The 55,312-nt window shown below is 67.9% G+C and carries 49 protein-coding genes and 1 tRNA gene (2 of these 50 cut by a window edge); 28 read left to right on the top strand and 22 right to left on the bottom strand.

From position 1 onward, the window contains the following. Positions 1 to 864 carry the 5' portion of an HTH-type transcriptional regulator ArgP gene (locus tag QY917_RS08995; RefSeq protein ID WP_123675953.1) on the bottom strand. The gene continues 48 nt to the left of window position 1, outside the view, so 864 of the gene's 912 nt are visible here — the first part of the coding sequence; it begins with the start codon at positions 862 to 864; its stop codon lies beyond the left edge, outside the window. A gap of 70 nt (positions 865 to 934) precedes the next feature. Between QY917_RS08995 and QY917_RS08990 the strand changes: the two genes are divergently transcribed. Next, on the top strand, positions 935 to 1,570 hold the full coding sequence (locus tag QY917_RS08990; RefSeq protein ID WP_015913881.1) for a LysE/ArgO family amino acid transporter: 636 nt from the start codon (positions 935 to 937) through the stop codon (positions 1,568 to 1,570). Positions 1,571 to 1,650: 80 nt separating this feature from the next. On the opposite strand, the gene QY917_RS08985 is transcribed toward QY917_RS08990, so the two are convergent. From QY917_RS08985 to mfd, 4 genes are all read right to left on the bottom strand, one after another. Next, positions 1,651 to 2,436 carry a MetQ/NlpA family ABC transporter substrate-binding protein gene (locus QY917_RS08985; protein WP_047349480.1) on the bottom strand — a complete coding sequence of 262 codons (786 nt, stop codon included), beginning with the start codon at positions 2,434 to 2,436 and terminating at the stop codon, positions 1,651 to 1,653. 237 nt (positions 2,437 to 2,673) lie between these two features. Further along, positions 2,674 to 3,390 (bottom strand): phosphoserine phosphatase SerB, encoded by a 717-nt coding sequence (serB, locus tag QY917_RS08980; protein ID WP_103737490.1) that lies wholly within the window; start codon positions 3,388 to 3,390, stop codon positions 2,674 to 2,676. Between the two features lie 41 nt (positions 3,391 to 3,431). After that, positions 3,432 to 4,106 carry a hypothetical protein gene (locus tag QY917_RS08975; protein ID WP_047349481.1) on the bottom strand — a complete coding sequence of 225 codons (675 nt, stop codon included), beginning with the start codon at positions 4,104 to 4,106 and terminating at the stop codon, positions 3,432 to 3,434. Between the two features lie 8 nt (positions 4,107 to 4,114). Then, positions 4,115 to 7,609 carry a transcription-repair coupling factor gene (mfd, locus tag QY917_RS08970; protein WP_123675954.1) on the bottom strand — a complete coding sequence of 1,165 codons (3,495 nt, stop codon included), beginning with the start codon at positions 7,607 to 7,609 and terminating at the stop codon, positions 4,115 to 4,117. Between the two features lie 101 nt (positions 7,610 to 7,710). Here mfd and ispD point away from each other — a divergent pair, with 101 nt between their 5' ends. Together ispD and ispF are read left to right on the top strand one after the other, a co-directional pair. Beyond that, positions 7,711 to 8,550, top strand: coding sequence for a 2-C-methyl-D-erythritol 4-phosphate cytidylyltransferase (gene ispD / locus QY917_RS08965; protein WP_123675955.1), 840 nt, complete (start codon positions 7,711 to 7,713; stop codon positions 8,548 to 8,550). Positions 8,551 to 8,570: 20 nt separating this feature from the next. Next, positions 8,571 to 9,050 carry a 2-C-methyl-D-erythritol 2,4-cyclodiphosphate synthase gene (gene ispF / locus QY917_RS08960; protein ID WP_123676076.1) on the top strand — a complete coding sequence of 160 codons (480 nt, stop codon included), beginning with the start codon at positions 8,571 to 8,573 and terminating at the stop codon, positions 9,048 to 9,050. 72 nt (positions 9,051 to 9,122) lie between these two features. Here ispF and QY917_RS08955 read toward each other — a convergent pair whose 3' ends face one another. Both QY917_RS08955 and ompR read right to left on the bottom strand, forming a co-directional pair. Then, complete coding sequence (locus QY917_RS08955) at positions 9,123 to 10,631, bottom strand: ATP-binding protein (protein ID WP_123675956.1); 1,509 nt, start codon at positions 10,629 to 10,631, stop codon at positions 9,123 to 9,125. A gap of 83 nt (positions 10,632 to 10,714) precedes the next feature. Then, positions 10,715 to 11,446 (bottom strand): two-component system response regulator OmpR, encoded by a 732-nt coding sequence (gene ompR / locus QY917_RS08950; protein WP_011806277.1) that lies wholly within the window; start codon positions 11,444 to 11,446, stop codon positions 10,715 to 10,717. Positions 11,447 to 11,666: 220 nt separating this feature from the next. Between ompR and QY917_RS08945 the strand changes: the two genes are divergently transcribed. Continuing rightward, positions 11,667 to 12,380, top strand: coding sequence for an SIMPL domain-containing protein (locus QY917_RS08945; protein ID WP_123675957.1), 714 nt, complete (start codon positions 11,667 to 11,669; stop codon positions 12,378 to 12,380). A gap of 79 nt (positions 12,381 to 12,459) precedes the next feature. Here QY917_RS08945 and QY917_RS08940 read toward each other — a convergent pair whose 3' ends face one another. Next, a complete protein-coding gene (locus QY917_RS08940; protein WP_011806275.1) occupies positions 12,460 to 13,242 on the bottom strand; it encodes a 3-hydroxybutyrate dehydrogenase in 783 nt (260 codons plus the stop codon). Between the two features lie 69 nt (positions 13,243 to 13,311). Here QY917_RS08940 and QY917_RS08935 point away from each other — a divergent pair, with 69 nt between their 5' ends. The 5 genes from QY917_RS08935 (at position 13,312) to rimO (ending at position 18,812) form a co-directional block, all read left to right on the top strand. Next, positions 13,312 to 14,247: an alpha/beta fold hydrolase gene (locus QY917_RS08935; protein WP_123675958.1), complete on the top strand. Its 936-nt coding sequence runs from the start codon at positions 13,312 to 13,314 to the stop codon at positions 14,245 to 14,247. A gap of 26 nt (positions 14,248 to 14,273) precedes the next feature. Continuing rightward, positions 14,274 to 16,487: a bifunctional (p)ppGpp synthetase/guanosine-3',5'-bis(diphosphate) 3'-pyrophosphohydrolase gene (locus QY917_RS08930; protein ID WP_302079272.1), complete on the top strand. Its 2,214-nt coding sequence runs from the start codon at positions 14,274 to 14,276 to the stop codon at positions 16,485 to 16,487. A 60-nt stretch (positions 16,488 to 16,547) separates the two neighbouring features. Then, positions 16,548 to 16,624, top strand: a tRNA-Val gene (locus QY917_RS08925). Between the two features lie 199 nt (positions 16,625 to 16,823). Then, positions 16,824 to 17,393 (top strand): polyhydroxyalkanoate synthesis repressor PhaR, encoded by a 570-nt coding sequence (phaR, locus tag QY917_RS08920; protein WP_011806272.1) that lies wholly within the window; start codon positions 16,824 to 16,826, stop codon positions 17,391 to 17,393. Between the two features lie 27 nt (positions 17,394 to 17,420). Further along, the gene (gene rimO, locus QY917_RS08915) at positions 17,421 to 18,812 is read left to right on the top strand and encodes a 30S ribosomal protein S12 methylthiotransferase RimO (RefSeq protein WP_123675960.1); all 1,392 of its coding nucleotides are present in this window, start codon (positions 17,421 to 17,423) and stop codon (positions 18,810 to 18,812) included. 94 nt (positions 18,813 to 18,906) lie between these two features. Here the strand turns inward: rimO and QY917_RS08910 are convergent, their stop codons facing one another. The 3 genes from QY917_RS08910 to QY917_RS08900 form a co-directional block, all read right to left on the bottom strand. Then, complete coding sequence (locus tag QY917_RS08910; protein WP_011806270.1) at positions 18,907 to 19,266, bottom strand: FKBP-type peptidyl-prolyl cis-trans isomerase; 360 nt, start codon at positions 19,264 to 19,266, stop codon at positions 18,907 to 18,909. Between the two features lie 128 nt (positions 19,267 to 19,394). Beyond that, a complete protein-coding gene (locus tag QY917_RS08905; RefSeq protein ID WP_011806269.1) occupies positions 19,395 to 19,700 on the bottom strand; it encodes a helix-turn-helix domain-containing protein in 306 nt (101 codons plus the stop codon). 174 nt (positions 19,701 to 19,874) lie between these two features. Continuing rightward, complete coding sequence (locus QY917_RS08900) at positions 19,875 to 20,777, bottom strand: LysR family transcriptional regulator (RefSeq protein WP_123675961.1); 903 nt, start codon at positions 20,775 to 20,777, stop codon at positions 19,875 to 19,877. 111 nt (positions 20,778 to 20,888) lie between these two features. On the opposite strand from QY917_RS08900, the gene QY917_RS08895 reads away from it, so the two are divergent. From QY917_RS08895 to QY917_RS08885, 3 genes are all read left to right on the top strand, one after another. Then, a complete protein-coding gene (locus QY917_RS08895) occupies positions 20,889 to 21,860 on the top strand; it encodes a hydroxymethylglutaryl-CoA lyase (protein WP_123675962.1) in 972 nt (323 codons plus the stop codon). Positions 21,861 to 21,898: 38 nt separating this feature from the next. Next, positions 21,899 to 23,107 carry a CaiB/BaiF CoA-transferase family protein gene (locus QY917_RS08890; protein ID WP_123675963.1) on the top strand — a complete coding sequence of 403 codons (1,209 nt, stop codon included), beginning with the start codon at positions 21,899 to 21,901 and terminating at the stop codon, positions 23,105 to 23,107. A gap of 96 nt (positions 23,108 to 23,203) precedes the next feature. Then, positions 23,204 to 24,205 (top strand): tripartite tricarboxylate transporter substrate binding protein, encoded by a 1,002-nt coding sequence (locus QY917_RS08885; protein ID WP_123675964.1) that lies wholly within the window; start codon positions 23,204 to 23,206, stop codon positions 24,203 to 24,205. 44 nt (positions 24,206 to 24,249) lie between these two features. Here the strand turns inward: QY917_RS08885 and QY917_RS08880 are convergent, their stop codons facing one another. The 4 genes from QY917_RS08880 to dnaG form a co-directional block, all read right to left on the bottom strand. Then, a complete protein-coding gene (locus QY917_RS08880; protein ID WP_123675965.1) occupies positions 24,250 to 24,708 on the bottom strand; it encodes an isoprenylcysteine carboxylmethyltransferase family protein in 459 nt (152 codons plus the stop codon). Between the two features lie 164 nt (positions 24,709 to 24,872). Next, entirely contained in the window at positions 24,873 to 25,832 is a 960-nt protein-coding gene (locus QY917_RS08875; protein WP_123675966.1) for a ketopantoate reductase family protein, read from the bottom strand. 204 nt (positions 25,833 to 26,036) lie between these two features. Beyond that, positions 26,037 to 28,442 (bottom strand): RNA polymerase sigma factor RpoD, encoded by a 2,406-nt coding sequence (gene rpoD / locus QY917_RS08870; RefSeq protein ID WP_088886321.1) that lies wholly within the window; start codon positions 28,440 to 28,442, stop codon positions 26,037 to 26,039. 271 nt (positions 28,443 to 28,713) lie between these two features. Further along, positions 28,714 to 30,690, bottom strand: a complete 1,977-nt coding sequence (gene dnaG / locus QY917_RS08865; RefSeq protein WP_302076387.1) for a DNA primase — start codon at positions 30,688 to 30,690, stop codon at positions 28,714 to 28,716. Between the two features lie 79 nt (positions 30,691 to 30,769). Between dnaG and QY917_RS08860 the strand changes: the two genes are divergently transcribed. Together QY917_RS08860 and QY917_RS08855 are read left to right on the top strand one after the other, a co-directional pair. After that, positions 30,770 to 32,416: an acyl-CoA synthetase gene (locus QY917_RS08860; protein WP_088886322.1), complete on the top strand. Its 1,647-nt coding sequence runs from the start codon at positions 30,770 to 30,772 to the stop codon at positions 32,414 to 32,416. Positions 32,417 to 32,475: 59 nt separating this feature from the next. Beyond that, complete coding sequence (locus tag QY917_RS08855) at positions 32,476 to 33,693, top strand: multidrug effflux MFS transporter (protein WP_123675967.1); 1,218 nt, start codon at positions 32,476 to 32,478, stop codon at positions 33,691 to 33,693. Between the two features lie 94 nt (positions 33,694 to 33,787). Here QY917_RS08855 and QY917_RS08850 read toward each other — a convergent pair whose 3' ends face one another. Continuing rightward, positions 33,788 to 34,840: an Ldh family oxidoreductase gene (locus QY917_RS08850; protein ID WP_123675968.1), complete on the bottom strand. Its 1,053-nt coding sequence runs from the start codon at positions 34,838 to 34,840 to the stop codon at positions 33,788 to 33,790. A gap of 432 nt (positions 34,841 to 35,272) precedes the next feature. Here QY917_RS08850 and QY917_RS08845 point away from each other — a divergent pair, with 432 nt between their 5' ends. From QY917_RS08845 to QY917_RS08835, 3 genes are all read left to right on the top strand, one after another. Then, on the top strand, positions 35,273 to 36,388 hold the full coding sequence (locus tag QY917_RS08845) for a TRAP transporter substrate-binding protein (RefSeq protein ID WP_123675969.1): 1,116 nt from the start codon (positions 35,273 to 35,275) through the stop codon (positions 36,386 to 36,388). 127 nt (positions 36,389 to 36,515) lie between these two features. Next, complete coding sequence (locus QY917_RS08840; protein WP_011806256.1) at positions 36,516 to 37,136, top strand: TRAP transporter small permease subunit; 621 nt, start codon at positions 36,516 to 36,518, stop codon at positions 37,134 to 37,136. Next, on the top strand, positions 37,133 to 39,094 hold the full coding sequence (locus QY917_RS08835; RefSeq protein WP_123675970.1) for a TRAP transporter large permease subunit: 1,962 nt from the start codon (positions 37,133 to 37,135) through the stop codon (positions 39,092 to 39,094). The genes QY917_RS08840 and QY917_RS08835 overlap by 4 nt, the downstream gene beginning before the upstream one ends. 36 nt (positions 39,095 to 39,130) lie before the next feature. On the opposite strand, the gene QY917_RS08830 is transcribed toward QY917_RS08835, so the two are convergent. Beyond that, positions 39,131 to 40,252: a substrate-binding domain-containing protein gene (locus QY917_RS08830; protein WP_123675971.1), complete on the bottom strand. Its 1,122-nt coding sequence runs from the start codon at positions 40,250 to 40,252 to the stop codon at positions 39,131 to 39,133. Positions 40,253 to 40,302: 50 nt separating this feature from the next. Here QY917_RS08830 and QY917_RS08825 point away from each other — a divergent pair, with 50 nt between their 5' ends. From QY917_RS08825 to QY917_RS08810, 4 genes are read left to right on the top strand one after another with little or no spacing between them, the layout of a single operon-like run. After that, positions 40,303 to 41,040, top strand: coding sequence for an ABC transporter permease (locus QY917_RS08825; RefSeq protein WP_011806253.1), 738 nt, complete (start codon positions 40,303 to 40,305; stop codon positions 41,038 to 41,040). Next, on the top strand, positions 41,037 to 41,813 hold the full coding sequence (locus tag QY917_RS08820; protein WP_123675972.1) for a phosphate ABC transporter ATP-binding protein: 777 nt from the start codon (positions 41,037 to 41,039) through the stop codon (positions 41,811 to 41,813). The genes QY917_RS08825 and QY917_RS08820 overlap by 4 nt, the downstream gene beginning before the upstream one ends. Further along, positions 41,810 to 42,634 carry a substrate-binding domain-containing protein gene (locus QY917_RS08815; RefSeq protein ID WP_123675973.1) on the top strand — a complete coding sequence of 275 codons (825 nt, stop codon included), beginning with the start codon at positions 41,810 to 41,812 and terminating at the stop codon, positions 42,632 to 42,634. The genes QY917_RS08820 and QY917_RS08815 overlap by 4 nt, the downstream gene beginning before the upstream one ends. Positions 42,635 to 42,643: 9 nt before the next feature. Further along, positions 42,644 to 43,498 (top strand): molybdate ABC transporter substrate-binding protein, encoded by an 855-nt coding sequence (locus QY917_RS08810; RefSeq protein ID WP_123675974.1) that lies wholly within the window; start codon positions 42,644 to 42,646, stop codon positions 43,496 to 43,498. A 124-nt stretch (positions 43,499 to 43,622) separates the two neighbouring features. Here the strand turns inward: QY917_RS08810 and modC are convergent, their stop codons facing one another. The 3 genes from modC to modA all read right to left on the bottom strand — a co-directional run bounded on the left by modC (position 43,623) and on the right by modA (position 46,244). Next, complete coding sequence (gene modC / locus QY917_RS08805) at positions 43,623 to 44,711, bottom strand: molybdenum ABC transporter ATP-binding protein (RefSeq protein ID WP_302076370.1); 1,089 nt, start codon at positions 44,709 to 44,711, stop codon at positions 43,623 to 43,625. Then, positions 44,708 to 45,391: a molybdate ABC transporter permease subunit gene (gene modB / locus QY917_RS08800; RefSeq protein WP_047349501.1), complete on the bottom strand. Its 684-nt coding sequence runs from the start codon at positions 45,389 to 45,391 to the stop codon at positions 44,708 to 44,710. Before modB ends, modC begins: the two co-directional genes overlap by 4 nt. A gap of 91 nt (positions 45,392 to 45,482) precedes the next feature. Beyond that, complete coding sequence (gene modA, locus QY917_RS08795; protein ID WP_123675975.1) at positions 45,483 to 46,244, bottom strand: molybdate ABC transporter substrate-binding protein; 762 nt, start codon at positions 46,242 to 46,244, stop codon at positions 45,483 to 45,485. A gap of 133 nt (positions 46,245 to 46,377) precedes the next feature. On the opposite strand from modA, the gene QY917_RS08790 reads away from it, so the two are divergent. From QY917_RS08790 to QY917_RS08760, 7 genes are all read left to right on the top strand, one after another. Next, positions 46,378 to 47,163, top strand: coding sequence for a TOBE domain-containing protein (locus QY917_RS08790; protein WP_123675976.1), 786 nt, complete (start codon positions 46,378 to 46,380; stop codon positions 47,161 to 47,163). A gap of 172 nt (positions 47,164 to 47,335) precedes the next feature. Beyond that, positions 47,336 to 48,106, top strand: coding sequence for an ABC transporter ATP-binding protein (locus tag QY917_RS08785; RefSeq protein ID WP_088888483.1), 771 nt, complete (start codon positions 47,336 to 47,338; stop codon positions 48,104 to 48,106). 1 nt (position 48,107) lies between these two features. After that, positions 48,108 to 48,821 (top strand): ABC transporter ATP-binding protein, encoded by a 714-nt coding sequence (locus QY917_RS08780; protein WP_123675977.1) that lies wholly within the window; start codon positions 48,108 to 48,110, stop codon positions 48,819 to 48,821. Between the two features lie 44 nt (positions 48,822 to 48,865). Beyond that, complete coding sequence (locus tag QY917_RS08775; protein WP_015913847.1) at positions 48,866 to 50,068, top strand: ABC transporter substrate-binding protein; 1,203 nt, start codon at positions 48,866 to 48,868, stop codon at positions 50,066 to 50,068. An 83-nt stretch (positions 50,069 to 50,151) separates the two neighbouring features. After that, a complete protein-coding gene (locus QY917_RS08770) occupies positions 50,152 to 51,348 on the top strand; it encodes an ABC transporter substrate-binding protein (RefSeq protein WP_123675978.1) in 1,197 nt (398 codons plus the stop codon). A 48-nt stretch (positions 51,349 to 51,396) separates the two neighbouring features. Beyond that, positions 51,397 to 52,281 carry a branched-chain amino acid ABC transporter permease gene (locus tag QY917_RS08765; RefSeq protein WP_088886333.1) on the top strand — a complete coding sequence of 295 codons (885 nt, stop codon included), beginning with the start codon at positions 51,397 to 51,399 and terminating at the stop codon, positions 52,279 to 52,281. Between the two features lie 18 nt (positions 52,282 to 52,299). Further along, on the top strand, positions 52,300 to 53,301 hold the full coding sequence (locus tag QY917_RS08760) for a branched-chain amino acid ABC transporter permease (RefSeq protein WP_088886334.1): 1,002 nt from the start codon (positions 52,300 to 52,302) through the stop codon (positions 53,299 to 53,301). Positions 53,302 to 53,503: 202 nt separating this feature from the next. Here the strand turns inward: QY917_RS08760 and QY917_RS08755 are convergent, their stop codons facing one another. Beyond that, positions 53,504 to 54,646, bottom strand: coding sequence for a lipocalin-like domain-containing protein (locus QY917_RS08755; protein ID WP_123675979.1), 1,143 nt, complete (start codon positions 54,644 to 54,646; stop codon positions 53,504 to 53,506). Next, positions 54,646 to 55,312 carry the 3' portion of a PLP-dependent cysteine synthase family protein gene (locus QY917_RS08750; RefSeq protein WP_123675980.1) on the bottom strand. 425 nt of this gene lie beyond the right edge of the window, so the window shows 667 of its 1,092 coding nt (coding positions 426–1,092); the start codon falls outside the window, past its right edge; the stop codon is at positions 54,646 to 54,648. Before QY917_RS08750 ends, QY917_RS08755 begins: the two co-directional genes overlap by 1 nt.

The following is a 55,312-nucleotide window of genomic DNA, read 5'->3' as shown; positions in this document are numbered from 1 at the left end:
GCACTGGGTGAGGCGCTCCAGCGCCACCTGCGCCGTGCGCGGGTGGGCCCAGTACAGCGGCACGTCCATGGCGGTGTTCGGCAGCAACTGCACCAGACGGCCCTCGGTCAGTTGCTGGCCGATCAGCGTCAGCGGGTGCATGCCCCACCCCATGCCCACCTCGCAGGCGCGCACGTAGCCAAAGTTGGACGGCAGGAAGTGCCTGGGCGCATGCGTGCGCGACGTGAGGCCGTGCGCCTGCATCCATTGGTCTTGCAGACGGTCCTTGCGGTCGAAGGTCATGATCGGCGCGCGCGCCAGCGTGGCGGCCGTCACACCGTCAGCAAAGTGCCGCGCAATGAACCCGGGGCTGGCGGCAGCCACATAGCGCATGGTGCCCAGCGGCCAGGTGTTGCAGCCGGCGATGGCCGTGCCCGTGGCGGTGACGGCGGCAATCACCTCGCCCTGGCGCAGCCGCTCGCCCGTGTGCTCCTGGTCGTCGATGCGCAGGTCCAGCAGTTCGTTGCCGCCCGCGGTGAAGGCGGCCATGGCGTCCATGAACCAGGTGGACAGCGAATCCGCGTTGACGGCCAGCTTGAGCGTTGGTGCCGGCGCGGGCATGTCGGGCAGCAGGTCGGGGTTGGTACGGCGCAACTGGTTTTCCAGCAGCGCCACCTGTTCCAGGTGCAGGCACAGCCGGCGTCCGGCGTCGGTGCCGGTGCAGGGGCTGCCGCGCTGCACCAGCACCTGTCCCACGCGCTCCTCCAACTGCTTGATGCGCTGCGACACGGCCGATGGCGTTACGTGCAGGCGGCGCGCCGCCCGCTCAAAGCTGCCTTCGCGCACCACGGCGGCCAAGGCTTCCAGTCCAGCGTAGTCCAGCATTCAGTTTTACTTAATATCGGTTAGAAGTTTGAAGTGTACTTAAATGAATGCGCGGCCTACCATCGGGCGCATGTTCACTCAACACGCCGCCGCTTCCTCCTGGCTCACGGGCTTCACCGTGTGCCTGTCGCTCATCGTCTCCATCGGAGCGCAGAACCTGTACGTGCTGCGCCAGGCCGTGCAGGGTCAACACGTGCGCGCCTGCGTGGCGTGGTGCGTGGCGAGCGACGCGCTGCTGGTGGCGCTGGGCGTGGCCGGCATGGCGCAGGTGCTGGGCCGTTCGCCCACGCTGGCGCATGCGCTGCAACTGGGCGGTGCGCTGTTCCTGCTGGCCTACGGCTTGTTTGCCTGGCATCGCGCTTTCTTTGCACCGGATGCGGGGCTGAACGCCTCGGGTGGCGAACGCGTGGCGCGCGGGGTGCTGGGTGTGCTCAGCGGCCTGGCCGTCATCACGCTGCTCAACCCGCATGTGTACCTGGACACGGTGGTGCTGATCGGCTCCATCGGTGCGCGTCAGGATGGTTGGCTCAAGTGGGTGTTCGTGCTGGGGGCGGCGTCGGCCAGCCTGACCTGGTTCGTGGTGCTGGCTTTCGCCGGGCGGCGCCTGCAGGGCGTGTTTGCCAACCCTCGCGCCTGGCGCGTGCTGGACACGCTGACGGGCGCGATGATGTTCGTGTTGGCCTGGTGGGTGTGGCAGGGTGCCTGACGTCGTGCCCTCACCCATAAAAAAAGCGCTGCCGCGGCAGCGCTTTTCTTCGTACAGCGTTGCCGCTGCGCGGTGCGCGGTCAGAACGCGGGGACCACGGCGCCCTTGTACTTGTCCTGGATGAACTTCTTCACCTCGGGCGTGTGCAGCGCCTTGATCAGCTTGGCGATGTTGGGGTCGTTGGCGCGGTCGGCACGGGCCGCCACGATGTTGGTGTAGGGCGAGTCGGCGCCTTCGATGAACAGCGCATCCTTGGTGGGGTTGAGCTTGGCTTCGATCGCGTAGTTGGTGTTGATCAGGGCCAGGTCCACATCGGCCAGCGCGCGCGGCAGCAGCGGGGCTTCGAGCTCCTTGAACTTGAGCTTCTTGGGGTTCTTCACCACGTCCAGCGGCGTGGGCGTGAGGCTCTTGGGGTCCTTCAGCTCGATCAGGCCCTGCTTGGCCAGCAGGATCAGGGCGCGGCCGCCGTTGGAGGGATCGTTGGGGATGGCCACGGTGGCGCCATCCTTCAAGTCCTTCACGTTCTTGATCTTGTTGGAGTAGGCACCAAAAGGCTCCACGTGGATCTTGCCGTTGGGCACGGCCACCAGGCTGCTCTTGCGGTCCTTGTTGTAGCTGTCCAGGTAGGGCTGGTGCTGGAAGAAGTTGGCGTCCAGCTGCTTGTCTTCGACGGCGGCGTTGGGCTGCACGTAATCGCTGAATTCCTTGACCTGCAGGTCCAGGCCCTGGGCCTTGAGCTGGGGCTTCACGAAGTTCAGGATCTCCGCGTGCGGCACGGCCGTGGCGGCTACCTTGAGCACGTCGGCGGCTTGCGCGCCCAGCGCGGCAGCGGCCAGGGCAATGGCAGACAGGGTTTTCTTCAGCATGGAGAACGGTTTCCTTATAGCGGTGACTTGAGAGCACCGCCCTGTGCAAGAGGGCGATGACCAGGGTGTGAAGTGTAAGCGGGACGACTCAGCCGCAAGTCGTTTTTATTTTCATATTCATATATGAAGTAGGTTCTTTATCTTTTGTTATTTTGATAAAAAACCGCACTAGCGCCCATTTGACAAGCGCTAGAAGCTATGAATATGGGAGCGCGAATGGGGCTGCGGTATGGGTGCTCAGCGCAGCACTTCCAGCAGCCGGTCCAGTCCACCCTGGTTGATGGCCACGCGGGCCTGTGCGCGCACGGCGGGCTTGGCGTGGTAGGCCACGGACAGCCCGGCCGCGCCCATCATGGGCAGGTCGTTGGCCCCGTCGCCCACGGCGATGGTCTGGCGCGCGTCGATGCCCATCAGCGAGGCGACCTCCAGCAGGGTGCGGCGTTTTTCCGCGCCGTCGCAGATGTCGCCCCAGGCCTGGTCCACCATGCGGCCGGTGAGCAGGCCGTTCTCGATCTCCAGCACGTTGGAGCGTGCGAAGTCGATCCCCAAGTGCGCCTTCACGCGGTCGGAGAAGAAAGTGAACCCACCCGAAACGAGCAGCGTGGCCAGCCCCGCGGCCTTGGCGGCGGCGATGAGTTCGGCCGCGCCGGGATTGAAGCGCAGGCGCTCGGTGAACACGCGCTCCAGGTGGTCCGTGCCCACGCCCTTGAGCAGCGCCACGCGCTGGCGCAGGCTTTCCTTGTAGTCGGCGATCAGGCCCTGCATGGCGGCCTCGGTGATGGCGGCCACCTCGGCCTTGCGGCCGGCGGCGTCGGCGATCTCGTCCACGCATTCGATGCTGATGAGCGTGGAGTCCATGTCGAAGGCGATGAGCTTGTAGTCGGCCAGCCGCAGCGGCGGCGTGATGCCCTGCACGACGAGACCGGGGGCAAATTCAAAAGGAGTCTGGGACATGGAAGCGGAGTAGAGCGGATGCGAAAAAGAGGGATTGTCGTTCAGGGCTTGGGCAGGTACAGCTGGTCGGACCAGGTGGCCAGCCACCCGGGCTTGAAGGCCACGAACACCGCGCACAGCATGCCCGTGACCATGCCATCGCCCCAGGCCATGAGCCAGCGCGCCACCAGCGACAACTGTTCACCCACGCCCGGCAGCACATGGCCCGCCCATTGCGACAGCGAGCCTGCCACGAACACGCACAGCGCCGTGCCCAGGAAGCCCCGGCCCAGCACATAGACGAAGATGCGCACGCCGGTGAGCGCACGCGCGCCCGCCAGGCGCCGCAGCAGCACGCCCACGAGCAGCGCGAGCGTGGCGGGGACGATGCCCTGCCACACGGCCAGGCCCAGCGCGTCGCCCCAGCCCAGGCTGGGCGAGACCAGCGCGGCGATCGTGCCGACGGCCAGCAGGGCCGGAACCGCCAGCGGCCAGCCCAGCATGAGCAGCACCAGGCAGGCGCCTGACCACTGCAGCTGCAGCGGCATGCGGTGCAGCGTAGGCAGGGCCCAGGCCCAGGGCAGCAGCACGAGCGTGGCGAGCAGCGGCGTCCACAGCGTGGCAGGTGCGCCATGGGCCTCGTGCGCCAACGGTTTGCGGCTGCCCAGCAGCCGCCAGGGCCGCGCGGCCAGCGCGAAGGCCAGTGCCAGCAGGGCGAGGGCGGCTTCCAGTGCCATGGATCTGCCTAGGCGGGGACGGCGGCCTGCGCCTCGGCCAGCGGCTGGCCCAGGCTGCGCAGCACGTCGCGCACCATCTGGGCGCGCGCGGCGGGGTCGGGCAGCTCGCGCTCGATACGCAGCTTCTCGTTGCCCGCCAGCTTGATGTGCTTGTTTTTCTGGATCAGGTGGATGATGGCCATCGGGTCCACCGGGGGCTGCGGCTTGAAGGTGATGGTGATCACGCCGGGGGCGGCATCCACCTTCACGACGCCGTAGGGCGCGGACAGCACGCGCAGGCGGTGCACGTCGATCAGCGTCTGCGCCTGCGGCGGCAGCTTGCCGAAGCGGTCCACGATCTCTTCGAGCAGGCCATCGATCTGGTCGCCGGTCTTGGCCGTGGCCAGCTTCTTGTAGAACGACAGGCGCAGGTGCACGTCGCCGCAATAGTCGTCGGGCAGCAGGGCCGGGGCGTGCAGATTGATGTCGGTGGCGGCCTGCATGGGGGCGAGCAGATCGGGTTCCTTGCCGGCCTTGAGTTGCTTCACCGCCTCGGCCAGCATCTCGTTGTAGAGCTGGAAGCCGATCTCCATCATGTTGCCGCTCTGGCTCTCGCCCAGCACCTCGCCCGCGCCGCGGATCTCCAGGTCGTGCATGGCGAGGTAAAAGCCCGAGCCCAGCTCCTCCATCTGCTGGATGGCGTCCAGGCGCTGCTGCGCCTGTTTGGTCAGGCCGTCGATGTCGGGCACCATCAGGTAGGCGTAGGCCTGGTGGTGGCTGCGGCCCACGCGCCCGCGCAACTGGTGCAGCTGCGCCAGGCCGAACTTGTCGGCGCGGCTGATGATGATGGTGTTGGCCGTGGGCACGTCGATGCCGGTCTCGATGATGGTCGAGCACAGCAGGATGTTGTAGCGCTGGGCCACGAAGTCGCGCATCACGCGCTCCAGCTCGCGCTCAGGCATCTGGCCGTGGGCCACGGCGATGCGCGCCTCGGGCAATATCTCTTCGAGCTTCTGGCGCCGGTTCTCGATGGTCTCGACCTCGTTGTGCAGGAAGTAGCACTGGCCGCCGCGCTTGAGCTCGCGCAGCACGGCCTCGCGGATCACGCCCGTGCCTTCGTTGCGCACGAAGGTCTTGATGGCCAGGCGCCGCTGCGGCGCGGTGGCGATCACGGACAGGTCGCGCAGCCCCTCCAGCGCCATGCCCATGGTGCGCGGGATCGGCGTGGCGGTGAGCGTGAGCACATCCACCTCGGCGCGGAACTGCTTCATCGCCTCCTTGTGGCGCACGCCGAAGCGGTGTTCTTCGTCGATGATGAGCAGGCCCAGGTTCTTGAACTGGGTCGATTCGCTGAGCAGCTTGTGCGTGCCCACGACGATGTCCACCGTGCCGTCGGCAATGCCCTTGACGGCGGCGGTGATCTCCTTGCCCGAGCGAAAGCGCGAGACCTCGGCCACCTTCACGGGCCACTTGCTGAAGCGGTCGCTCAGCGTGCGGTAGTGCTGCTCGGCCAGCAGCGTGGTGGGCGCCAGGAACGCCACCTGCTTGCCCCCGGCCACGGCCACGAAGCAGGCACGCAGTGCGACCTCGGTCTTGCCAAAGCCGACGTCGCCGCAGACCAGCCGGTCCATGGGGCGCGGGCTGATCATGTCCTGCACCACGGCGTGGATCGCGGCCTTCTGGTCCGCGGTCTCCTCGAAGCCGAAGTCGTTGGCGAACTGCTCGTAGTCGTTGGGCGAGTAGCGGAAGGCATGCCCCTCCCGCGCGGCGCGGCGGGCGTAGATGTTGAGCAGCTCGGCTGCGGCGTCGCGCACCTGCTCGGCGGCCTTGCGCTTGGCCTTTTCCCACTGGCCACTGCCCAGCTTGTGCAGCGGGGCCTCGTCGGCAGACACGCCCGTGTAGCGGCCGATAAGTTGCAGCTGACTCACGGGCACGTAGAGCACGGCCTTGTCGGCGTATTCCAGGTGCAGGAACTCCTGCAGCGCGGGGCTGCCGTCGGGGTTCTTGTTGCCCACATCCATGTGGATGAGGCCGCGGTAGCGCCCGATGCCGTGCTGGTTGTGCACCACGGGGTCGCCCACCTTCAGCTCGGACAGGTCCTTGATCAGCGCTTCGACGTCGCTGGCCTGCTCCTGCTTCTTGCGCCGGCGCGTGGTGGAGCCGGCGGCGAACAGTTCGGTCTCGGTGACCAGGTCCAGGCCTTCTTCCATCCACGCGAAGCCCGAGGCCAGCGCCGCCGTGGCGATGCCGACGCGTTCTTCGGGCGTCCCCTGAAATTCGACCAGCGAATCGAAAGCCGGCGGGTTCAACCCCGAGGCCCGCAGGAAATCCAGCAGGCTCTCGCGCCGGCCGTCGCTTTCAGCCAGCAGCAGCACGCGCTGCGCCGTGGCTCGGATGTGGGCCTGCAGCCGCGCCAGCGGGTCCTCGGCGCCGCGCACCACGGACAGGTCGGGCAGCTTCTGGAACTGCGCGTTGTCCGCCACGTCTTCCACACCGGGACGCAGCGACAACTGGGCGTGCTGGTTGGCCTGGGCGTAGAACTGCTCGGCGCCCAGGAACAGCGCCTCCGGCGGCAGGGTGGGGTGGTCCGGGTCGCCCTGGATCAGGCGGTAGCGGTCGCGCGTGTCCTGCCAGAAGCGCTGGAAGGCCGTCTCCAGGTCGCCGTGCAGCACCACGGTGGCCTCGTTACCCAGGTAATCGAACACGGTGGCCGTCTCGTCGAAGAACAGCGGCAGGTAGTACTCGATGCCGGCGGTGGCCACGCCGTTGCCCATGTCCTTGTAGATGCGGCTGCGCGTGGGGTCGCCCTCCAGCAGCTCGCGCCAGCGCTGGCGGAACTTGGCGCGCGCCGCGTCGTCCATGGGGAACTCGCGCCCGGGCAGCAAGCGCACCTCGGGCACCGGGTAGAGGCTGCGCTGGCTGTCGGGGTCGAACGTGCGGATGGAGTCGATCTCGTCGTCGAACAGGTCCACCCGGTACGGCACGGCCGAACCCATCGGGAACAGGTCGATCAACCCGCCGCGCACCGCGTATTCGCCATGGCCCACCACCTGGGACACATGCTGGTAGCCCGCGAGCGTGAGCTGGGCGCGCAGCTTGGCCTCGTCCAGCTTCTGCTTGACCTTGAAATGGAAGGTGTAGCCCGCGAGGAACGACGGCGGCGCCAGCCGGTACAGCGCCGTGGTGGCCGGCACCAGCACCACGTCGGCGCCCGTGTCCTTGTCGCGCTGCTGGATGCGCCAGAGTGTGGCCAGCCGCTCGCTGATCAGGTCCTGGTGCGGCGAGAAGCTGTCGTAGGGCAGCGTTTCCCAGTCGGGAAACAGCGCGCAGCGCAACTCGGGCGCGAAGAAGGCCATCTCGTCGATGAGGCGCTGGGCGTCGGTTGCATCGGCGGTGACGATGGCGGTGGTGCGGCCCGCGGCCTTTTCACGCTCGCCCAGGCGGGCCAGCAGCAAGGCGTCGGCGCTGCCCACGGGGCGGGGCAGGGTGAATCGTTTTCCGGGGGAGAGTTTGGGCAGCTGCATGCAGGTGGCGTCGCCCCATGGTGTGGGATAGGGCGCAGGACACGGAGCAGTGTGCGCCACGAGGCTCAAGACGACGATCGGGGATTTTAGAATGCCCGCCCATGACCGACCTGCTGCCGCCCACTACCCCTGCTCGCCCTGTGGCCGGGCGCTTCTGGGGGCTGGTGCCCTGCGCCGGCACCGGCACGCGCGCCGTGCGCAGGGGCGGGCAGGACGGCCCCCCCGTGCTGCCCAAGCAGTACCACACGGTGGCCGGCCACCCGATGGTGCTGCACACGCTGGCGGCCTTTGCGGGCGTGGCGCGCCTGGCGGGCACGCTGGTGGCCGTGGCCGCGGGCGACACCTTCTTCGACGGTCACCCCCACCCGGCCTTCTTTGCCGTGCCCTGCGGCGGGCCCACGCGCGCCGACACGGTGCTGGGCGGCCTGAAGGCCCTGCAGGCGCGCGGCGCGCAGGACGAGGACTGGGCGCTGGTGCACGATGCGGCGCGCTGCCTGGTGACGGCGCAGCAGATCGATGCGCTCATCGACGCCTGCCAGCACGACAGCGTGGGTGGGCTGCTGGCGCACAAGCTCGCGGACACGCTCAAGGTGGCGAGCGACGGCCCCGGCGGCGTGCGCGTGGCCGCCACCGTGGACCGCAGCGACAAATGGCTGGCGCAGACGCCGCAGATGTTCCGCATCGGTGCGCTGCGCCATGCGCTGGAGCGGGTGGGCGCCACCGCCACCGACGAGGCCAGTGCCATGGAGGCCATGGGCCTGCGCCCGCGCCTGGTGCCTGGCGGCGCGCAGAACTTCAAGGTGACCTACCCCGAGGACTTCGCGCTGGCCGAGGCCGTGCTGGCCCAGCGCATGCACGGCGCCACGCTGGAGCGCTTTGGCGGCGAGCGCGGCGCCGCGGCGAGCGACCCGGTCAAGACTTTCTTTTCTTCCAAGGCATGAGGGCGGCGGACGCAATGGGCATGAATTTCAGAATCGGCGAAGGGTGGGACGTGCATGCGCTGGTGCCCGGGCGGCGCCTGGTCATCGGCGGGGTGGAGATCCCGCACACCATGGGCTTGCTGGGCCATTCCGATGCCGATGTGCTGCTGCATGCCATCACCGATGCGCTGCTGGGTGCTGCGGCGCTGGGCGACATCGGCAGCCACTTCCCCGACACCGACGCGCGCTTCAAGGGCGCGGACTCGGTGGCGTTGCTGGAGGAGGCGGCGCGCCGCGTGGGCGACAAGGGCTACGCCATCGGCAACATCGACAGCACAGTCGTTGCGCAGGCGCCGCGCCTGGCGACGCACATCCCCGCCATGCGCGAGCGCATCGCCGCCGCGCTGGGCCTGGTGCTGGACCAAGTGAACGTGAAGGCCAAGACCGCCGAGCGCCTGGGCCCCGTGGGGCAGGGCCTGTCCATCGAGGCGCGCGCCGCCGTGTTGCTATTCAAAAAATAGCTGCTTGCGCTGGAAGAGTGCCGGTTTCCGGCAGAAAACGCTGTAAATCGGCCGCGCAGCAAGCGCTGGCTGCTATCGATTTTGCTGGGATGTCGGCACACCGCTGCGCGGTGGCAGGTGGCGCTTGATCTGCGGGCGCTGCAGGCGCTGCTGGGGGTCCTGGCCCTGCCGTAGATTCATCGCGCGCTGCAACTGGATGTGGGCCACCAGCCCGCCCGAGCCCGAGTTGGCCAGCGCGAAGATGCCGCCCATGCGCTGCACGGTCTTGTCCACGATCGACAGGCCCAGGCCCGCGCCAGCGGCGGCCGTGCGCGCGGAGTCGCCGCGAAAGAACGGCTTGGTGAGGTTGGCCAGTTGCTCCGGTGGCGCGCCGGGCCCGTGGTCGCGCAGCTTCACCAGCACCCACTTCTCGCGCGCCTTGGCGGCGATGTCCACGGTGGTGATGCCGGTTTCGCGGTTCTTGCCGTAGCGGCGGGCGTTCTCCAGCAGGTTGGAGATCACGCGCGCCAGCTCCACCTCGTCGGCCATCACGATCAGGTCCTCGGGCACGTTCATCGAGATCTGCAACTCGCGGTGGTCCTGCACCGCGTACACGCAGGACGACACCACGCCATGCAGGTTGACGGGGCTCAGGGCCACCGTGGTGTCGGGCCGCGCATAGTCCAGGAACTTGTCGATGGTGGCGTCCAGCTGCACGATGTCGGCCACCATGTGCTCGCGCGCCACGTCGTCGGTGACGCTCATCTCGGTTTCCAGGCGCAGCCGCGCCAGCGGCGTGCGCAGGTCGTGCGAGATGCCGGCCAGCATCACCGCGCGGTCCTGCTCCAGCTTGGCGAGCTTTTGCGCCATGCGGTTGAAGCCGATGTTGACCTCGCGGATCTCGCTGGTCACGGCCTCTTCGTCCAGGCGGCTGTTGGCAAAGTCGCCGTCGCGCACGCGGTTGGCCGCGTCGCTGAGCTGCTTGAGCGGGCGGTTGATCAGCCGCGCGATGACGGCGGCACCCGCCAGCGACAGCGCGCCCGCGGTGATCAACCAGATCATCCAGGTCTTGCCGCCAGCGGCACTCAGGCGCGAACGGTCCATCAGCATCCAGTTCGGGTCGCCATTGATGGTGAAGCCCACCCACAGCCCCGTCTCGCCATTCACGCTGGCGGCCACGATGGTGCCGGGCCCCAGGCGCTGGGTGAGTTCTTCGGTCAGGCGCGAGCCGAGCGGGGAGGGCGAGAGCAGCTCGAACTTGTCACCCGGCTCGCGCGGCAGGATGCGCACGCCCTCCTGGTCGGCCATGGTCTTGAGCAGCGACACGCGCGCGATGGCGTCGGAGTGGATGAGCGCCGCGCGGCTCAGGTTGACCAGCGATGCAATCTGCTGCGCCGTCTGCAGGGCGCGGGGCTCGAACTCCAGCGCGCGCAGCGTCTGCAGCCACGCCATGATGCTGCCGATCAGCAGCACGGCCAGCAGGAAGAAGGTGCGCCAGAAGAGGTTCAGCCCCACGCGTGCACGCTGGGCCCGCCGGCTGGCGGACGTTTCCAGCGGCGCGGGGCTGGTGGCATCGGAAGGCGCGTCGTGGGTGGCGCTCATGTCAAGGTGGCGTGCAAGCGGTCATGCAGGGCACGGCGTGCCGGTGGAGTGGGGCCGCCGTTCCTTTCGCAGGGAGGCCCTGGTCAGTTCGTGCCGTCCGGCACGAACACGTAGCCCACGCCCCACACGGTCTGGATGTAGCGCGGCGCGGCGGCGTCCACCTCGACCAGCTTGCGCAGGCGCGAGATCTGCACGTCCAGGCTGCGGTCGAACGGCTCGAACTCGCGTCCGCGTGCCAGCAGCGCGAGCTTTTCGCGCGACAGCGGCTGGCGCGGGTGGCGCACCAGGGCTTTCAGCATGGCGAATTCGCCCGTGGTCAGCGGCAGTTCCTCGCCGTTCTTTTGCAGCGCGCGCGTGCCCAGGTCGAAGGTGAAGGGGCCAAAGGTCACCACTTCGTTGTCGCCCGACGGTGCGCCCGGGGCCTCCTGCGGCGGGCGGCGGCGCAGCACGGCGTGGATGCGGGCTAGCAGTTCGCGCGGGTTGAAGGGCTTGCCCAGGTAGTCGTCGGCGCCCACTTCCAGGCCCACGATGCGGTCCACGTCCTCGCCCTTTGCGGTGAGCATGATGATGGGCGTGCGGTCATTGGCCGCGCGCAGGCGCCGGCAGATCGACAGGCCGTCTTCCCCCGGCATCATCAGGTCCAGCACGATCAGGTCCACGGTCTCGCGCAGCAGGATGCGGTTGAGGGCCTTGCCATCTTCCGCGACCATAACTTCAAAGCCTTCCTGGGTGAGGTAGCGGCGCAGCAGGTCGCGGATGCGCGCATCGTCATCCACCACGAGAACTTTGTCGGTACGGTTGGTTGTTGAAGCCATGCTTTCTTTCCCAGTCCAATTTGTAACAGAGCCGATTCTGACCAGCTTGCGAACGGAAAGTCCGGTTTTACCCCGGGGTCTGACCAACTGTTACAGGTTTTGCGACACCTCGCAACGACATTACCCGGCATTCATGCCAGCGCTGCGCTGACGCAGTTAGCGTCGGTCCTGGGGCATGCTGCACATGCCTGTACAACGTCAACCCAAGAAAAGGAACACCATGCAAAGAACTATAAAAACAATAGCTGCTTGCGCACTGATGGCGGGCGCTGTGGCCGCTTACGCTCAGAATCCTTCGGCGCCGCCGCAGAACGTGCTGCAGCTCTCCGCATCGGGCACGGTGCAGGTGCAGCAGGACTTGCTGGTGCTGACGCTGGCCGCCACCAAGGAAGCCGCGGACGCCGCAGGCGTGCAAACGCAACTCAAACAGGCGCTGGACGCCGCGTTGGCCGAAGCCCGCCGCGCCGCCCAGCCGCAGCAGATGGACGTGCGCACGGGGGCCTTCGGCATGTACCCGCGCTATGGCAAGGACGGCAAGATCACCGGCTGGCAGGGCCGCGCCGAGCTGGTGCTGGAAGGGCGCGACTTCCCGCGCATCACGGCCACGGCGGGCAAGATCCAGAGCATGTCCATCAGCCAGATCGCATTCGACCTGTCGCGCGAGGCGCGGGCCAAGGTGGAGACCGAGGCCCAGGCGCAGGCCATCGAGGCCTTCAAGGCACGCGCCTCCGAACTGGCGCGCGGCTTTGGTTTTGGCGGCTACACGCTGCGCGAGGTGGCGGTGAACAGCAACGAGATGTCGCCCGGCCCGCGCCCGCGCATGATGGCCATGGAGGCCAAGGCGGCATCCTATGCGTCCGACGCTCCCGTGCCTGTGGAGGCCGGCAAGGCCCAGGTGGTGGTGACGGTGGCTGGCTCGGTACAGCTCAAGTGACCCCAGCGGTCGCTATCAGCCATTTTGGCCTGCAGCGCCCGCCAGTCGGGCGTTGCAAGCTACTTTATTAATAGCGGGCTTACTGCGCCACCCAGCCGCCGTCCATATTCCATGCCACGCCGCGCACGTTGTTGGCGGCGGCCGAGCAGAAGAACACGGCCAGTTCACCCAGCTCTTCGGGTGTGGTGAACTGCATGGAGGGCTCCTTCTCGCCCAGCAGCACTTTCTTGGCTTCTTCGTTGGAGATGCCCAGCGCGGCGGCCTTGGCGTCCACCTGCTTTTGCACCAGCGGTGTGAGCACCCAGCCGGGGCAGATCGCGTTGCAGGTCACGCCCGTCGGGGCGGTCTCCAGCGCAGTCACCTTGGTCAGGCCCACGATGCCGTGCTTGGCCGCCACGTAGGCCGACTTCTGCGCCGATCCCACCAGGCCGTGCACCGACGCCACGTTGATGATGCGGCCCCAGTCATTGGCCAGCATGCCGGGCAGCGCCAGGCGCGTGGTGTGGAAGGCGCTGGTCAAGTTGATGGCGATGATGGCGTCCCACTTCTCCACCGGGAAGTCCTGCACGCTGGCCACGTGCTGGATGCCGGCGTTGTTGACCAGGATGTCCACGCGGCCGAACTGGGATGCGGCGTACTTGAGCATGTCCTCGATCTCCGCGGGGCGGCTCATGTCCGCGCCGTGGTAGGCCACGCGGGCGCCTGCGGCCTCGCCGGCGGCCAGCACCTCAGCGCGCGGACCGTCCACGTCGCCAAAGCCGTTGAGCACGATGTTCGCCCCCTGGCGCGCGAGCGCCTTGGCGATGCCCAGCCCGATGCCGCTGGTGGAGCCGGTGACGAGGGCGGTTTTGCCGTTCAGCATGAGAGTCTCTCCGAATGAATTAGGATGCAGCGCAGGCATTATCGAGCGCTGCATGACGGTACCGTTTCCATGATTCAACCTACGCTGAAATACGTACCGTGCCCCGGCCCCGTGGCCGCCGGCCACCCGGAACAAGGCCATCGCATGGCCTACTGGGAGTGGAACGAGACGGGCGACGCGGCCCATCCCCATGTGATCGTCTGCGTCCACGGGCTGGCACGCCAGGGGCGGGACTTCGACACCCTGGCTCGCGCGCTGGCCCGCCATGCGCGCGTGGTCTGCCCCGATGTCGTGGGGCGCGGACGCAGCGATTGGCTGGCCGATCCGATGCAATACCAATTGCCGGTGTACGCGGCCGACATGCTGGCCTTGCTGGCGCAACTGCACGCGCAAGGCCCCATCGCCACCCTGGATTGGGTGGGCACGAGCATGGGCGGGCTCATCGGCATGGGCCTGTGCGGCCAGACGGGGGCGTTGCCGGTACCTGTGCGGCGCCTGGTGCTCAACGATGTGGGGCCGCGGGTGGAGTGGCAGGCGCTCGCGCGCATCGGCCAGTACCTGGGGCAGCCCGCGCATTTCGCGACGCTGCAGCAGGCGGCCGACGCGCTGTGGGCGGTGTCGCGCAGCTTCGGGCCGCACACACCTGCGCAGTGGCTGGAACTGTCTCGCGCCATGGTGCGCGAGGCGCCCCAAGGGGGCTTGGCCCTGCACTACGACCCGGCGATCGCCGTGCCCTTTCGCGCCCTCACGCCCGAGGCCGCGCTGGCGGGTGAGCAGCAGCTATGGCAGCTGTACGACCAGATCCCGGCCCAGGTGTTGCTGCTGCGCGGTGCGGAGTCGGACCTGCTGTCCAGCGCCACGGCGCGCGAGATGACCGCGCGCGGCCCGCGTGCGCGGCTGGTGGAGTTCGCCGGCGTGGGCCACGCGCCGACGCTGGTGCAGCCGGACCAGGTGGCCGTGGTCGCGCAGTTCCTGCTGAAGCGGCAGGAGGAGTTGACAGCATGAAGAGCAGTTCCATCGGCCATCTGCCCATGGGGCAGGGCGCGGCCGCCGGGCCCCGACCCGAGGCGGTGCCGCAGCTCATCGCAGCCACCGCGCAGGCGGGGCCGGAGCATGCCGACGCCCTGGTACGCGCCCGCGCCTTTGCCGAGCCGCTCTTGATCGGCGAAACGTTGGAAACCGGAGAGAACACCCTCGTCCATGCCGATGCGGTGTCCGCCATCCTCAAGCACCTGGGCGGCTCGGAAACCATGCAGGCGGCGGCCTATCTGGTGTATGCCTGCTCGCACCTGAACAAGCCCGAGGAAGTGATCACCAAGGCCTTCGGCAGCAATTTCGCCGCGCTGGCGCTGGAGACCACCAAGCTCATGCGCGTGCAACTGCAGGCGCGCGAGGCGCAGGTGACGGGCCAGCAGGTGGACGATGCGGCCACGCAGACCGAGAACGTGCGCAAGATGCTGCTGGCCTTCTCGCGCGACCTGCGCGTGGTGATGCTGCGCCTGGCGTCCCGCCTGCAGACGCTGCGCTTTTACGCCGCAGCCAAGCGCCCGGTATCGCCGGCCATCGCGCGCGAGGCGCTGCAGGTGTTCGCGCCGCTGGCCAACCGCCTGGGCATCTGGCAGATGAAGTGGGAGCTGGAAGACCTGGCCTTCCGCTTCCTGGAGCCCGAGACCTACAAGGAAGTGGCCCGCCTGCTCGACGAGAAGCGCGTGGAGCGCGAGCTGTACATGGAGCAGGTGCGCAGCCGGCTGGAGTCCGAGTTGCGCGCGCGCAGCATCAGCGCCAGCGTGCAGGGCCGGCCCAAGCACATCTACAGCATCGTCAAGAAGATGCGCGGCAAGTCGCTGAACTTCGACCAGGTGTTCGATATCCGTGCGCTGCGTGTGGTGGTGCCGAGCGTCAAGGACTGCTACGCGGCTTTGAGCTGGGTGCACAGCCAGTTCAAGCCCATCGAGGCGGAGTTCGACGACTACATCGCCCGCCCCAAGCCCAACGGCTACCAGTCGCTGCACACCGTGGTGCGCGACGAGGCGGGCAAGGCCATCGAGATACAGATCCGCACCCAGGCCATGCACGACCATGCCGAGCATGGCGTGGCCGCGCACTGGGCCTACAAGGAGGCGGGCACCAAGGGCTACGCTGGCGTGTCGGCCAGCAGCGAGTACGACGCCAAGATCGCCGTACTGCGCCAGCTGCTGGCGTGGGAGCGCGACCTGGTGGGCTCCGCCAGCCGCAGCGGGTTGTTCGAAGACCGCATCTATGTGCTGACCCCGGACGCGGCCGTGGTGGAACTGCCCCAGGGCGCCACGCCCGTGGACTTCGCCTATGCCGTGCACACCAGCGTCGGCCATCGCTGCCGGGGTGCGCGTGTCGACGGCAACATGGTTCCGCTGAACACGCCGCTGCAAAACGGCCAGACGGTGGAGATCACCACCGTGAAGGAAGGGCGTCCTTCGCGCGACTGGCTCAACCCGGAACTGGGCTACCTCACCAGCAACCGCGCGAAGGCCAAGGTGCGCGCGTGGTTCAACGCACAGGCCACCCATGCCACGGTGGCGCGCGGCCGCGAGCTGGTGGAAAAGCTGCTGCAGCGCGAGGGCAAGACGGCCCTCAAGCTTGACGACCTGGCGGTGCAGCTGGGCTTCAAGTCGGCCGAGGCCTTGTTCGAAGTGGTGGGCAAGGACGAATTCTCGCTGCGCAGCATCGAGACCTTGTTGCGCCCACCCGAGCCGGCGGTCGACGAGCCTGACGTGCTGCTCAAGAAGGCGCGCACACCCGACGGCGCGCCCAAGGGCGGCGTGCTGGTGGTGGGCGTGGATTCCCTCATGACGCAGTTGGCCAAGTGCTGCAAGCCCGCGCCGCCCGATGAGATCCGCGGTTTCGTCACGCGCGGCAAGGGCGTGAGCGTGCACCGCGCCGACTGCAGCAACTTCCGCGAGATGGCGGCGCGCAATGCGGAGCGCGTGATCGACGTGGAGTGGGGAAAGTCGCAGCGCGTCGCTGGAGAAGCCGCCGTCTACCCCGTGGACGTGGCGGTGGAAGCCTCGGACCGCCAGGGCCTGCTGCGCGACATCTCGGAAGTGTTCGCGCGCGAGAAGACCAACGTCATCGGCGTGCAAACACAGTCCGTCAAGGGAACGGCATGGATGACCTTCACCGTGGAGGTGTCCGATGCGGGGCGGCTCAACAAGGTGCTGGGTATCGTGGCCGCGGTGCAGGGGGTGCGGTCGGCGCGCCGGCGATGACGGCCGCCAGGGCCGAGGCGGCATTTTTTGCTGCTATACTCCCGCTTCTCGAACAAACACAGGCGCGTAGCTCAGCTGGTTAGAGCACCACCTTGACATGGTGGGGGTCGTTGGTTCGAGTCCAATCGCGCCTACCATTTCTCTCTGCGGAAGCCACCCAGACTTCAGCATGCAAAGAGAGAAATTCTGTACAAAACGCCGCTCGACAGAGCGGCTTTTTTGTTTCCGGATCCCCCGCATTCAGCCTGGAGCAGGCGGTCGTGCAGGCCATCAGGGTATTCCTGCGCGCTGCGCGGGTGCGGCCTGCCTAGAATCTGCTGCACTGCAATACAAGCCATGACGGGCCATGTACCCGAGGAGCCGCCTGTGCCAGACAAGAACCCAGCACCTGACCCAAAAACCGCCCAGCGCGTGATCAAGAAGTACCCCAACCGCCGGCTGTACGACACGTCGACCTCCACCTATGTCACGCTGGCCGAGGTCAAGCAGCTGGTGATGCAGGGCGAATCCGTCGTGGTGCGCGACGCCAAGACCAGCGAAGACCTCACGCGCAGCATCCTGCTGCAGATCATCCTGGAGGAGGAGGCAGGCGGCGCGCCGATGTTCAGCGAGGCGGCGCTGGCCAACATCATCCGCTTCTATGGCCACGCCATGCAGGGCTTCATGGGTGCGTACCTAGAAAAGAACGTGCAGATGTTCACCGAGATCCAGGCCAAGCTGGCCGAGCAGTCGCAAGGCCTCACGCCCGAGATGTGGACGCAATTCATGAATCTGCAATCGCCCATGATGAAGGGGCTGATGGGCAACTACGTGGAGCAGTCGCAGAACATGTTCCTGCAGATGCAGGACCAGATGCAGAAGCAGACCGAGCAGATGCTGGGCGCGTTTGGCCTCAAAAAGCGCTGAGCCCGGCAGAACTGGGAAAATGCGGGGATGAGCCAAGCACTCTCCCCCGCCAAGACCCCCAAAATCGGGTTCGTCAGCCTCGGCTGCCCCAAGAACCTCACCGACTCCGAACTCCTCCTCACGCAACTCAGCGCCGAGGGCTACGAAACCTCCAAGACCTTCGAGGGCGCAGACCTCGTCATCGTCAACACCTGCGGCTTCATCGATGAAGCCGTGAAGGAAAGCCTGGACACCATTGGCGAGGCCTTGGCCGAGAACGGCAAGGTGATCGTTACCGGCTGCCTGGGCGCGCGCGCCGGCGAGACGGGCGGCAACCTCGTGAAAGAGGTACACCCCAGCGTGCTGGCCGTGACCGGGCCGCATGCGGCGCAGGAAGTGATGGAGGTCGTGCATACCCACTGCCCCAAGCCGCACGACCCCTTCCTTGACCTGGTGCCGGGCAGCTTCGGCGAGGCGGGCATCAAGCTCACGCCGCGCCACTATGCCTACCTGAAGATCAGCGAGGGCTGCAACCACCGCTGCACCTTCTGCATCATCCCCTCGATGCGCGGCGACCTGGTGTCCCGCCCGGTGGGCGATGTGCTCAAGGAAGCCAAGGCGCTGTTCGAGGGTGGGGTGAAGGAACTGCTGGTCATCAGCCAGGACACATCGGCCTATGGCGTGGACGTGAAGTACCGCACGGGCTTCTGGGACGGCAAGCCCGTCAAGACGCGCACGCTGGAGCTGGTGCAGACGCTGGGCGAGATGGCCGCCACCTACGGCGCGTGGGTGCGCCTGCACTATGTCTACCCCTACCCGAGCGTGGACGACATCATTCCGCTGATGGCGCAGGGCTTGGTGCTGCCATACCTGGATGTGCCCTTCCAGCACAGCCACCCCGACGTGCTCAAGCGCATGAAGCGCCCCGCCAGCGGCGAGAAGAATCTGGAGCGCATCCTGCGCTGGCGCGAGGCCTGCCCAGAGATCGTGATCCGCAGCACCTTCATCGCGGGCTTCCCCGGCGAGACGGAAGAAGAGTTCCAGCACCTGCTGGACTTCGTGCGCGAGGCGCAGATCGACCGTGCGGGCTGCTTTGCCTACAGCGACGTGGAGGGCGCCGCCGCCAACGAGCTGCCGGGCCTGCTGCCCATGGAACTGCGCGAGGAGCGCCGTGCGCGCTTCATGGCGGTGGCGGAGGAAGTCTCCACCGCCAAGCTGCAGCGCCGCGTGGGCCAGACCATGCAGGTGCTGGTGGACCAGGCCGTGGGCCTGGGCAAGAAGGGCGGCGTGGGCCGCAGCTACGCCGATGCGCCCGAGATCGACGGCGTGGTGCACCTGCTGCCGCCCGAGAAATTCAGCAAGACCTACAAGGTGGGCGACTTCGTGAAGGCGCGCATCGTGGGAACGCAGGGGCATGACCTGGTGGGCGTGCCGGTGTAATCAACGGCGGCCATACAGCGCCCACAAAAAAGGGAACGTGCGAACCACGTTCCCTTTTTTTCCGGGCGCCCCGCCAGCGGGGCGCGGAGTTCCGTCAGACGCCGACGGCCAGCAGCTCCACGTCGAACTTCAGCGTGGCGTTGGGCGGGATCACGCCGCCGGCGCCGCGTGCGCCGTAGCCCAGGGCTGCCGGGATGATCAGTGTGCGCTGGCCGCCGATCTGCATGCCTTGCACGCCCTCGTCCCAGCCCTTGATGACCATGCCCGCGCCCAGGGGAAACTCGAACGGGTCGTTGCGGTCGCGGCTGGAATCGAACTTGGCGCCTTGCTGGCCGTCGTTGTAGAGCCAGCCGGTGTAGTGCACGCGCACCGACTGGCCGCGCGTGGCCTGCGCGCCGGTGCCGACGACGGTGTCTTCATACTGCAGGCCGGAGGCGGTGGTGGTGAATGCCATGGTGAACGGTTCCTTGATTTGATTCAAAAAAGATAGCTGTTAGCGCTTATCCAATAAGCGCTAGGGGCCAAAAAGACCAAAACCCGCACACGGCGGGCTGGTGGGGGCCTAAGGGCTTGCGGGGCGCTTTACTTCTTCACGCGCGCGGCGGACCAGCGGGTGGCAAAAGCCTGCACATCGGACAGGCGCTTGAGCAGATCCTGGCCCACGGGGGTGACGGTGTAGCCGTCGCTGCCGTGGTCCAGCAGTCCGCACTCGCGCAGTTCCTTGATGCGGGTGTTGAGCGTGTTGGGCGTGATGCCGCCGACGCTGTCTTGCAGCAAGCGGAACGTCTGCGGATGGCCGTCGCGCAGGGCCCACAGCACGCGCAGCGCATAACGGCATTCGAGTTTCTCGAACAGCTGGTTGACGGCGGCGTTTTCCTTGGAGCTCATGAACGCTTCTCCTTGCGCATAGGGTGGTGGGGTGCCGCGCCGCGCAGGGGCGGAGCGGCGGTGGTTGCAAAAAACGATAGCAATATAGCCTGGAAATGTACCTGCTACAAGTTTAGTAGCTCGTTGCGTCCGGCTGACATGTGCAAACCCTGAAAAATGGGGTAGCCATGCGGCTCACTCCGGGGCCCTGCGCACGAGGTGCTCCACCAGCAGCCGGGCGGCGGGTGACAGGCCATCCTCGCTGCGAAAGCAGATGGCAAAGCGCCGCCGTGCCCAGCCGTCGGCCAGCGGAATCACGCGCACGCCGGTGGCGGCGGCAAACGGCTCGGCCACTTCGCGTGGGATCACGCTGATGGCCAGGTTGGCGCGCACCACGCGCAGCGCAGCGTCGAAGTTGGACACCTGCACGCGGTGTGCCAGCATCTTGCCCTCCACGGCCGCGGCGCGCGCCAGCAGCACCTGTACGGCGCTCAGCGCCGGCATGCTGACGAACTCATGCCCCAGCACGTCGGCAAAGCGCACGCGCGCTGACTGGGCCACGGGGTGATCGGGGTGGGCGACGATGGCCAGATGGTCGTGGCGGTAGCTGCGGGTCTGCAGCCCCTGCAGGTCCGCCGCGTCCCAGCAGATGCCCACGGTGGCGCTGCCCTCGCGGATGCCGCGCACCACCTCGGGGCTCACGCGCTCCTCCATGCTCACCTGGATGTCGCGGTGCGCGGCGTCCTGCAGGAACGCTGCTACGTCGTCGGCCAGCGACTCGGCCATGACCGAGGCCGTGACCAGCATGCGCACCTGTCCGCGGATGCCGGTGTTGAACGCGGCCATGTCCCGCTCGATGCGCCCCACGCTGGCCAGCATCTCGCGCGCATGCTCCAGCAGCGCCTCACCCGCCGGGGTGGGCGCCACGCCATGCCGGCGGCGCACCAGCAGGCGCGCGCCCACGGTGTCTTCCAGTTGCGCCAGCCGTTTGCTGACGGCCGAGCCCACGATGGCCTCCTGCTGCGCGGCACGCGCAATGTTGCGGTGCTCGCACACGGCGACGAACAGCTTGAGCGAGAGCAGGTCGGGCAGACGCATGAGAATTTCCGTTTGGGAACGCTTGGGGTTCCTAAATTGAGGTTTCGTAGTGTGCTGGAATTTTTAAAATCCACAACGGCACTGACGCACATCAACCCTCCAGGCAATTCCATGGCTTCGCTACCCACCCTCTGCGACCCGCGCCCCGGCCACGCCACCGTGCGCGAGGTGGGCCTGCGCGATGGCCTGCAGAGCATCGCCACCACGCTGCCGACAGCACACAAGATCGCGTGGCTGGACGCCGCCTATGCCTCCGGCCAGCGCGAGATCGAGGTGGGCTCCTTCGTGCCCGCGCGCCTGCTGCCGCAACTGGCCGACACCGCCGAGGTGCTCGCGCATGCGCTCACGCTGCCGGGGTTGGTGGCCTCTGTGCTGGTGCCCAACCTCAAGGGGGCCGAGCGCGCCATCGACGCGGGTGCGCACTGGATGATCGTGCCTCTGTCGGCCAGCCATGCGCACAGCCTGGCCAACCTGCGCAAGACGCCCGACGAGGTGGTGGCGGAGGTGGCCCGCATCCGCGCCACCCGCGATGCAGCGGGCAGCGCGACGCGCATCGAGGGCGGCGTGGGCACGGCCTTCGGCTGCACGCTCCAGGGCGACGTGGCCGAGGACGAGGTGCTGCGCCTGCTGCAGGCGCTGCTGGATGCCGGCGCCGACCGCGTGAGCCTGGCCGACACCGTGGGCTATGCCGATCCGGCCGGCGTGCAGCGCCTCTTCGAGAAAGCGCGCGCGCTGGTGGGCGACCGCCTGGCCGCCGCGCATTTCCATGACACGCGCGGCATGGGGCTGGCCAACTGCTACGCCGCCTGGCAGGCGGGCATCACCCGCTTCGACGCCTGCCTGGCCGGCATTGGCGGCTGCCCGCATGCGCCCGGCGCCAGCGGTAACGTGACCACCGAAGACCTGGCCTTCATGCTGGAGCGCATGGGACTGTTCACGGGACTCGACGTGGCCGCGCTGCTCGCGCTGCGCCAGCGCGTGCAGGGCTGGCTCGCGGGCGAGACGCTGCATGGCACGCTGTGGCAGGCCGGTCTGCCGCGCCACACGGGCGCTTCTGTTTCCACCCTGGCGCAGCCTGCCTGAGCGGGCGCGCCTGTTTTTAGCTTCTTCTTTGGGACACCATGAATTCCAACGCTTCCTCTTCGTCCCGGCTGCCCCTGGAGGGCCTGCGCGTGGTGGAGTTCACCCACATGGTCATGGGCCCCACCTGCGGCATGGTGCTGGCCGACCTGGGCGCCGAGGTCATCAAGGTCGAGCCCGTGGATGGCGACCGCACACGCCACCTGCTGGGCGCGGGTGCCGGCTTCTTTCCCATGTTCAACCGCAACAAGAAGAGCATCGCCATCGACCTGCGCAGCCCCGCGGGGCTGGAGGTGGCCATCCGCCTGGCCTCGTCGGCCGACGTGGTGGCGCAGAACTTCAAGCCCGGCGTGATGGCCAAGTACGGCCTGGACTACGCGGCCCTGTCGCGCTTGAACGAGCGCCTGGTGTATGTGAACCACACGGGTTTCCTGCCCGGCCCTTACGAGCACCGCACGGCGCTGGACGAGGTGGTGCAGATGATGGGGGGGCTGGCCTACATGACCGGCCGCCCGGGCGACCCGCTGCGCGCCGGCAGCAGCGTGAACGACATCATGGGCGGCATGTTCGGCGCCATCGGCGCCATGGCGGCGCTCATGCAGCGCCAGCAGACCGGGCGCGGCCAGGAGGTGGACTCGGCGCTGTTCGAGAACAACGTGTTCCTCGTGGGCCAGCACATGATGCAGTACGCCGTCACCGGCCAGCCCGCCGCGCCCATGCCCGACCGCATCTCGTCCTGGGCGGTGTACGACGTGTTCAGCGTCAAGGACGGCGGCCAGATCTTCCTGGCCGCGGTGAGCGACGCGCAGTGGCAGGCCTTCTGCGACGCCATGGGCTATGCCGACCTCAAGGCCGACCCGCGCTATGCCACCAACAACGACCGCGTGCGCGCGCGGCCCACGCTGTTGCCCGAGCTGCGCCAGCGCCTGGCCGCCCACACGGCCGATGCACTGGCGGCGGTCTTCGAGCGCCATGGCCTGCCGTTCGCACCCATCCTGCGGCCCGAGCAATTGTTTGACGACCCGCACCTCAACGCCACGGGCGGCCTGGCCGAGATCACCCTGCCCGACGGGGAGCGCGCGGGCGGCACCGCGCGCACCACGCTCATGCCGCTGCGCCTGGACGGCCAGCGTATGGGTGTGCGCCTGGACCCACCGCGGCTCGGCCAGCACACGCAGGATCTGCTGGCAGGCCTGGGCTACACGGCCGACCAGGTGGCCGCGCTGCGCGCGTCCGCAGCCGTGGCCTGAGGGGGAGCAATCGGGCCACGACCTTGTGCATGCGTGGCCCGCCAATCCCTGAGTCCGCGCTTGCTGAGACCCCTATAAAAACCACCGGAGACACACATGCCCCTCGATACATTCCCCGCACCCCGCCGCCTCACGCGCCGCCAGGCGCTGGCCTGGAGTGCTGCCCTCTGTGCGCCCGCGCTGGCGCATGCGCAGGGCTCCGGTGCGGCCGACCGGCCGCTGCGCGTGATCCTGCCGCTGTCGGCCGGCTCGGGCGCGGACGGTGCCATCCGCGCCATTCAGGCCAGCCTGTCCAAGGCGCTGGGCCAGCCGGTGGTGATAGAGAACCTGCCCGGCGCGGGCGGCATCACGGGCACCACGCAGCTCGTGCGCGCGCCCAAGGACGGCTCGGTGATCGGCGTGGTGTCCAACAACCACGTGGTGAACCCGCATGTGTACCCATCGGCCCCGTTCGATGCCATCGAGGACATCACGCCCATCACCGTGATCGGCGCCACGCCCTTCGTGCTCGTCGCCCATCCCTCGGTGCAGGCCCGGAACGCGCGCGAACTCATCGCGCTCGCCAAGGCCAGGCCCGGGGTGCTCAACTACGGCTCGTCGGGCAACGGCACCATCCTGCACCTGGGCGCGGCCATGTTCGTGGACCAGGCGCAGCTGGACATCAAGCACATCCCCTACCGCGGCATGGGCCCGCTGATGAATGACATCCTGGGCGGGCAGGTGCAGCTGGGCGTGGTGGCCGTGGCGCCGGCGGCCGCGCACATCAAGTCCGGCAGCCTGCGCGCGCTGGGCGTGACCACGGCCGCCCGCGTCCCCTCGCTGCCCGGCGTGCCCACCCTCGCCGAACAGGGCCTGCCGCGCTATGAACTGGAGGGCTGGATCGCCGCCGTGGCGCCTGCCGGCGTGCCCCCGGCGGACGTGGCGCGGCTGTACCACGGCTTCAAGGCCGCGCTGGCCATGCCCGAGGCGCGCGACGCGCTGGTGGCGCAGGGTTATGAGATCAAGCTCACGCCGCCCGATGCCTCGGCCGCGTTCTTTCGCAGTGAACTGGCGCGCATGGGGCAGGTGGTGAAGAGCGCCAGCGTGAAGATGGACTGACTTTGCTATCGTTCAAGGAGCTGTCAGCGCTTGCTGGATAAGCGCTACAGCCACCTGCGCACCCTGGATCGATAGGCGGTGAAATCCGGACCGAACTTCTGCGCCAGCACCCGCTCTTCCGGAACGATCTGAAAGCGCGTGATGTAGGCCACGAACGCCGCAACGCCCAGCAGCGCCAGCGGCGCACCCAGGTACACCGTCCATGCGAGCAGCAGGAGGGCGAGGCCCACGTACATCGGGTTGCGCGTGGCGCGGTACACGCCGCCCACCACCAGCGCCGAGGCACCGCCCGGCCGCAGCGGGTTGACGGTGGTGCGCGCGCGCCGAAACGCGTGCAGGCCGGCCACGTCGAACGCCAGGCCCACCAGCGCGAGCAGGACGGCCGCCGCGGTGCGCGGCGCGCTGTCCGTCACTCCGCCGCTGGCCTGCGCGGTGAACCACATCGCCACGCCGGCAAGGGCGGCGACGAGCGGCGGAGGGATCTTGTGTTCAAGCCAGTGCATGGGTGTGGGCCGCCGGACGCCCGGCAGCGGAAAAGGTGGTGGACGCACGCGCAGCCAGTGTAGGCCGGTCCCGAGGCGGCGCCCAGCCCGCGGTGCGGCGCGTCTGCGTTGTGGCGATTCAGGGTGTTTTTGGCCTCCAGCGCTTGCCTATCAAGCGCTGGCAGCTATGTTTTTTGATAGTCCTGGGGGCCATGCACGCCACTGGCCTCGGCCATGCGTACCAGCACCAGCAGCGCGCGGTTGACCGGCGTGGCGACACCCAGCGCGGCGCCGCGCTGCACCACGTAGCCATTCAGGTGGCCGATCTCGGTGGGGCGGCCCCGTGCCAGGTCCTGCGCGGTGGAGGACCGTTGGCCCGCCATGCTCTGCGCGATGCCGCGCACGGCCGCGTGGATGTCTGCGGGAAGGTGCACTCCGTCCGCCTGCGCCACGGCCAGGCATTCGGCCACGACGTCGGCGATCACATCGGTCGCGCCGTCCTGCTGCACCACCCAGCCGTAGGGCTGCTGCACGATGGCCGACAGCGCGTTGTAGGCGCAGTTGATGACCAGCTTGGCCCACAGGGCGCTGCGCACGTTGTCCGACACCTCGGCGGGGATGCCCGCGTCGCACAGCTCCCGCGCCACGCGCGCGCTGGCGGGCGACGGGCCGATCACCAGCTCACCCCGCCCGAAGTGACGCACGTGCCCAGGCCCGGCCATGGCTGTGGCCACATACACCACGGCGGCCGCCACGGGGTGCGCCGCGCCCAGCACGGCGCGGGCGCGCTCGTCGTTGTCCACGCCGTTTTGCAGCGTGAGCACCAGCGCGCCCGGTGCCAGGTAGGGCTGCATCTGGCGTGCCGCTGCCTCGGTGTCGGTGGACTTCACGCACAGCAGCACCACGTCGGCGCCACGCACGGCGCTGGCATCGGTACTGGCCTCCAGTGGCACATGGGTGTCCTGCGTGGCGGTTTGCAGTCGCAGGCCGTGGGCCTGGATCGCCTGCACGTGGTCCGGGCGGCCGATGAGCGTGACCGCGTGGCCCGCACGCGCCAGCAGGGCGCCAAAGTAGGAGCCTACCGCGCCTGCGCCCATCACGGCGAAGCGCAGGCGGCCGGTGTGCGAAGGGGTGTTCAGAGGCATGGCGGGGAGCTTTCAGGAAGGACGGGACGGCCATTGTCCACCGATCGGGCGTTCCATGTTTTGCTATTCAAAATATAGCTGCTGGCGCCTGCTGCATAAGCGTGAAAAGCTGATTTGGCTTGAAACCCCGACGCGCAATAAAAAACGCCCCGGCCGAGCGGCGGGGGCGTTGGCAGCGCGAGGTGTGCGCGGAAGATGCGTGGCTTACAGCGAGTCGATGAAGCTGCGCAGCTTGTCCGAGCGGCTCGGGTGCTTGAGCTTGCGCAGCGCCTTGGCCTCGATCTGGCGGATGCGCTCGCGCGTCACGTCGAACTGCTTGCCCACTTCTTCCAGCGTGTGGTCGGTGGACATTTCGATGCCGAAGCGCATGCGCAGCACCTTGGCTTCGCGCGGGGTCAGGCCGTCGAGGATGTCCTTCACCACGTCGCGCAGGCCGGCCTGCATGGCGGCGTCCACGGGCGCGGTGTTGTTGCTGTCCTCGATGAAGTCGCCCAGGTGGCTGTCGTCGTCGTCGCCGATGGGGGTTTCCATCGAGATCGGCTCCTTGGCGATCTTCATGATCTTGCGGATCTTGTCCTCGGGGATCTCCATCTTCGCGGCCAGGATGGACGCATCGGGCTCGAAGCCGAACTCCTGCAGGTGCTGGCGGCTGATGCGGTTCATCTTGTTGATGGTCTCGATCATGTGCACCGGGATGCGGATGGTTCGAGCTTGATCCGCGATGGATCGTGTGATCGCCTGGCGGATCCACCACGTGGCGTAGGTCGAGAACTTGTAGCCGCGGCGGTATTCGAACTTGTCCACCGCCTTCATCAGGCCGATGTTGCCCTCCTGGATCAGGTCCAGGAACTGCAGGCCGCGGTTGGTGTACTTCTTGGCGATCGAGATCACCAGGCGCAGGTTGGCCTCGATCATCTCCTTCTTGGCGTCGCGCGAACTGGCTTCACCCGCGTTCATGCGCTTGTTGATCTCCTTGAGCTCGGACAGCGGAACCACCACGCGCGCCTGCAGGTCCATCAGCTTTTGCTGCAGTTCCTGGATCGGCGGGATGTTGCGCTGCATCACGGCGCTCCAGGGCTTGCCGGCGGCGGCCTGCTTCTCGACCCACTGCAGGTTCAGCAGGTTGGCCGGGAAGTCCTTGATGAAGGTCTCCTGGGGCATACCGCACTTGTCCACGATGATGCGGCGCAGCTCGCGCTCCTTCTTGCGCACGTCGTCCACCTGGGCGCGCACCATGTCGCACAGCTTCTCGATGGTCTTGGCCGTGAAACGGATGGTCATCAGTTCTGCCGAGATCTCGTGCTGCACCTTCATGTACGCGGGACCGCCGTAGCCGTCCTTGTCGTAGATCTTGTGCATCTTCTCGAACAGCGCGCGTAGCGTGTCGAAGCGGCGCAGGGCCTCGTTCTTGAGCTCTTCCAGCTTCTTGGTCAGCGCCTTGGAGCCGCCCTTGCCGTCGTCGTCGTCTTCCTCGTCGAACTCGTCGAAGTCTTCCTCGGCCACGTAGTCGTCGGCCTCGTTGGGATTGGAGAAGCCGTCCACCACGGTGGAGATGACGACCTTGCCCTCGCGGATTTCCTCACCCATGTTGAGGATCTCGGCGATGGTGGCGGGCGAGGCGCTGATGGCCTCCATCATGTCCATCAGGCCGCCCTCGATGCGCTTGGCGATCTCGATTTCGCCTTCGCGCGTGAGCAGTTCCACCGTACCCATCTCGCGCATGTACATGCGCACGGGGTCGGTGGTGCGGCCGAATTCCGAGTCCACGGTGGACAGGGCGGCCTCGGCTTCTTCCTCGGCCTCCTCCACGGTGGTGGCCGTGGGGGTCACGTTGTTCTGGAACAGGGTTTCCGCGTCGGGCGTTTGCTCGTACACGGCCACGCCCATGTCGCCCAGCATGGCGACCACGACTTCCATGGTTTCGGCGTCCACCAGCTTGTCGGGCAGGTGGTCGGAGATTTCCACCTGCGTGAGGTAGCCGCGCGTCTTGCCCAGCGTGATCAGCTTCTTGAGCTGCGAGCGGCGCTTGGCCATGTCCTCTTCGGACAGCACGGTCTCGTCCAGGCCGAACTCCTTCATCAAGGCGCGTTCCTTGGCCTTGCTGATCTTCATGCGCAGGGGCTTGGCCTTCTCGACCGGGGCGGCTTCGGCGGCCTCAACCACCTCGGCTTCGGGCTCGCCTTCGAGGTCGGACTCGATGTCGGACAGGTCGGCGTCGTCCTCCAGGCCTTCTTCCTTGGCCTTGGGCTTGCGGCCGCGCTTGGCAGGGGCCTTGGCGGCAGCGGTGGTGCCGGCGGCCTTGGCGGGGCGGCCGGGCTTCTTCTTGGGCGCCTCTTCGGCGACTTCGGGCTCGGCAGCAGCCGCCTTGGCGCGCGCGGGCTTCTTCTTCAACAGTTCATCAGCGGCTTTTTTCAGCTCGGCAGCAGTTTTCGGCGTGGACACAGTCTTGACTTTCGGCGCAGCCTTGGGCGCGGCGGCAGCGGCCTTGACAGGGGCGGCTTTCGCGGGCGCCTTGGCGGCGGCTTTCACAGTGGTTGCGGCTTTGGAAGCGGCCTTCGCGGGGGTGCCAGAGGCAGACTTGGGCGACTTCGCGGACTTTTGAACGGGCATGGACAACCTCAAGGTCAAAAACGGACACACAAAGAAAACACAAGCGCCAAGGAACCCGGCGCGGGCAGGCACGGCGACGGCAAGGGCCTTCGCGGTTTGAGGGGAAAACCCTCAGGGGCAAGATGTCTGGGCGAACATTTGGTGTGCAGTCCTTGCGGTGGGGGAGGGCGGTTGTGCGCGTTTGTCACGGTCGCCTGGTCCGGAGGTGCTGCTGTCGCTCTTGCCGACAAACCGTACATTATACCGGCGCAGCAAAATTCAAGGGGCTTTGTCAAGCCCCCGAGGTCATTTTTGTAAGCCCCTCTTCCAGCGCGCGGCGGCGCTCCTGCAATTGCCGGTAGCGCTCGATGGCCGCCGGGTCCTGTGAGGCCGCGGCGATCAGGGCGTTCTGCTGCAGCTTGATGGCTTCGATGAGCATGCGGTTGAGCAGTCCACGCAGTTCGGCGCGCAACTCGGTCTCGTCACCCTCGGTCTGGGCGTGGGAGCCAGTCATCACCCGCTCGGCCAGGGCCTGGCAGTCATGGCCTGCCAAGGCCTCGCGCAGCACCGCCCAGGACTGGGGTCCGTGCTCGTGCAATTGCCCTTCCAGCCAGACGAACAGCGCGCCGTGCGGCGCGGGCTGGTCGCACAGCAGGGTGTGATCTTCGTGCGACAGCTCTTCGAGGAACTCCATGTGCGACAGCAGCAGGCGCGCGGCATGGTCGGCGCGCCCCGTGAGGGGGCGGCGCGGCAGCGGCGGCTGTGGGGAGCGCTGCTCTTCGCGGCGCCAGCGCCCGCCCTTCCATTCGCCGCCCTTGCGCCAGCGGCGTGCGGGCTCGCCACCGGCGGGGCTGCCGTATTCCATGCCCGGCGGTTCCTGCCCCCAGGGCGGCTCGTCGCCGAAGGGTGCGCCGTCGTGCGCGGGCGGGTGCGCGGCGGAGCCGGGGCGCGGGCTCTCCTGCGCCCAGAGCTGGGCCAGATCCGGCGCGGGCAACTGGCCCAGTTCGCCCAGCTCGGTCAGCAACTGGCGCTTGAGCGCGCCGTCGGGTAGCGCTGCCCACAGCGGGCGCGCGTTGCTCAGCATGTGGGCGCGGCCCTCGGCCGTTCCCAAGTCGCAGCCCTCGCGCGCAGCCTCCAGCAGGAAGCGCGACAGCGGCACGGCGTCGCCCACATGGCGCGCGAACGCCTCCGGTCCATAGGCGCGCACGAAGCTGTCGGGGTCGTGCTCGGCCGGCAGGAAGAGGAACTTCACGCTGCGCGTGTCGCTGGCGTAAGGCAGGGCGCCGTCCAGCGCCTTGCGCGCCGCGCGCCGCCCGGCGGCGTCGCCGTCGAAGCTGAACACCACCGTGTCGGTGAAGCGAAACAGCTTGTGCACATGCTCGGGCGTACATGCCGTGCCCAGCGTGGCCACCGCATTGGGAAAGCCCAGTTGCGCCAGCGCCACCACGTCCATGTAGCCTTCGGTGACCAGGGCGTAGCCGTGTTCGCGGATGGCGTTGCGCGCCTCGTACAGGCCGTAGAGCTCGCGGCCCTTGTGGAACACCGGGGTTTCGGGCGAATTGAGGTACTTGGGCTTGTCGTCGCCCAGCACGCGCCCGCCAAAGCCGATGCACTCGCCCTTGACGTTGCGAATGGGGAACATCACGCGGTCGCGGAAGCGGTCGTAGCGCTTGCCGTCTTCCTCGTTCACGATCACCAGGCCGCTTTCCTCCAGCAGCGGGCTGTCGTACTCGGGGAACACGCTGGCCAAGCCCCGCCAGCCCTCCGGCGCGTAGCCCAGGCCGTAGCGCTTGGCCACCTGGCCTGATACGCCCCGGCCCTTGAAATACTGGACGGCGCGCGGCGACTCGCGCAGGTGGCGTCGCCAGGCGTCGCCGGCCTTCTCCAGCACGTCGGTCAGCGTGGCCTGCTTCTGGCGCTGGGCGGCGGCGCGTTCGCGGTCCTGGGGCGAGGTGTTCTCGTCGTCGGGTACCTGCATACCGATCTGCTGGGCCAGGTCCTGCACGGCCTCGCGAAAGCCCATGCCCGCGTGGTCCATGAGAAACCCGATCGCATTGCCGTTCTTGCCACAGCCAAAGCAGTGGAAGAACTGCTTGGACGGGCTGACGCTGAACGAGGGCGATTTTTCCCCGTGGAAGGGGCACAGGCCCATGAAGTTGGCGCCGCTCTTCTTGAGCTGCACATAGCGGCCGACCACATCGACGACGTCAACGCGCGCAAGCAACTCCTGGATGAACGACTGGGGGATGGACACCGGGGTATTTTCCATCAGCCCGCCGTCAGCTGGCTTTGCTCTAATGAACGGTCTTGCATTCCCGGCCTGAACAAGAAACAAAGGAGCCCCGCACGTGACCAGCATGTACGACCAGAATCTGCCGCGCACCGAAGCCAACCATGCGCCGCTGTCGCCCCTGTCCTTCATCGAACGCACGGCCGAGGTCTACCCCGACCGCCTGGCCATCGTGCATGGCGAGCTGCGCCAGACCTGGGGGCAGACCTACGCGCGCTGCCGCCGCCTGGCCAGCAGCCTGCGCCGCGCGGGCATCGGCAAGAACGACACCGTGGCCGTGATGCTGCCCAACACCCCGCCGATGGTGGAGGCGCACTTCGGCGTGCCCATGGCGGGTGCGGTGCTCAATGCGCTGAATACCCGGCTGGACCCGGAGACCATCGCCTTCATGCTGGACCACGGCGAGGCCAAGGCGGTGATCGTAGACCCCGAATTCGCCCCCGTGATGGCCAAGGCGCTGGCGCTGCGCCAGTCGCAGGCGCCGCTGCTGCTCATCGACGTGGAAGACGCCGTGTACGGCCCGGCCGCGCAGCGCCTGGGCACGCTGACGTACGAGGACTTCCTGGCGCAGGGTGACGCGCAGTTCGCGTGGGAACTGCCCGGCGACGAGTGGGACGCCATCGCACTCAACTACACCTCGGGCACCACGGGCAACCCCAAGGGCGTGGTCTACCACCACCGCGGCGCGCACACCAATGCCGTCAGCAACGTGCTGGAGTGGGACATGCCCAAGCATGCCGTCTACCTCTGGACGCTGCCCATGTTCCACTGCAACGGCTGGTGCTTTCCCTGGACGGTGGCGGCGCGCGCGGGCGTCAATGTGTGCCTGCGCCGGGTCGAGGCGCAGGCCATCTTCGACGCCATCCGCAACCACGGCGTCACACACTACTGCGGCGCGCCCATCGTGCATGGCCTGCTGGTCAACGCGCCTGCGGCGATGAAGGAGGGCGTTCCCGCGGGCGTGAAGGCCATGGTGGCCGGGGCAGCGCCGCCGGCCTCGATGATCGAGGGCATGGAGCAGATGGGGTTCGACCTGACCCATGTGTACGGCCTCACGGAGGTGTATGGCCCGGCCACCGTCTGCGCCAAGCACGCGGCCTGGGACGCGCTGGACATCGGCGAGCGTGCGCGCCTCAATGCCCGCCAGGGCGTGCGCTACCACCTGCAACGCGCGGCCATGGTGCTCAACCCAGACACCATGGAGCCCGTGCCGCACGACGGCGAGACCATGGGCGAGATCATGTTCCGCGGCAACATCGCCATGAAGGGCTACCTGAAGAACCCCAAGGCCACTGAGGAGGCCTTCCGTGGCGGCTGGTTCCACAGTGGTGACCTGGCGGTGCAGTACCCCGACGGCTACATCAAGATCAAGGACCGCAGCAAGGACATCATCATCTCGGGCGGCGAGAACATCTCCTCCATCGAGGTGGAGGACGTGCTCTACCGCCACCCCGACGTGCTGGCCGCCGCCGTGGTCGCCAAGCCCGACCCCAAGTGGGGCGAGACGCCCTGCGCCTTCGTAGAGCTGAAGGCGGGCGCGCAGGCCACGCCCGAGGACATCGTGGCGCACTGCAAGAAGCACCTGGCCGGCTTCAAGGTGCCGCGCGCCGTGGTGTTCGGCGAACTGCCCAAGACCAGCACCGGCAAGATCCAGAAGTTCGAGCTGCGCAAGCAGGCGGGATCGGCCGCGGCCATCGACGTCTGACGTCCGCCGAGGGCCGGCGGCGGCGGCCAGCGCCACGGCCTGGCTGCTAACCTTCCGCGATGCGCGCGTCCCCTTCGCCTTCTGCCGGCGCACCCCCGCTGTGGCTGCTGGTGCTCATCACCCTGAGCGGCACTCTGGCCATGCACATGTTCGTGCCCGCGTTGCCGGACGCGGCGCGCGCGCTCGGCGTGGGGCCCGCGGCGGTGCAAGCCACGATCAGCATCTACATCGTCGGGCTGGCGCTCGGGCAGCTGGTCTACGGCCCCTTGTCCGATGCGTTGGGACGGCGTCCCCTGCTGCTGGGCGGGCTGGCGCTGTACGCGGCGGGCAGCATCGCTGCCATGCTGGCGCCGACCGCACCGGCCCTGATCGCTGCGCGGTTCATCCAGGCGCTGGGCGGTTGCGCCGGGCTGGCGCTGGGACGCGCCATGGTGCGCGACACCAATGGCCCGGTGGAGGCCGTGCGCGCCCTGGCACTGCTCAACTTGATGATGATGGTCGGCCCCGGCATGGCGCCGCTGGTAGGTTCGGGCCTGGTGGCGCTGGGCGGCTGGCGGGCGGTGTTCGTGGCACTGGCCTTGGCCGGTGTGGCGACGCTGCTGCTTTCCTGGCACAAGGTGCCCGAAACGGGTACGCCCACGGGCCGTGTGAGCCCGGGCCGGCTGGCACGCGCCTACGCCGCGCTCTTGCGCTCGCCCACCTTCCTGGCCTATGCGGTGGGCGGTGGTTGCGCGACCACGGCGGTGTATGCCTTCATCGCGGCGGCGCCGTTCATCATCACCGAGCAGTTGGGGCACCCGCTGCGCGACGTGGGCATTGCCCTGGGCGTGGTGATGGTGGGCATGGCGATCGGCAATGCGCTCACGCGGCGCCTGGCACTGAGCATGCGGCTGGGCCGGCTGCTGGTCTGGGGCAACGCGGTGAGCGTGGCCTGCGCGCTGGTCTTTCTGGCGCTGGAGCTGCTGGGCTACCTGACGCTGGAAGCCACCGTGGGGCTGATGCTGCTGTTCGTGCTGGGTGCCGGCATGGCCAGCCCGGCGGCGCTGTCCAAGGTGCTGACGGTGGATGCGCGCCACGTCGGCGCGGCTGCCGGGTTGTACGGTTTTGCGCAGATGGCGCTGGGCGCGCTGTTCACCCTGCTGGTGGGCTGGGGCTCCAACCCGGCGCTGGCCTCGTCCTGCGTGCTGCTGGGCGCGGCGCTGGTGGGGCAGGGGTGTCTGCAGTTCGCGCTGCGGCGCGAGAAGCGGGTGCGCGGCGAGCGGGCGCGCGGCGAGTAGACGCGCGGTTTCCGGAGTGAACCCTGAATGCTATTGTTTTAATAGCTGTTGGCGCTTATTATTTGGGCGCTGTAGGCCCATTTGATTCAATTTTCTAAATTGGCCCGTCGGCGAGGCGCTGCAGCTCGGCCCAGGTGGTGGCAGGCAGCGGTATGCCGTCCTTCAGCGACCGCGCGCGCTGGCGGTAGCGGCGCTCGCCGGGCTGGCGCGTCTGGCCCGCGGCCGCCATGGCCTGCACCAGGTCTTCGCAACGCTGCGCAAAGCTGCGGCCCGCGCTCTTGGCTGGGTCGATGGCGATGATCAGCTCGCCCGTCCAGGGCGTCTGTGCGCCGGGGTGGCCGCTCCAATCGAACTCGAACGAGAAGTTGCCGCCCGTGAGCGCGGCCGCCAGCAGCTCCACCATCATCGACAGGGCCGAGCCCTTGTAGCTGCTGTGCACGCCGCCGAAAGGCAGCAGCGCGCCGCCGTCCAGGATGGCGCGCGGGTCGTTCGTGGGCTGGCCGTGGCGGTCCACGCCGTGGCCGTCGGGCAGCAGGCGGCCCTCGCGCGCGGCGATCTGCACGTCGCCGTGGGCGATGGCACTGGTTGCCAGGTCGAACACCAGCGGCTCATGGCCCGCGCGGGGCGCGGCGAAGGCGATGGGGTTGGTGCCGAAGAGCGCCTTGGTGCCGCCACTGGGCACCACGCAGGCCATGCTGTTGACGAGTGCCAGCGCCACCAACCCGTCGTCAGCCAGCGGCTCCACGTCGGGCCACAGCGCCGCAAAGTGGTGCGAGTTGCGGATTGCCAGCAGCGCCACGCCGTTCGCGCGCGCTTTGGCCACCAGCGCCGAATAGGCGGCCCGGTAGGCGGGTTGGGCGAAGCCATTGCCGGCATCCACCGCCAGGTAACCGGGTGCCACATCCTCCACACGCGGCACGGCGCGGCCGTCCACCCAGCCGCTGGCCAATGTCGACAGGTAGCCGGGGATGCGGAACACGCCATGGCTGTGCGCGCCGTCGCGTTCGGCGCTGGCGCAGTTGTGGGCCAGCACGGCGGCCACTTCGGCGCTGGTGCCATGCCGCTCGAAGATGCGCGCGAGCGTGCCGCGCAGGTCATCGAAAGGCACGTGCTGGACGTCGCCGCTGGCGGTGTGAGAAAGGGGCATGCAGAGGTCTCCTGTGTGGGGCGCGTAAGTGGTGTGCAGGGGGGTCTTGCTTCCAAAAGCATAGCTTCTCGCGCTCTCCCACTATGGGGTTAACGGTGTTTTTGCTTCAATCTTCGCATGATCCGCCCCGCTGGGGCGCGTGTGGTGCGCATGCCGCTAAACGCCGAGTGGGTCCTGCGTGCTGCGCCGCAGTAATTGCAGGGCCATACCCCACCACCATGCTTCGCAATTCGTAGCGCTCTGCGCCAGATATGAAGGGCATTGCACAGGTGCGGTGCGCTGGAGCTGCGCAGGTGTGCACTGCGCAAAAAGCGGCGGAACGCCGTGGTGGGGTGCGCGATGCTTCGCGTAAACCCTCTTTGGTATGCATTTGCAACCCGCCAAAGATGCAGGTCTGGATTGTCCAGGCATCCCAATCAAGGAGTGAAGTAGATGACAGAGCAGACCAAGACCCCAGGCCGCCGAAACCTACTCAAGGGTGCTGCGGTTGCCGCGGGAGCCATGTCCGTGCCCATGATCAGCACGGCCCAGACCACGGTGTTCCGATTCCAGAGCACCTGGCCCGCCAAGGATATCTTTCACGAGTTCGCGGGAGACCTGGCCAAGAAGATCAACGACATGGCGGGCAGCCGCCTGAAGATCGAGGTGTTGCCCGCGGGTGCCGTGGTGCCGGCCTTCCAGTTGCTGGATGCCGTGGCCAAGGGCACGCTGGACGGTGGCCACGGCGTGGTGGCCTACTGGTACGGCAAGAACCAAGCCGTGGCGCTGTGGGGCTCGGGCCCGGCCTTTGGCCTGGATGCCAACGGCGTGCTCGCGTGGCATTACTACGGCGGCGGTAAGGAGCTGCTCGACGAGATCTACAAGAGCCTGAACCTGGACGTGGTCTCCAAGCTCTACGGCCCCATGCCCACGCAGCCGCTGGGCTGGTTCAAGAAGCCGGTGGCACGCGTGGAAGACCTCAAGGGCCTGAAGTTCCGCACCGTGGGGCTGGCGGTGGACGTGTTCACCGAGATGGGCGTGGCCGTGAACCCGCTGCCCGGCGGCGAGATCGTGCCCGCGCTGGACCGCGGCCTGCTGGATGCGGCCGAGTTCAACAACGCCTCCAGCGACCGCGTGCTGGGCTTTCCCGACGTGGCCAAGAACTGCATGCTGCACAGCTTCCACCAGTCCAGCGAGCAGTTTGAAGTGCTGTTCAACAAGAGCAAGTACGACGCGCTGTCGTCGGAGCTGAAGGCGGTCATCGACTACGCCGTGCAGGCCGCCAGCGCCGACATGAGCTGGAAGGCCGCCGACCGCTACGCCAAGGACTATGCCGAGATGCAATCCAAGCAGGGGGTGAAGTTCTACAAGACGCCGGACGCCATCCTGCGCGCGCAGTTGGCCGCCTGGGACAAGGTCACGACCAAGAAAGCCGAAGAGAACGCCATGTTCAAGAAGGTGATGGACTCCATGCGCACCTTTGCGCAGAGGAGTGGCCGCTGGAAGAACGACACCGACGTCGACTTCAAGATGGCCTGGAACCACTACTTCGCGCAGCGCAAGAGCTGATGCCGCGGCAGGCCCGGCGGGCCTGCCTTTCATTCTGACGAGGGCCGGGGGCACGCGCAGGCGGTGCCGCCCGGGTCAGCGTGTATCCGTTCATTGCCCCGCGGGGCCGCAGCGTTCTCTTCCAGCCATGCAAAAACTCTTACTCGGCATCGATGCCGTGTCCACCTTCATCGGCAAGGCGGCGGCCTGGGCCGTCGTGGGCCTGACGGCCCTGATCTGCTGGGAGGTCTTCTCGCGCTATGCGCTGAACAACCCCCATGCCTGGGTGCTGGACGCACAGATCATGCTGTACGGCACCATGTTCATGCTGGCCGGCGCCTACACCCTGGCCAAGAACGGCCACGTGCGCGGCGACGTGCTGTACGGCTTCTTCAGCCCGCGCGTGCAGGCCGGGCTGGACCTGCTGCTCTACATCCTGTTCTTCCTGCCGGGTGTGCTGGCCATGACCTGGGCCGGCTGGACCTATGCGCAGGAATCGCTGGCCATCCGCGAGCAGACGTTCTCCGCCACGCCGCTGCCGCTGTACCCCTTCAAGTTCGTGATTCCCCTGGCAGGCGCGGTGCTGCTGCTGCAGGGGCTGGCGGAGATCGCGCGCTGCGTGATCTGCCTGCGCCAGGGCGCATGGCCCCGGCGCGGCGAGGACGTGGAAGAGGTGGACGTCGAGAAGCTCAAGGAGATGGTGCACGTGAACGACAGCGACCTGCAGGTGCCGGCTCCCGCATCCGCCGCACAGGGGGGCAAGCCATGAAGATGCGCAAGGAACTGTGGTTCGGCTTTGCCATCATGGCGCTGGTGGTGGCCGGCGCCGTCGGGATGCTGCTGGGCGTGGAGACGATCACGCGCGGCCACCTGGGCTTGCTGATGCTGTCGCTGGTGGTGGTGGCCATCATGCTGGGTTTTCCCACCGCGTTCACGCTCATGGGCATGGGCATGATCTTCACCTGGCTGGCGTACGACCGCGACATCACGCGCACGCTGGATCTGATGGTGCAGGCGGCTTACAAGAGCATGGCCAACGACGTGCTCATCGCCATCCCGTTGTTCGTGTTCATGGGCTATCTGGTCGAGCGGGCCAACCTGATCGAAAAGCTTTTCAAGAGCCTGCACCTGGCCATGGCGCGCGTGCCGGGTTCGCTGGCCGTGGCCACGCTGATCACCTGCGCCATCTTTGCCACCGCCACGGGCATCGTGGGCGCGGTGGTCACGCTGATGGGCCTGCTGGCGCTGCCGGCCATGCTGCGCGCGGGCTACAGCACGCCCATGTCGGCCGGCGCGATCACGGCGGGTGGCTGCCTGGGCATCCTGATTCCGCCGTCGGTGCTGCTGATCCTGTATGGCGCGACGGCGGGCGTATCGGTGGTGCAGCTGTACGCGGGCGCCTTCTTCCCCGGCATCATGCTGGCGGGCCTGTATGTGATGTACGTGATTCTGATGGCCAAGCTCAAGCCGGCCTGGGCGCCGCCGCTGTCGGCCGAGGAACGGCAGGTGGTGCTGCCGGCCATGACCGCCGCGCTGCCCGCCGAGACGCAGCAATATGCCCCCGTGCGCTTGCTGGATGCCCTCAAGGGCAAGCGCAATGCGCAGGTACCCACGGCCTATGTGCTGCGGCAACTGGCACTGGTGGTGATGCCGGGGCTGCTGTTCGTACTGCTGGCCACCAGCAGCTGGCGTGCGGTCACCGCGGTGTCGGTGGAGGAGGCGTACGGCATCCAACCCATCGGCTTCAACGACAACTCGCCCCGGGTGGCGTCGGAGTTTGGCTTGCAGGAGCCGCCGGTGGAGGGCGGCCTGCAAGAACCGCCGCAGGAATCCACGGGCCTGCAGGAGCCTCCGGGCGCGGACAGTGGTGCGCTGGCCGAGCCCCCCGGTGCCGAGCCCGCGCAGTCCGCCCCATCCGCAGTGGGGGAGCCGCCCGGCTCCACCGCAGGTGCCACGCCCCAGGCCGCCACGCAACCCGCGCCCACCTGGTGGTGGGTCATGTTTGGCGTGCTGGGTGCGGCCACAGCGCTCTTCTATCTGTTCCTGAGCTTCGCGCGGCTGGAAATCTTCAAGATGCTGCTGGGCTCGTTCTTCCCGCTGCTGACACTGATCATGGCCGTGCTGGGCTCCATCGTGTTCGGTCTGGCGACGCCGACCGAGGCGGCGGCCATGGGGGCGTTCGGCGGCTTCGTGCTGGCCGCAGCCTACAAGCGTCTGAGCATGGATGTGGTGCGCGAGTCGGTGTACCTCACGGCCAAGACCTCGGCCATGGTGTGCTGGCTGTTCGTGGGCTCGGCCATCTTCTCCGCGGCCTTCGCGCTGTTGGGTGGGCAGGAGCTCATCGAGCAGTGGGTGCTCTCCATGAACCTGAGCAAGATCGAGTTCATGGTGCTGTCGCAGGTGGTGATCTTCCTGCTGGGCTGGCCGCTGGAGTGGACGGAGATCATCGTGATCTTCATGCCCATCTTCATCCCGCTGCTGAGCCACTTCGGCGTGGACCCGCTGTTCTTCGGCCTGCTGGTGGCGCTGAACCTGCAGACGGCCTTCCTGTCGCCGCCCGTGGCCATGTCGGCGTTCTACCTGAAGGGCGTGGCGCCGCCGCATGTGACGCTCAACCAGATCTTCCTGGGCATGCTGCCGTTCATGGGCATCCAGGTGCTGGCGATCGTGCTGCTGTATGTGTGGCCGCAGATCGGTCTGTGGCTGCCGCAACTGCTCTACAAGTGATGCCGGGCCGGGGACTGCGGTCCCCGCCTCATGGCGTCAACGCGCCGCGGCCCTGCGGCGCGTGAAGTTCCACCACGGCAGCACGCGGCTCATGGCCAGCACTTCGCCGCAGTGCATGGGCGCATAGCCGGGCATGGCAGCCATGCGTCGTTGCCAGGCAGGGGTCTGCAGCAGTTCGCGCAGCGCGCGCGTGGCCGGCTGCTCCAGTGAAGACTTCAGACAGGCCAGGTGGTAGCGCTCGTACACCAGCGGCACGAAGTCCAGCCCGCGCGCACGCGCCGCCAGCTCGATGCCCATGCCCACGTCGGCACTGCCGGCGGCGATGGCCTGCGCCAGCGCGGCGTGCGAGGGCTCATCACGGTCGTAGCCCTCGATCTCTGCGGGTTCCAGGCCCGCCTGCGCGAGCAGGTCGGTCAGCAGCACCCGCGTGCCCGTGCCCAGCGGGCGGTTGACGAAGCGCGCGCCCGTGCGTGCCACGTCCGCCAGCGAGGTCAGGCCCAGCGGGTTGCCGCGCGCCACGATCAGGCCCTGCGCGCGGCGCGCGAAGCCGATCACCTTGTGCAGCCCCGGCTGCAGCAGGGGGCGGTAGGTCTGCGCGGCCAGGGTATCCATGCCCGGCTCTTCCAGCGTGTGAAAGCCGGCGATGGTGCACCGCCCTTCGTTGAGTGCGCGGATCGCGTCCACGCTGCCGGTGAAGCGGATGTCCAGATGCAGCGCGCCGCCCTGGCCCGCGTGGGCGGGCGCGGTGGCGAACGCACGCAGCACGGACAGCGCATCGTCGTGGCTGGCATACAGCGTGAGCACGTGGGCATATTCGTCGAACGCCACGGCAAACGCGCGCTCCAGATCGGCGCGCAGCGCCTCGATCTGCGGCGCCAGCCGTGCCTGTGCCTGGCGCTCGGCCCACAGCAGCTTGGTGCCGAATTCGCTGAGCTGGGCGGACTGGCCCTTGCCCCAGATGATGAGCTCGCTGCCCAGTTGTTCTTCCCAGCGCTTGAGCGCACCCCACACGTGGCGGTACGACAGGTCCAGCGCACGTGCCGCGCCCGAGATGGAGCCCTGCTGCGCCACGGCCTGCAGCATGTCGAGCAGGGGATTGCGGATCAGCGCGCCGTCCGCGTCGCGGTCGAGCGTGTAGTGGAGTTGGATCCTATGCACAAGTTTTCATATCGCCGGGTATTGGATTGCTGCATACGATAGCCCAACCCATGTCCACAATGACCCAGAGCGTCGCCACGGCGCTGCACCTCATCACCTCCGCCGATGCCGCCTTGTGGACCATCGTCGTGCGTTCGCTCGCCGTGAGTGCCACGGCCTGCCTGCTCGCCTGCGGCGCGGGCGTGGTGCTGGGGGCATGGCTGGGCGTGGCGCGCTTTGCCGGGCGCGACGCGGTGCTCGCGGTGCTCAATACCCTGCTGGCCGTGCCCTCGGTGGTGGTGGGCCTGGGCGTGTACCTGCTGCTGTCGCGCACCGGCCCGCTGGGCAGCCTGGGCTGGCTGTTTTCTTTCAAGGCGATGGTGCTGGCGCAGGCGCTGCTGGTGTTGCCCGTGGTCACCGCGCTTACGCGCCAGGTGGTCGAGGACGTGGACCGCCTGCATGGAGAGCAGTTGCGCTCGCTGGGCGCCGGCACCCTGTTGCGTGCCCTGTTGGTGGCCTGGGACGAGCGCTATGCGCTGCTCACGGTGCTGATCGCCGCATTCGGCCGCGCCATCTCGGAGGTGGGCGCGGTGATGATCGTGGGCGGCAACATCGACGGCTTTACGCGCGTCATGACCACCGCCATCGCGCTGGAGACCAGCAAGGGCGACCTGCCGCTCGCGCTGGCGCTGGGCCTCGTGCTGCTGGGCGTCGTGTTGTTGCTCAACGTGGGCATTGCGCTGCTGCGCCGCTGGCGTGAACGCGTGGATGGTGCCGCCGTGGGCGGCCTGGCCGGGGTGGGGGCATGAGCGCGCTGCCGTCACCTGTCGTCCCCGGGGAGGAGAGCCCGGGCGACGTTTGCACCATCGAGCCGCCGTTGTTTGCACTGCGCGAGCTGTCCGTGCGCTACGGCGCGGTGCAGGCGCTGGCCGGCATCAATCTGCGTGTGATGCCCGGCGAGCGCGTGGCTCTGGTGGGTGCCAACGGCAGTGGCAAGAGCACGCTGCTGCGCGCATTGCACGGCCTGGTGCGCCCCAGCGCGGGACAGCTGCGCCGCGACGGCGCGCGGCGCGTGGCCATGGTGTTCCAGCGGCCTTTCGTGTTGCGCACCAGCGCGCTGAACAACGTGGCGCTGGCATTGTGGCTGCGCCGGGTGCGCTGGCAGGAGGCCTGCGCCCAGGCCGCCGTGGCGCTGCACCGCGTGGGGCTGCAGGACATCGCGCGGCAGAACGCGCGCACCTTGTCCGGCGGGCAGCAGCAGCGGTTGGCATTTGCGCGCGCCTGGGCCCTGCGGCCCGACGTGCTGCTGCTGGACGAGCCCACCGCCAGCCTGGACCCGCATGCCAAGCGCGAGATCGAATCGCTGATGGCCGACTTCGCCGCCAGCCACGGCAGCGCTGGCCCCGATCAGCCGGTGACCATGCTGTTCAGCAGCCACAACCTGGGACAGGTCAAGCGCCTGGCCAGCCGTGTGCTCTACCTGGAGCACGGGCGCGTGCTGGCGGACCTGCCCGTGCACGATTTTTTCAACGGCCCCCTGCCCGAGGCCGCCCGTCTGTTCGTCAAAGGAGAAATGGCATGAAGAGTTACAAGCGTTTTTGGCCCCTGGCGCTTACCCAGACTGCGGTAGCAGCTATTGCTTTGGTAGCTTATGGCAGCGCTGCGGCACAGGCCATCACGATGGCGTCGACCACCTCGACCGAGCAGTCGGGCCTGTTCACCCACCTGCTGCCGGCCTTCAAGCAGGCCACCGGTATCGACGTGAAGGTGGTGGCGGTGGGCACCGGCCAGGCGCTGGACATGGCGCGCCGCGGCGACGCCGACGTGCTGTTCGTGCACGACCAGGTGGCCGAGGAGAAGTTCGTGGCCGACGGCTGGGGCGTGAAGCGCTACCCGGTCATGTACAACGACTTCATCCTCGTGGGTGGCAAGGCGGATGCTGCTGGCACCAAGGGCAACGACATCGCCGCCGCACTCAAGAAGATCGCCGCGGCCAACGCGGAGTTCATCTCGCGCGGTGACAAGAGCGGCACCCATGCAGCCGAGCTGCGTTACTGGAAGATCGCCACCGAGGGCGTGAAGGGCAGCGGCTACAAGGAATGCGGGTGCGGCATGGGCCCGGCGCTGAACATCGCGGCCTCCAGCGGTGCGTACGCGCTGACGGACCGAGGCACCTGGCTCAACTTCAAGAACCGCGACAACCTCGCGGTGCTGGTGGAAGGCGACAAGCACCTGTTCAACCAGTATGGCGTGATGGTGGTGAACCCCGCCAAGCACCCGCATGTGAAGCAGGCTGAGGCGCAGAAGTTCGTGGACTGGGTGGTCTCGCCCGCGGGCCAGAGCGCCATCGCCGGCTACAAGATCAACGGCGAGCAGCTGTTCTTCCCCAACGCCAACCCGTAAGGCCATGCCATGGACCGCCGTTCCTTGCTCCGTGTGGCCGGCGTGGCCGCAATGGCTGCCGTGTTGAGCGGTTGTGCCCAGCCTGGCGGCACGGCAATGGGTGCAAGCACGCCGTCCGCGGGCATGGGCGCGGCCACGAACGTGACCGTCTATGCCGCCGGCAGCCTGCGCGAGGCCTTCACCGAGATTGCGCGTGAGCACGAGGTGCGCACGGGCCAGAAGGCGGCATTGACCTTCGGAGCGTCCGGCCTGCTGCGCGAGCGCATCGAGTCCGGCGAGCCGGCCATGGTATTCGCCTCGGCCGATACCGAGCACCCGCAGCGCCTGGCGCGCGCGGGCGATTGGGGCGCGCCGCAGGTGTTCACCCGCAATGCCCTGTGTGCACTGGCTGCGCCCGGCGTGCCGGTGACCACGGCCAACCTGCTGGACACGCTGCTGGGCGCCGACATGCGGCTGGGCACCTCCACGCCCCAGTCGGACCCGTCGGGCGACTATGCCTGGGAGCTGTTTCGCCGGGCAGAGCAGGTACGCCCCGGCGCCTTTGCGCGGCTGGAGGCCAAGGCGCTGCAACTGACCGGCGGGCCCACCTCGCCCAAGGCGCCACCCGGTCGCGGCACTTATGCCTGGGTCATGGCCGAGGGGCGGGCGGACGTGTTTCTGACCTACTGCACCAACGCCGTTTCTGCCCAGCGCGAAGTGCCGGCGCTGCAGGTGGTGCAGGTGCCGCCAGAGCTGCAGGTGGCTGCGGCTTATGGGCTCACGGTGCGTCGCGGTGCGCCCCAGGCCGCGCTGGACTTTGCCCAAACCCTGATGGCCGAACCCGCGCAGCGCGTGCTGCGGCGCCTGGGATTTGCCGCGCCCTGAGCGGCGCGCGGCACGGCTTCACCATCGCGGGCGTTGAACTTGGCGATGGGTGGGCGCACCTGCGTGTCGCGGCATGGCTGGCCCAGATGACGTGTAGCGCCGTGCGTCCGCAGGAGTGATCGCCTCAGTCCACCAGCGCCACGCCCTTGACCTGCGCAAACACCTCATCGCCCACGGCCAGCGCCAGCGTGCGGCAAGAGCGCAGCGTGACGCGCGCCAGCAGCGTGGTGCCCGCCACGTCCAGCGCCACCAGCACCTGGCCGGGGCCGCCGTCGGCCAACTGCGTGATGCGCGCGGGCAGCAGGTTCAGGATGCTGCTGTCCGCCGCGCGTGTGCGCGCCAGGCTCACGTCGCGCGCCAGCACGCGCAGACGCACGCTCTCGCCCACGGCGCGCGGGCGGCCGCTGGCCAACTGAATCTGCCCGCTGTCGATGGCCACGGTCAGCAACTGGTCGTGCGCATCGTGCGCCAGCACGCGGCCCTGCACCAGCGCGGCGGCGGCGTCGCCGTGCGCCAGGGGCAGGTCCAGCCGCGCCATCAGCTCGGCCGTGGGGCCCTGGGCCGTGACGCGGCCGGCCCGCAGCAGCACCAGGTGGGAGGCCAGCCGGGCCACCTCGTCGCTCGAGTGGCTCACGTAGAGCACGGGAATGTCCAGGCTGCGCTGCAGGCGCTCCAGGTAGGGCATGACCTCGGCCTTGCGCGCGGCATCCAGTGCAGCCAGGGGCTCGTCCATCAGCAGCACGCGCGGGCTGGTGGCGAGAGCCCGCGCAATCGCCACGCGCTGGCGCTCGCCGCCCGAGAGGGTGTGGGGCATGCGCTGCAGCAGCGCGCCCAGGCCCAGCAGTTCCACCGCCTGCTCCAGCGACACGCGGCGGCGTGCGGGCGGCTGGCGGCGCAGGCCGTACTCCATGTTGCGGCGCACGTCCAGGTGCGCGAACAGGCTGGCCTCCTGGAACACATAGCCCAGCGCGCGCTGGTGCGTGGGGCGCCACTGGCCGGTGGCGTCGTCCTGCCAGACTTCGCCGTTGACCTGTACGCTGCCGCGCGCGCGCTCCAGCCCCGCCAGCGCGCGCAGGCAGGTGGTCTTGCCGCAGCCCGAGGGGCCGAACAGCGCCGTCACGCCATGGCCCGGCAGCGCCAGCTGCACGTCTAGCGTGAAGTCCGGCCGCGCCAAAGACAGCCGGGCGTGAATGCCGTTCATTGCGCCCGTCATCGCCCCCCCCTGGGCTGCAGCCAGTGCAGCAGCATGAGCACGATGAACGAGAACGCCACCATGCCGCCGGCGAGCCAGTGCGCTTGGGCGTACTCCAGGGCTTCAACATGGTCGTAGATCTGCACCGACACCACGCGCGTCACGCCGGGGATGTTGCCGCCCAGCATGAGCACCACGCCGAATTCGCCCACCGTGTGCGCAAAGCTCAGGATGGCGGCCGTCACGAAACCGGGGCGCGCCAAGGGCAGGGCGACACTGAAGAACCGGTCCAGCGGGCTGGCGCCCAGCGTGGCCGCCACCTCCAGCGGTCGGCGGCCCAGCGCTTCGAAGGCGCGCTGCAGCGGCTGCACGGCGAACGGCAGCGAATACACGAGGGAGCCGACGACCAGCCCCGGGAAGGTGAACGGCAGCCGTCCCAGGCCCAGCGCCTCGGTCAGCTGCCCGATGGCGCCGCCTGGCCCCATGCTCACCAGCAGATAGAAGCCGATCACCGTGGGCGGCAGTACCAGCGGCAGCGCCACCACGGCCCCCACGGGGCCGCGCCAGCGCGAGCGCGTGTGGGCCAGCCACCAGGCCAGCGGCGTGCACAGCACCAGCAGCAGCACGGTGGTGACGCTGGCCAGCTGCAGCGTGAGCCAGATGGCGGCCCAGTCGTCAGGGCCGATCAGGGGTGTGTTCAATGCTATGAAAACAAGAGCTGTTGGCGCTTGATTTATCTGGTTTGTCAGTCGGATTGGCTGGGGAACGCCCCGCCATCATGCGCAAGGCGCTTCAAAAATCATAGCCGTAGGCACGGATGACGGCGCGCGCTTTCTCGCCGCGCAGGTACTGCATGAGCGCGTCGGCCGCGGGGTTGCCCTGGCCCCGCTGGAGCACGATGGCGTCCTGGCGGATCGGTGCGTGCATGGTGGCGGGCACGACCCAGGCCGAGCCTTCGCGCAACTGGCCGTTCTCCATCACCTGCGAGAGCGCCACGAAGCCCAGTGGCGCGTTGCCCGATGCGGCGAACTGGTAGGTCTGGCCGATGTTCTCGCCCGTGACCACGCGTGGCTGCACCTGCGCCGCAAGGCCCAGCTTGTCCAGCGTCTGCATCGCGGCCAGGCCGTAGGGCGCCAGCTTGGGGTTGGCGATGGCGATGTGCTTCCAGTCGCCGGTGCGCAGCACCTGGCCTTGGGCATCCACATAGCCGGGCTGCTTGCTCCACAGCACCAGCCGGCCGATGGCGTAGGTGAAGCGCGTGGCGCCGTTACCCAGGCCCTCACGGGCGATCTTCTGCGGCGTGGCGTCGTCGGCCGCCAGCAGCACCCCGAACGGCGCGCCGTTGGCGATCTGCGCGTAGAACTTGCCGGTAGCGCCGAAGGACAGCACGGCCTTGTGGCCCGTGTCCTGCTCGAACTGCGCGGCGATCCGTTGCATGGGCGCGGTGAAGTTGGCGGCCACGGCCACCGATACCTCACCCGCGTGCGCTGCCGGCAGCAGGGCAGCGGCAGCCAGAGCGGACCACAGGATGGAGCGGACAGGGAAACCGGACATGAGAGGACCTCGTTATTCCATTTATGAATAGCGAGAAGTATAGCTACCCACCCGCGCATGCCGTTTGCCGTTTGCCGTTTGCAACATGCCGCGTGCGCCCCAAGCGCCTTGTCGCCCGTGCGCGCAAGGCGGCATGATCGCGCCCATGCAGCATTCCGTATCGTTCCTCGACGCCCTTGGCCATGGCATGGCCGACAAGCGCATCGACATCCTGCGCCAGATCGGGCAGGGCGGCTCCATCTCCCAGGCTGCGCGTGCCGTGGGCGTCAGTTACAAGGCCGCGTGGCAGGCGCTGGATACGCTGACCAACCTGGCCGGCGCACCGTTGGTGGAGCGCGTGGTGGGCGGCGTGGGCGGCGGCGGCGCGCGCCTCACGCCCGCGGGGCGGCAGTTGCTGGAGGCGGCCGATGCGATGCGGCAGGTACGCGCCACGGTGCTGGCCGGGGTGGGCGAGGGCGGCGGCGTACAGGCGGTCGCCGCGCGGCTGGCGGTGCGCACCAGCATGCGCAACCAATGGCCCTGCATCGTGCAAGGCATGCAGGCGTGTGGGCAGATCGTGCGCGTGCATCTGCGTGGGGCGGGCGACGCGGCGCAGCTGCAGGTGTTTTCGCGCATCACGCGCGAGAGCGCCGAGCTGCTGGGCCTGCGCCCGGGCGTGCCCGTGCAGGCGCTGTGCAAGGCCACGGCCGTGCGTGTGCTGGCTGCGGCACGCGCGCCTGCGCCGGGTGCCGCCAATCAGTGGGCCGCGCGGGCCGCGCGCGTGTCGCGCGGCGAGTTGGGAGACGAGGTCGCGGCGCAGTTGGAGGCGGGCATGCAGATGGTGGGATTCGCTGCCGCGGGATCGGGGCTGCGCGTGCGCTCGCGTGTCGTCATGGTGGCCGAGGAGTCGGCCATCGTGATCGCCGCCGAGAGCGCATGAATGACCCGCAAGGCCCCGTGTTGGCCGGGGGCATGAAGCGTTCGTACGTAGGCGTTTATACATAGGCATTTCTCCCAGTTATGGCGCACGGGGTGGCACTTTAGGATGCGGTGCAACATAAACATGGAGACGGTCTGTGTCGCGCACCCCGCGCGGCACGTGCCTGATGACAATGAGCGACGTCATACTGCAAACATCCCGCCTCACCAAGGAATTCAAGGGCTTCACCGCGGTCAGCGATGTGAATCTGAGCGTGCGCCGCGGGTCCATCCACGCATTGATCGGCCCCAACGGCGCAGGCAAGACCACCTGCTTCAACCTGCTGACCAAATTCCTGGAGCCCACGTCGGGCACCATCCATTTCAACGGCCACGACATCACGCGTGAGCATCCGGCGCAGATCGCGCGGCGCGGCGTGATTCGCTCGTTCCAGATCTCGGCGGTGTTCCCTCACCTCACGCTGATGGAGAACGTGCGCCTGGGCCTGCAGCGCAAGCTGGGCACGAGCTATCACTTCTGGCGCAGCGAGCGCAGCCTCAGCCAGCTCAACGACCGTGCGGTGCAACTGCTGACCGAGGTCGGCCTGCAGGAGTTGGCCGACGAGGTCACGGTGAACCTGCCCTATGGCCGCAAGCGTGCGCTGGAGATCGCCACCACGCTGGCCATGGAGCCCGAACTGATGCTGCTGGACGAGCCCACGCAGGGCATGGGCCACGAGGACGTGGACCGCGTCACGCAGCTCATCAAGAAGGTGTCTGCGGGCCGCACCATCCTCATGGTGGAGCACAACATGAAGGTCATCTCGACCATCGCCGACCGCATCACGGTGCTGCAGCGCGGCGCCGTCCTGGCCGAAGGGCCCTACGAAGAAGTCTCAAAGAATCCGCAAGTCATGGAAGCGTACATGGGCACGACCGACGGCCAACTGCAGGGGGCGCACTGACATGGCCGGCACCCCCGCACTGGAAATCCGCAATCTCGAAGCCTGGTACGGCGAGTCGCACGTGCTGCACGGCGTGGACATGGTTGTGCAGCCCGGCGAAGTGGTCACGCTGCTGGGACGCAACGGCGCGGGCCGCACCTCCACCATGCGCGCCATCATGGGCCTGACCGGCGCACGCAAGGGCTCGGTGAAGATCCACGGCGTGGAGACCATCCACCTGCCCACGCACCGCATCGCGCACCTGGGCCTGGGCTACTGCCCCGAAGAGCGCGGCATCTTCTCCAGCCTGTCGTGCGAGGAGAACCTGATGCTGCCGCCCGTGCTCAAGACGGGCTCGCAGGGCATGTCGATCGACGAGATCTACGCCATGTTCCCCAACCTGGCCGAGCGCAAGAACAGCCAGGGCACGCGCCTGTCGGGCGGTGAGCAGCAGATGCTGGCCGTGGCCCGCATCCTGCGCACCGGCGCCAAGCTGCTGCTGCTGGACGAAATTTCCGAAGGCCTGGCGCCCGTGATCGTGCAGGCGCTGGCACGCATGATCATCACGCTGCGCGAGAAGGGCTACACGGTGGTGATGGTGGAGCAGAACTTCCGCTTCGCCGCGCCGCTGGCCGACCGCTTCTACGTCATGGAGCACGGCCAGATCGCCCTGCAGTTTGGCGCCGACGAGCTGGAGGCCAAGATGCCCGTGCTCAACCAGTTGCTGGGCGTCTGACCGACCCCTTTCCCATTCGTTTCGCACCCACCAAGGAGACAACAATGCAAAAGACACTCAAGACACTGGTCGCAGTGATGGGGGCCGCCGGCCTGGCGGTATCTGCCATGCAGGCCCATGCGCAGGACAAGGTGAAGATCGGCTTCATCACCGACATGTCCAGCCTCTACGCCGACGTGGAAGGCAAAAACGGTGCTCTGGCCATCCAGATGGCCATCGACGACTTCGGCGGCAAGGTGCTGGGCAAGCCCATCGAACTGCTCTCCGCCGACCACCAGAACAAGGCCGACATCGCTGCCAGCAAGGCACGCGAGTGGATCGACACGCAGAACCTGACGATGCTGTTCGGTGGCACCAACTCCGGCACCGCCCTGGCCATGGCCAAGGTGGCCGAAGAGAAAAAGCGCGTGTACTTCAACAGCGGCGCTGGCTCCTCCGCGCTGACCAACGACCAGTGCACGCCCTACACCGTGCACTACGCCTACGACACTGTGGCTCTGGCCAAGGGCACGGGCGGCGCCGTGGTGAAGCAGGGCGGCAAGGACTGGTTCTTCCTGACGGCCGACTACGCCTTCGGCCAGGCGCTGGAGAACGACACCGCCAAGGTGGTCAAGGAAAACGGCGGCCGCGTGGTGGGCAACGTGAAGCACCCGCTGAACGCGTCCGACTTCTCCTCCTTCCTGCTGCAGGCACAAAACTCCAAGGCGCAGATCCTGGGCCTGGCCAACGCTGGCGGCGACACCATCAACGCCATCAAGGCAGCCAAGGAATTCGGCATCAACAAGAACATGAAGCTGGCCGGCCTGCTGGTGTTCCTGACCGACATCCACAGCTTGGGCCTGCGCAACACCGAAGGCCTGCTGCTGACCACCAGCTGGGACTGGAACCTGAACGACAAGACGCGCGAGTTCGGCAAGAAGTTCTTCGCCAAGACCAAGCGCATGCCCACGGACATCCACGCGGCCGACTACTCCGCCACCATGAACTACCTGAAGGCCGTGCAAGCCGCCGGCACTACCGATGCCGACAAGGTCATGGAGAAGCTCAAGTCCACGCCGATCGACGACTTCTACGCCAAGGGCACGATCCGCGCCGACGGCCGCTTCGTGCACGACATGTACCTCATGCAGGTGAAGTCGCCCTCCGAATCCAAGGAACCCTGGGACTACTACAAGGTCGTGGCCAAGCTGCCCGGCGACCAGGTGTTCACCACCAAGGCCGAGAGCAAGTGCGCCCTGTGGAAGTGAGTTGAGCCACGGCCCCGGGCACTGCCCGGGACCGCGCGCGTCGACGTTGCAAACCAAAGCATGAAAGACAAAGGAGACACCACATGAAAGCGAAGCTCACGACATTGGCGTTCGTGCTCGGGGCCGCAGGGCTCATGGCGTCGACCGCGCACGCGCAGGACAAGGTCAAGATCGGCTTCATCACCGACATGTCCAGCCTCTACGCCGACGTGGAAGGCAAGAACGGTGGCGTGGCCATCCAGATGGCCATCGACGACTTTGGCGGCAAGGTGCTGGGCAAACCCATCGAGCTGCTGACGGCCGACCACCAGAACAAGGCTGACATTGCTGCCAGCAAGGCACGCGAGTGGATTGACACCCAGGGCCTGACCATGATCTTCAGCGGCACCAACTCCGGCACTGCGCTGGCGCTGGCCAAGATCGCCGAAGAGAAAAAGCGCGTGATGATCAACAACGGCGCGGCTTCTTCTGCGCTGACCAACGACCAGTGCACGCCCTACACCGTGCACTACGCCTACGACACCGTGGCCCTGGCCAAGGGCACGGGCGGTGCCATCGTCGATGGCGGCGGCAAGAGCTGGTTCTTTCTGACGGCGGACTATGCCTTCGGCCATGCCCTGGAGGCTGACACCTCCAAGGTCGTGAAGGACAAGGGCGGCACGGTGGTGGGCGCGGTGCGCCACCCGCTGAATGCGTCCGACTTCTCGTCCTTCCTGCTGCAGGCGCAGAACTCCAAGGCGCAGATCCTGGGCCTGGCCAATGCCGGCGGCGACACCATCAACTCGATCAAGGCGGCCAAGGAATTCGGCATCGGCAACAGCATGAAGCTGGCAGGCCTGCTGATCTTCTTCAGCGACGTGCACAGCCTGGGCCTACGCAATACCGAAGGCCTGCAGTTCACCACCAGCTGGTACTGGGACCTGAACGACGAGACGCGTAAGTTCGCCGACAAGTTCATGGCCAAGACCAAGCGCCGCCCCACCGAGATCCAGGCTGCCGACTACTCGGCCACGATGAACTACCTGAAGGCCGTCGAGGCCGCCAAGACCACCGACGCCGACAAGGTGATGGAGGCCTGGCGCGCCATGAAGATGAACGACTTCTTCGGTTCCGGCTACCTGCGTGCCGACGGCCGCTACGTGCACGACATGTACCTCATGCAGGTGAAGTCGCCGTCCGAGTCCAAGGGCACCTGGGACTACTACAAGCTCATCAAGAAACTGCCGGGTGAACAGGTGTTCACCACCAAGGCCGAGAGCAAGTGCGCCCTCTGGAAGTGATCGCGCTGCTCTCCTGATCCGACTCCCCTACATCAGCGTTCAGTTCCCATGGAAATTTTTGGTGTTTCATTGCCGGCCATGCTGAGTCAGCTCCTCCTGGGGCTGGTCAATGGCTCGTTCTACGCGATCCTCAGTTTGGGGCTGGCCGTCATCTTCGGCCTGCTCAACGTGATCAACTTCGCGCACGGTGCGCTGTTCATGCTGGGGGCGCTGATCACCTGGATGGCCATGAACTATTTCGGCGTCAACTACTGGGTGATGCTGATTTGTGCTCCGCTGATCGTAGGGGTGATCGGTGTGGTGATCGAGCGGCTCCTGCTGCGCTGGATCTACAAGCTCGACCACCTGTACGGCCTGCTGCTCACGCTGGGCCTCACGCTGATGATCGAGGGCGTTTTCCGCTCCATCTACGGCGTCTCCGGCCTGGGCTACGACACGCCCGAGCTGCTGGAGGGCGCGACCAACCTCGGCTTCATGATCCTGCCCAACTACCGCGCCTGGGTGGTGGTGGCCTCCATCGTGGTGTGCATCGCCACCTGGTACGTGATCGAGAAGACCAAGCTGGGCGCCTACCTGCGCGCCGGCACCGAGAACCCCCGTCTGGTGGAAGCCTTCGGCGTCAACGTGCCCGTCATGGTGACGCTGACCTACGCCTTCGGCGCGGCGCTCGCGGCCTTCGCCGGCGTGCTGGCGGCGCCCGTGTACCAGGTCACGCCGCTGATGGGCCAGAACCTCATCATCGTCGTGTTCGCGGTGGTGGTGATCGGCGGCATGGGCTCCATCATGGGCTCCATCCTCACCGGCCTGGGCCTGGGCGTGATCGAGGGCTTCACCAAGGTGTTCTACCCCGAAGCCTCGTCCACCGTCGTGTTCGTCATCATGGCCATCGTCCTGCTCATCCGCCCCGCCGGCCTGTTCGGCAAAGAGAAGTAAGCCAACGGGGTGAACCACATGAACGTCAATAAATTCGCTCCCATTGGCTACGGCCTGCTGCTGCTCGGCCTGATCGTCGCGCCCTTCCTTGGCGCCTACCCGGTGTTCGTGATGAAGCTGCTGTGCTTCGCGCTGTTCGCCTCGGCCTTCAACCTGCTGCTGGGCTACACGGGCCTGCTGTCCTTCGGCCATGCCGCGTTCCTGGGCGGCGCGGCCTACGTGACGGGCCATGCCGTGAAGGTGTGGGGCGCCACGCCCGAGCTCGGCCTGCTGGCCGGCCTGCTGGCCGGCGCGCTGCTGGGGCTGGTGATGGGCTTCTTCGCCATTCGCCGCCAGGGCATCTACGCCACCATGATCACGCTGGCCCTGGCACAGATGCTGTTCTTCGCGGCGCTGCAGGCGCCCTTTACGGGCGGCGAGGACGGCCTGCAGGGCGTGCCGCGCGGCAAGCTGTTCGGCGTGCTCGACCTGTCCAGCGACCTGACCATGTACTACGTGTGCCTGATCGTGGTGGTGGTGGCCTTCCTGCTGATCGTGCGCACCATCCACTCGCCGTTCGGGCAGGTGCTCAAGGGCATCAAGGAAAACGAACCGCGCGCCATCTCGCTGGGCTACGACACCAACCGCTTCAAGCTGCTGGCCTTCGTGATCTCGGCCGCCATTGCGGGTCTGGCCGGCGCGCTCAAGACCCTGGTGCTGGGCTTCGCCACGCTGTCCGACGTGCACTGGAGCGCCTCCGGCCACGTGGTTCTGATGACGCTGGTGGGGGGCCTGGGCACGCTGAGCGGCCCGCTGGTGGGCTCGGCCGTGGTGGTGCTGCTGGAGAACAAGATCGGCGAGCTGGGCACGCTGCTTGCGCAGCTCACGACCATCGACTGGTTCAACACCCTGGGCGAGTCGGTGACCATCGTCACGGGCCTGATCTTCGTGGTCTGCGTGCTGGCCTTCCGCCGCGGCATCATGGGCGAGATCATCGCCTGGCTGGAGCGCCGCCGCACAGGGGGCAGCGGCAGCCACTGACGCCCTCGTCACCGCATGCCGGCTGGGCCAAGCCCCCAGGCCGGCGGCACCCTCGGCCATGCGCGGCAACCGCCCTGCATGGCCGCTTTGTTTTTGATAGCTGGCGGCGCTTGTTGTATCTAGGTTTTAGATACAAACCGGGTGGAAATACCCAAAAACAAAGCGCTGGCAGCTATCACATGCATAGCGACGGGCCGCGCCGTCAGCCCAGCCGCAGGCGCTGCGCATAGCCCGTCATTTCCAGATAGCCGCGCCCCACCTCGGGGCCGGCCGGTTCGCCCGCATCGCCCCGCGCCCGCGCTGCATGCAGCGTGCACAGCCCTTCCCAGTAGATCGCGCCGGTGGAGCCGCGGCTGTCCAGCTCCTGCGCGTCCAGCAGCGCACGCACGATGAAGCCGCCCGCAGGCGTGTCCACGCGCCACTGCACCGGGTAGCGCACGCCGCTGGCCGGGCTGTGCCAGTGGCGCAGCGGGGAGAACACCACGGCCTCGGATGCGAACACCTGCGCGGCGTCCGCTCCTGCGGGCCGCCAGGAACCCCCGGTCCAGAGCGTGCTGCCGTCGGCGCGCCGCAGGCGGAACGCGGTGAGTGCGGCGCCGTCGTGCAGGTTCATGCCGATCCAGTCCCAGCCCACGGCCTCGGGGTGCATCAGCGCCTCGCTCCACTCATGGTCCATCCAGGCGCGGTTGGCGGGCGCGGCCAGTGGTTGCACCGGCATGCGCCGGCCCGCGAGGGTGATGGCGCCCGTCACGACCAACTGGGGCTGGCTGTAGTAGTAGCTGGCCTGCGCCGCGTCGGGCCCCTTGCGCGACAGGCCGGCCTGGCCCTGCAGCAGCACGGGCTGGGTGCTGGCGCAGTCCAGCTCCAGCGCAAATCCTTCTGCCTGCGCGCGCACCTCGTAGCGGCTGCCGCCCGGCGCGCTGCTGGCATGGCGCGTGAGCGACCAGTCGCGCAGGCGCACCTGCGTGTCGCCTTCCAGCGCCTCGGCAATGCCGAAGCCCGCGCGGGCAATGCGCTGGTCGTGCAATTGGCGACGGCCTTGCACGTCGGTCAGCGCCGCGTGCGCAAACACGAGCTGGCGCGCGGCGAAGGCGGACTGCATGCCCTGCGTGGCATCCACGCGCGTGCGAAAGAAGGTGATCTGAAAGCCCCACAGCCGCTCGTCGGCCTGCGCATGGCCGGTGATGTACCACCACTCGGTGCGCAGATCGGGGTGGCTGCCGTGGTCGCGCGGGAAGGCCAGCGTGCGCGGCGCCAGGGCCCAGGCGGGAGCAGCCCAGCCGCAGGCAGCACTGCCCAGCGCGCCCTGGGCCGCGAATGCCAGCAGCGCGCGGCGTCCGACCATCAGGCCAGCAGCGCCTGCAGCCGCCCGTGCGCGGCCGCGCAGTCGCCCAGGCAGCGCTGCACCCAGGCGTCGTCGTGGTAGGTCGGCAGGTAGCGCTCGCCCGCGTCGCACAGCAGCGAGAGGATCGACCCCTGCTGCCCCTGCGTGCGCATCTCCTGCGCCAGCCGCAGCATGGCGACGAAGTTGGTGCCCGTGGACGGGCCGACGCGCCGCCCCAGCAGGGTGGACAGCGCGCGCATGGCGGCGACGGAGTCGTCGTCGGCCACTTCTTCCATGCGGTTCACCAGCGTGCGGATGAAGCTCGGCTCCACGCGCGGGCGGCCAATGCCTTCGATGCGCGAGCCCGGCGCGGTGAGCGTGGCATCGCCCGTGCGGTGGTAGGCGCTGAACACCGAGCCCGCCGGGTCGGCCACGCACACTTGCGTGGCATGCCGCTGGTAGCGCACATAGCGGCCAATCGTCGCACTCGTGCCGCCCGTGCCCGCACCCACCACGATCCAGCGCGGCACTGGGTGGCGCTCGCGCTGCATCTGGGTGAACATGCTCTCGGCGATGTTGTTGTTGCCGCGCCAGTCGGTGGCGCGCTCGGCGTAGGTGAACTGGTCCATGTAGTGGCCGCCGGTGTCGGCGGCGATGGCGCGCGCCGCGTCGTACACGTCGCCCGCA

The organism is Diaphorobacter sp. C33 (genome assembly GCF_030503915.1).
In the GTDB taxonomy this organism is placed as follows: Bacteria; Pseudomonadota; Gammaproteobacteria; order Burkholderiales; family Burkholderiaceae_C; genus Diaphorobacter; species Diaphorobacter nitroreducens.
Note: the sequence above shows the minus strand (reverse complement) of the source record. Positions and strands in the feature narration are given on the sequence as shown.

Coding starts and splice junctions, on each gene's coding strand:
- QY917_RS08845 (WP_123675969.1), top strand. CDS start 35,273: ATGACAGAGCAGACCAAGACCCCAGGCCGCCGAAACCTACTCAAGGGT.
- QY917_RS08790 (WP_123675976.1), top strand. CDS start 46,378: ATGATCGCGCCCATGCAGCATTCCGTATCGTTCCTCGACGCCCTTGGC.
- QY917_RS08775 (WP_015913847.1), top strand. CDS start 48,866: ATGCAAAAGACACTCAAGACACTGGTCGCAGTGATGGGGGCCGCCGGC.
- modC (WP_302076370.1), bottom strand. CDS start 44,711: ATGACGGGCGCAATGAACGGCATTCACGCCCGGCTGTCTTTGGCGCGG.
- QY917_RS08855 (WP_123675967.1), top strand. CDS start 32,476: ATGCGCGCGTCCCCTTCGCCTTCTGCCGGCGCACCCCCGCTGTGGCTG.
- QY917_RS08940 (WP_011806275.1), bottom strand. CDS start 13,242: ATGCTGAACGGCAAAACCGCCCTCGTCACCGGCTCCACCAGCGGCATC.
- serB (WP_103737490.1), bottom strand. CDS start 3,390: ATGTCCCAGACTCCTTTTGAATTTGCCCCCGGTCTCGTCGTGCAGGGC.
- QY917_RS08825 (WP_011806253.1), top strand. CDS start 40,303: ATGTCCACAATGACCCAGAGCGTCGCCACGGCGCTGCACCTCATCACC.
- QY917_RS08810 (WP_123675974.1), top strand. CDS start 42,644: ATGGACCGCCGTTCCTTGCTCCGTGTGGCCGGCGTGGCCGCAATGGCT.
- QY917_RS08785 (WP_088888483.1), top strand. CDS start 47,336: ATGAGCGACGTCATACTGCAAACATCCCGCCTCACCAAGGAATTCAAG.
- QY917_RS08910 (WP_011806270.1), bottom strand. CDS start 19,266: ATGGCATTCACCACCACCGCCTCCGGCCTGCAGTATGAAGACACCGTC.
- QY917_RS08880 (WP_123675965.1), bottom strand. CDS start 24,708: ATGCACTGGCTTGAACACAAGATCCCTCCGCCGCTCGTCGCCGCCCTT.
- QY917_RS08820 (WP_123675972.1), top strand. CDS start 41,037: ATGAGCGCGCTGCCGTCACCTGTCGTCCCCGGGGAGGAGAGCCCGGGC.
- QY917_RS08850 (WP_123675968.1), bottom strand. CDS start 34,840: ATGCCCCTTTCTCACACCGCCAGCGGCGACGTCCAGCACGTGCCTTTC.
- QY917_RS08770 (WP_123675978.1), top strand. CDS start 50,152: ATGAAAGCGAAGCTCACGACATTGGCGTTCGTGCTCGGGGCCGCAGGG.
- QY917_RS08975 (WP_047349481.1), bottom strand. CDS start 4,106: ATGGCACTGGAAGCCGCCCTCGCCCTGCTGGCACTGGCCTTCGCGCTG.
- QY917_RS08765 (WP_088886333.1), top strand. CDS start 51,397: ATGGAAATTTTTGGTGTTTCATTGCCGGCCATGCTGAGTCAGCTCCTC.
- QY917_RS08835 (WP_123675970.1), top strand. CDS start 37,133: ATGAAGATGCGCAAGGAACTGTGGTTCGGCTTTGCCATCATGGCGCTG.
- QY917_RS08890 (WP_123675963.1), top strand. CDS start 21,899: ATGAATTCCAACGCTTCCTCTTCGTCCCGGCTGCCCCTGGAGGGCCTG.
- rpoD (WP_088886321.1), bottom strand. CDS start 28,442: ATGCCCGTTCAAAAGTCCGCGAAGTCGCCCAAGTCTGCCTCTGGCACC.
- QY917_RS08895 (WP_123675962.1), top strand. CDS start 20,889: ATGGCTTCGCTACCCACCCTCTGCGACCCGCGCCCCGGCCACGCCACC.
- QY917_RS08905 (WP_011806269.1), bottom strand. CDS start 19,700: ATGAGCTCCAAGGAAAACGCCGCCGTCAACCAGCTGTTCGAGAAACTC.
- ispF (WP_123676076.1), top strand. CDS start 8,571: ATGAATTTCAGAATCGGCGAAGGGTGGGACGTGCATGCGCTGGTGCCC.
- modA (WP_123675975.1), bottom strand. CDS start 46,244: ATGTCCGGTTTCCCTGTCCGCTCCATCCTGTGGTCCGCTCTGGCTGCC.
- phaR (WP_011806272.1), top strand. CDS start 16,824: ATGACGGGCCATGTACCCGAGGAGCCGCCTGTGCCAGACAAGAACCCA.
- QY917_RS08945 (WP_123675957.1), top strand. CDS start 11,667: ATGCAAAGAACTATAAAAACAATAGCTGCTTGCGCACTGATGGCGGGC.
- QY917_RS08930 (WP_302079272.1), top strand. CDS start 14,274: ATGGGGCAGGGCGCGGCCGCCGGGCCCCGACCCGAGGCGGTGCCGCAG.
- QY917_RS08935 (WP_123675958.1), top strand. CDS start 13,312: ATGATTCAACCTACGCTGAAATACGTACCGTGCCCCGGCCCCGTGGCC.
- ispD (WP_123675955.1), top strand. CDS start 7,711: ATGACCGACCTGCTGCCGCCCACTACCCCTGCTCGCCCTGTGGCCGGG.
- QY917_RS08985 (WP_047349480.1), bottom strand. CDS start 2,436: ATGCTGAAGAAAACCCTGTCTGCCATTGCCCTGGCCGCTGCCGCGCTG.
- QY917_RS08780 (WP_123675977.1), top strand. CDS start 48,108: ATGGCCGGCACCCCCGCACTGGAAATCCGCAATCTCGAAGCCTGGTAC.
- mfd (WP_123675954.1), bottom strand. CDS start 7,609: ATGCAGCTGCCCAAACTCTCCCCCGGAAAACGATTCACCCTGCCCCGC.
- QY917_RS08990 (WP_015913881.1), top strand. CDS start 935: ATGTTCACTCAACACGCCGCCGCTTCCTCCTGGCTCACGGGCTTCACC.
- QY917_RS08875 (WP_123675966.1), bottom strand. CDS start 25,832: ATGCCTCTGAACACCCCTTCGCACACCGGCCGCCTGCGCTTCGCCGTG.
- QY917_RS08760 (WP_088886334.1), top strand. CDS start 52,300: ATGAACGTCAATAAATTCGCTCCCATTGGCTACGGCCTGCTGCTGCTC.
- rimO (WP_123675960.1), top strand. CDS start 17,421: ATGAGCCAAGCACTCTCCCCCGCCAAGACCCCCAAAATCGGGTTCGTC.
- QY917_RS08885 (WP_123675964.1), top strand. CDS start 23,204: ATGCCCCTCGATACATTCCCCGCACCCCGCCGCCTCACGCGCCGCCAG.
- dnaG (WP_302076387.1), bottom strand. CDS start 30,690: ATGGAAAATACCCCGGTGTCCATCCCCCAGTCGTTCATCCAGGAGTTG.
- QY917_RS08955 (WP_123675956.1), bottom strand. CDS start 10,631: ATGAGCGCCACCCACGACGCGCCTTCCGATGCCACCAGCCCCGCGCCG.
- QY917_RS08755 (WP_123675979.1), bottom strand. CDS start 54,646: ATGGTCGGACGCCGCGCGCTGCTGGCATTCGCGGCCCAGGGCGCGCTG.
- QY917_RS08815 (WP_123675973.1), top strand. CDS start 41,810: ATGAAGAGTTACAAGCGTTTTTGGCCCCTGGCGCTTACCCAGACTGCG.
- ompR (WP_011806277.1), bottom strand. CDS start 11,446: ATGGCTTCAACAACCAACCGTACCGACAAAGTTCTCGTGGTGGATGAC.
- QY917_RS08840 (WP_011806256.1), top strand. CDS start 36,516: ATGCAAAAACTCTTACTCGGCATCGATGCCGTGTCCACCTTCATCGGC.
- QY917_RS08900 (WP_123675961.1), bottom strand. CDS start 20,777: ATGCGTCTGCCCGACCTGCTCTCGCTCAAGCTGTTCGTCGCCGTGTGC.